This window comes from Nitrospirota bacterium (assembly GCA_016207885.1).
Taxonomy (GTDB): Bacteria; Nitrospirota; Thermodesulfovibrionia; order UBA6902; family UBA6902; genus JACQZG01.
The window spans coordinates 1-57671 of sequence record JACQZE010000010.1; the positions used below are offsets into that span (position 1 = coordinate 1).

General features: G+C 45.0%; 61 protein-coding genes and 3 tRNA genes (1 of these 64 running past the window's edge). 37 read left to right on the plus strand and 27 right to left on the minus strand.

What is annotated here, in order from left to right; translation table 11 throughout:
• The 4 genes from HY807_07035 to HY807_07050 all read left to right on the plus strand — a co-directional run.
• Positions 1 to 104: IS3 family transposase (locus tag HY807_07035; GenBank protein ID MBI4826162.1), on the plus strand; the 104-nt coding region annotated here is incomplete at its 5' end.
• A gap of 847 nt (positions 105 to 951) precedes the next feature.
• Positions 952 to 1335: a hypothetical protein gene (locus HY807_07040; protein ID MBI4826163.1), complete on the plus strand. Its 384-nt coding sequence runs from the start codon at positions 952 to 954 to the stop codon at positions 1333 to 1335.
• Between the two features lie 32 nt (positions 1336 to 1367).
• A complete protein-coding gene (locus tag HY807_07045) occupies positions 1368 to 1769 on the plus strand; it encodes an endonuclease domain-containing protein (GenBank protein ID MBI4826164.1) in 402 nt (133 codons plus the stop codon).
• A gap of 16 nt (positions 1770 to 1785) precedes the next feature.
• Positions 1786 to 2232 carry a tyrosine-type recombinase/integrase gene (locus HY807_07050; protein MBI4826165.1) on the plus strand — a complete coding sequence of 149 codons (447 nt, stop codon included), beginning with the start codon at positions 1786 to 1788 and terminating at the stop codon, positions 2230 to 2232.
• A 29-nt stretch (positions 2233 to 2261) separates the two neighbouring features.
• Here the strand turns inward: HY807_07050 and HY807_07055 are convergent, their stop codons facing one another.
• The 20 genes from HY807_07055 to HY807_07150 all read right to left on the minus strand — a co-directional run bounded on the left by HY807_07055 (position 2262) and on the right by HY807_07150 (position 23947).
• Complete coding sequence (locus tag HY807_07055) at positions 2262 to 3242, minus strand: acetyl-CoA carboxylase carboxyltransferase subunit alpha (GenBank protein ID MBI4826166.1); 981 nt, start codon at positions 3240 to 3242, stop codon at positions 2262 to 2264.
• An 18-nt stretch (positions 3243 to 3260) separates the two neighbouring features.
• Complete coding sequence (locus HY807_07060) at positions 3261 to 6788, minus strand: DNA polymerase III subunit alpha (protein ID MBI4826167.1); 3528 nt, start codon at positions 6786 to 6788, stop codon at positions 3261 to 3263.
• Positions 6789 to 6893: 105 nt separating this feature from the next.
• Complete coding sequence (trpD, locus tag HY807_07065; GenBank protein ID MBI4826168.1) at positions 6894 to 7904, minus strand: anthranilate phosphoribosyltransferase; 1011 nt, start codon at positions 7902 to 7904, stop codon at positions 6894 to 6896.
• A 93-nt stretch (positions 7905 to 7997) separates the two neighbouring features.
• Positions 7998 to 8957: a diguanylate cyclase gene (locus tag HY807_07070; GenBank protein MBI4826169.1), complete on the minus strand. Its 960-nt coding sequence runs from the start codon at positions 8955 to 8957 to the stop codon at positions 7998 to 8000.
• A gap of 16 nt (positions 8958 to 8973) precedes the next feature.
• Positions 8974 to 12540 (minus strand): response regulator, encoded by a 3567-nt coding sequence (locus HY807_07075; GenBank protein MBI4826170.1) that lies wholly within the window; start codon positions 12538 to 12540, stop codon positions 8974 to 8976.
• 2 nt (positions 12541 to 12542) lie between these two features.
• Entirely contained in the window at positions 12543 to 13424 is an 882-nt protein-coding gene (locus HY807_07080; GenBank protein ID MBI4826171.1) for a hypothetical protein, read from the minus strand.
• A 131-nt stretch (positions 13425 to 13555) separates the two neighbouring features.
• On the minus strand, positions 13556 to 14131 hold the full coding sequence (locus HY807_07085) for a flavodoxin family protein (GenBank protein MBI4826172.1): 576 nt from the start codon (positions 14129 to 14131) through the stop codon (positions 13556 to 13558).
• Positions 14131 to 14838 carry a lipid-binding SYLF domain-containing protein gene (locus tag HY807_07090; protein MBI4826173.1) on the minus strand — a complete coding sequence of 236 codons (708 nt, stop codon included), beginning with the start codon at positions 14836 to 14838 and terminating at the stop codon, positions 14131 to 14133. Before HY807_07090 ends, HY807_07085 begins: the two co-directional genes overlap by 1 nt.
• Before the next feature lie 24 nt (positions 14839 to 14862).
• Positions 14863 to 16077: a U32 family peptidase gene (locus HY807_07095; protein ID MBI4826174.1), complete on the minus strand. Its 1215-nt coding sequence runs from the start codon at positions 16075 to 16077 to the stop codon at positions 14863 to 14865.
• Positions 16078 to 16101: 24 nt separating this feature from the next.
• Positions 16102 to 16389 (minus strand): hypothetical protein, encoded by a 288-nt coding sequence (locus HY807_07100; protein MBI4826175.1) that lies wholly within the window; start codon positions 16387 to 16389, stop codon positions 16102 to 16104.
• Between the two features lie 139 nt (positions 16390 to 16528).
• Complete coding sequence (locus HY807_07105) at positions 16529 to 16741, minus strand: YgiT-type zinc finger protein (protein ID MBI4826176.1); 213 nt, start codon at positions 16739 to 16741, stop codon at positions 16529 to 16531.
• Positions 16738 to 17067, minus strand: a complete 330-nt coding sequence (locus HY807_07110) for a DUF4258 domain-containing protein (GenBank protein ID MBI4826177.1) — start codon at positions 17065 to 17067, stop codon at positions 16738 to 16740. Before HY807_07110 ends, HY807_07105 begins: the two co-directional genes overlap by 4 nt.
• Positions 17068 to 17176: 109 nt before the next feature.
• The gene (locus tag HY807_07115; protein MBI4826178.1) at positions 17177 to 17458 is read right to left on the minus strand and encodes a type II toxin-antitoxin system RelE/ParE family toxin; all 282 of its coding nucleotides are present in this window, start codon (positions 17456 to 17458) and stop codon (positions 17177 to 17179) included.
• Positions 17455 to 17682: an addiction module protein gene (locus tag HY807_07120; protein ID MBI4826179.1), complete on the minus strand. Its 228-nt coding sequence runs from the start codon at positions 17680 to 17682 to the stop codon at positions 17455 to 17457. Before HY807_07120 ends, HY807_07115 begins: the two co-directional genes overlap by 4 nt.
• Positions 17683 to 17786: 104 nt before the next feature.
• A complete protein-coding gene (locus HY807_07125) occupies positions 17787 to 18188 on the minus strand; it encodes a hypothetical protein (protein ID MBI4826180.1) in 402 nt (133 codons plus the stop codon).
• A gap of 177 nt (positions 18189 to 18365) precedes the next feature.
• On the minus strand, positions 18366 to 19076 hold the full coding sequence (locus HY807_07130) for an N-formylglutamate amidohydrolase (GenBank protein ID MBI4826181.1): 711 nt from the start codon (positions 19074 to 19076) through the stop codon (positions 18366 to 18368).
• Entirely contained in the window at positions 19069 to 20307 is a 1239-nt protein-coding gene (locus HY807_07135) for a glutamate--cysteine ligase (protein MBI4826182.1), read from the minus strand. The genes HY807_07130 and HY807_07135 overlap by 8 nt, the downstream gene beginning before the upstream one ends.
• 3 nt (positions 20308 to 20310) lie before the next feature.
• On the minus strand, positions 20311 to 21786 hold the full coding sequence (locus HY807_07140; GenBank protein ID MBI4826183.1) for a RimK family protein: 1476 nt from the start codon (positions 21784 to 21786) through the stop codon (positions 20311 to 20313).
• A gap of 9 nt (positions 21787 to 21795) precedes the next feature.
• Positions 21796 to 22506 carry a C39 family peptidase gene (locus HY807_07145; GenBank protein MBI4826184.1) on the minus strand — a complete coding sequence of 237 codons (711 nt, stop codon included), beginning with the start codon at positions 22504 to 22506 and terminating at the stop codon, positions 21796 to 21798.
• Between the two features lie 103 nt (positions 22507 to 22609).
• Complete coding sequence (locus tag HY807_07150; protein MBI4826185.1) at positions 22610 to 23947, minus strand: MFS transporter; 1338 nt, start codon at positions 23945 to 23947, stop codon at positions 22610 to 22612.
• Between the two features lie 140 nt (positions 23948 to 24087).
• On the opposite strand from HY807_07150, the gene HY807_07155 reads away from it, so the two are divergent.
• The 5 genes from HY807_07155 to HY807_07175 are packed head-to-tail and all read left to right on the plus strand — an operon-like array spanning position 24088 to position 30112.
• Complete coding sequence (locus HY807_07155; protein MBI4826186.1) at positions 24088 to 25194, plus strand: acetate/propionate family kinase; 1107 nt, start codon at positions 24088 to 24090, stop codon at positions 25192 to 25194.
• A gap of 1 nt (position 25195) precedes the next feature.
• The gene (locus HY807_07160; protein ID MBI4826187.1) at positions 25196 to 27568 is read left to right on the plus strand and encodes a phosphoketolase family protein; all 2373 of its coding nucleotides are present in this window, start codon (positions 25196 to 25198) and stop codon (positions 27566 to 27568) included.
• A gap of 19 nt (positions 27569 to 27587) precedes the next feature.
• The gene (locus HY807_07165; protein MBI4826188.1) at positions 27588 to 28034 is read left to right on the plus strand and encodes an EF-hand domain-containing protein; all 447 of its coding nucleotides are present in this window, start codon (positions 27588 to 27590) and stop codon (positions 28032 to 28034) included.
• Positions 28035 to 28054: 20 nt separating this feature from the next.
• Positions 28055 to 28687 (plus strand): MarC family protein, encoded by a 633-nt coding sequence (locus HY807_07170; GenBank protein MBI4826189.1) that lies wholly within the window; start codon positions 28055 to 28057, stop codon positions 28685 to 28687.
• A 30-nt stretch (positions 28688 to 28717) separates the two neighbouring features.
• On the plus strand, positions 28718 to 30112 hold the full coding sequence (locus HY807_07175) for an MBL fold metallo-hydrolase (protein MBI4826190.1): 1395 nt from the start codon (positions 28718 to 28720) through the stop codon (positions 30110 to 30112).
• Between the two features lie 22 nt (positions 30113 to 30134).
• On the opposite strand, the gene HY807_07180 is transcribed toward HY807_07175, so the two are convergent.
• Both HY807_07180 and HY807_07185 read right to left on the minus strand, forming a co-directional pair.
• Positions 30135 to 30386, minus strand: coding sequence for a hypothetical protein (locus tag HY807_07180; protein MBI4826191.1), 252 nt, complete (start codon positions 30384 to 30386; stop codon positions 30135 to 30137).
• Entirely contained in the window at positions 30383 to 30646 is a 264-nt protein-coding gene (locus tag HY807_07185) for a toxin (GenBank protein MBI4826192.1), read from the minus strand. Before HY807_07185 ends, HY807_07180 begins: the two co-directional genes overlap by 4 nt.
• Before the next feature lie 238 nt (positions 30647 to 30884).
• On the opposite strand from HY807_07185, the gene HY807_07190 reads away from it, so the two are divergent.
• Positions 30885 to 31169: a hypothetical protein gene (locus HY807_07190; GenBank protein MBI4826193.1), complete on the plus strand. Its 285-nt coding sequence runs from the start codon at positions 30885 to 30887 to the stop codon at positions 31167 to 31169.
• Positions 31166 to 31543 carry a MarR family transcriptional regulator gene (locus HY807_07195; protein MBI4826194.1) on the plus strand — a complete coding sequence of 126 codons (378 nt, stop codon included), beginning with the start codon at positions 31166 to 31168 and terminating at the stop codon, positions 31541 to 31543. Before HY807_07190 ends, HY807_07195 begins: the two co-directional genes overlap by 4 nt.
• A 6-nt stretch (positions 31544 to 31549) precedes the next feature.
• On the opposite strand, the gene corA is transcribed toward HY807_07195, so the two are convergent.
• Genes corA through trpE form a run of 3 tightly spaced genes read right to left on the minus strand, consistent with a single transcriptional unit; the run spans position 31550 to position 34715 of the window.
• Complete coding sequence (gene corA, locus HY807_07200) at positions 31550 to 32659, minus strand: magnesium/cobalt transporter CorA (GenBank protein ID MBI4826195.1); 1110 nt, start codon at positions 32657 to 32659, stop codon at positions 31550 to 31552.
• A gap of 8 nt (positions 32660 to 32667) precedes the next feature.
• Positions 32668 to 33231, minus strand: a complete 564-nt coding sequence (gene pabA, locus HY807_07205) for an aminodeoxychorismate/anthranilate synthase component II (protein ID MBI4826196.1) — start codon at positions 33229 to 33231, stop codon at positions 32668 to 32670.
• Positions 33232 to 33233: 2 nt separating this feature from the next.
• Positions 33234 to 34715 (minus strand): anthranilate synthase component I, encoded by a 1482-nt coding sequence (trpE, locus tag HY807_07210; GenBank protein MBI4826197.1) that lies wholly within the window; start codon positions 34713 to 34715, stop codon positions 33234 to 33236.
• Positions 34716 to 34791: 76 nt separating this feature from the next.
• On the opposite strand from trpE, the gene HY807_07215 reads away from it, so the two are divergent.
• Positions 34792 to 34866 (plus strand) — tRNA-Gly (locus tag HY807_07215).
• Positions 34867 to 34977: 111 nt separating this feature from the next.
• On the opposite strand, the gene HY807_07220 is transcribed toward HY807_07215, so the two are convergent.
• Positions 34978 to 35541, minus strand: coding sequence for a hypothetical protein (locus tag HY807_07220; GenBank protein MBI4826198.1), 564 nt, complete (start codon positions 35539 to 35541; stop codon positions 34978 to 34980).
• 234 nt (positions 35542 to 35775) lie between these two features.
• Between HY807_07220 and HY807_07225 the strand changes: the two genes are divergently transcribed.
• The 23 genes from HY807_07225 to HY807_07335 all read left to right on the plus strand — a co-directional run bounded on the left by HY807_07225 (position 35776) and on the right by HY807_07335 (position 54917).
• A tRNA-Cys gene (locus tag HY807_07225) sits at positions 35776 to 35851 on the plus strand.
• Between the two features lie 82 nt (positions 35852 to 35933).
• Positions 35934 to 37976, plus strand: a complete 2043-nt coding sequence (locus HY807_07230; GenBank protein ID MBI4826199.1) for a tetratricopeptide repeat protein — start codon at positions 35934 to 35936, stop codon at positions 37974 to 37976.
• Positions 37977 to 38090: 114 nt separating this feature from the next.
• Positions 38091 to 38360: a hypothetical protein gene (locus tag HY807_07235; GenBank protein MBI4826200.1), complete on the plus strand. Its 270-nt coding sequence runs from the start codon at positions 38091 to 38093 to the stop codon at positions 38358 to 38360.
• Between the two features lie 11 nt (positions 38361 to 38371).
• Positions 38372 to 38641 (plus strand): cell division protein ZapA, encoded by a 270-nt coding sequence (locus HY807_07240; GenBank protein MBI4826201.1) that lies wholly within the window; start codon positions 38372 to 38374, stop codon positions 38639 to 38641.
• Between the two features lie 50 nt (positions 38642 to 38691).
• Complete coding sequence (lysS, locus tag HY807_07245; GenBank protein MBI4826202.1) at positions 38692 to 40191, plus strand: lysine--tRNA ligase; 1500 nt, start codon at positions 38692 to 38694, stop codon at positions 40189 to 40191.
• Between the two features lie 25 nt (positions 40192 to 40216).
• Complete coding sequence (locus HY807_07250) at positions 40217 to 41485, plus strand: lipoprotein-releasing ABC transporter permease subunit (GenBank protein MBI4826203.1); 1269 nt, start codon at positions 40217 to 40219, stop codon at positions 41483 to 41485.
• 20 nt (positions 41486 to 41505) lie between these two features.
• On the plus strand, positions 41506 to 41682 hold the full coding sequence (locus HY807_07255) for a hypothetical protein (GenBank protein ID MBI4826204.1): 177 nt from the start codon (positions 41506 to 41508) through the stop codon (positions 41680 to 41682).
• A 24-nt stretch (positions 41683 to 41706) separates the two neighbouring features.
• A complete protein-coding gene (locus HY807_07260; protein MBI4826205.1) occupies positions 41707 to 42381 on the plus strand; it encodes an ABC transporter ATP-binding protein in 675 nt (224 codons plus the stop codon).
• Between the two features lie 150 nt (positions 42382 to 42531).
• Positions 42532 to 42996 carry a phosphohistidine phosphatase SixA gene (gene sixA / locus HY807_07265; protein MBI4826206.1) on the plus strand — a complete coding sequence of 155 codons (465 nt, stop codon included), beginning with the start codon at positions 42532 to 42534 and terminating at the stop codon, positions 42994 to 42996.
• A complete protein-coding gene (gene rmuC / locus HY807_07270) occupies positions 42996 to 44297 on the plus strand; it encodes a DNA recombination protein RmuC (GenBank protein ID MBI4826207.1) in 1302 nt (433 codons plus the stop codon). The genes sixA and rmuC overlap by 1 nt, the downstream gene beginning before the upstream one ends.
• Before the next feature lie 33 nt (positions 44298 to 44330).
• The gene (locus tag HY807_07275; protein MBI4826208.1) at positions 44331 to 44609 is read left to right on the plus strand and encodes a hypothetical protein; all 279 of its coding nucleotides are present in this window, start codon (positions 44331 to 44333) and stop codon (positions 44607 to 44609) included.
• Between the two features lie 6 nt (positions 44610 to 44615).
• The gene (locus HY807_07280; GenBank protein ID MBI4826209.1) at positions 44616 to 45641 is read left to right on the plus strand and encodes a deoxyguanosinetriphosphate triphosphohydrolase; all 1026 of its coding nucleotides are present in this window, start codon (positions 44616 to 44618) and stop codon (positions 45639 to 45641) included.
• An 80-nt stretch (positions 45642 to 45721) separates the two neighbouring features.
• Positions 45722 to 46000, plus strand: coding sequence for an integration host factor subunit alpha (locus tag HY807_07285; GenBank protein MBI4826210.1), 279 nt, complete (start codon positions 45722 to 45724; stop codon positions 45998 to 46000).
• A gap of 29 nt (positions 46001 to 46029) precedes the next feature.
• The gene (locus HY807_07290; protein ID MBI4826211.1) at positions 46030 to 46347 is read left to right on the plus strand and encodes a MerR family transcriptional regulator; all 318 of its coding nucleotides are present in this window, start codon (positions 46030 to 46032) and stop codon (positions 46345 to 46347) included.
• Between the two features lie 94 nt (positions 46348 to 46441).
• Positions 46442 to 46518 (plus strand) — tRNA-Pro (locus HY807_07295).
• A gap of 240 nt (positions 46519 to 46758) precedes the next feature.
• Complete coding sequence (locus HY807_07300; GenBank protein MBI4826212.1) at positions 46759 to 47223, plus strand: ribosome maturation factor RimP; 465 nt, start codon at positions 46759 to 46761, stop codon at positions 47221 to 47223.
• Between the two features lie 2 nt (positions 47224 to 47225).
• Positions 47226 to 48356 carry a transcription termination/antitermination protein NusA gene (gene nusA, locus HY807_07305; protein MBI4826213.1) on the plus strand — a complete coding sequence of 377 codons (1131 nt, stop codon included), beginning with the start codon at positions 47226 to 47228 and terminating at the stop codon, positions 48354 to 48356.
• On the plus strand, positions 48343 to 50469 hold the full coding sequence (recG, locus tag HY807_07310) for an ATP-dependent DNA helicase RecG (GenBank protein ID MBI4826214.1): 2127 nt from the start codon (positions 48343 to 48345) through the stop codon (positions 50467 to 50469). The genes nusA and recG overlap by 14 nt, the downstream gene beginning before the upstream one ends.
• 76 nt (positions 50470 to 50545) lie before the next feature.
• Positions 50546 to 50860 (plus strand): hypothetical protein, encoded by a 315-nt coding sequence (locus tag HY807_07315; GenBank protein ID MBI4826215.1) that lies wholly within the window; start codon positions 50546 to 50548, stop codon positions 50858 to 50860.
• The gene (locus HY807_07320) at positions 50860 to 51648 is read left to right on the plus strand and encodes a prepilin peptidase (GenBank protein MBI4826216.1); all 789 of its coding nucleotides are present in this window, start codon (positions 50860 to 50862) and stop codon (positions 51646 to 51648) included. The genes HY807_07315 and HY807_07320 overlap by 1 nt, the downstream gene beginning before the upstream one ends.
• A gap of 233 nt (positions 51649 to 51881) precedes the next feature.
• Positions 51882 to 52340, plus strand: a complete 459-nt coding sequence (locus tag HY807_07325; GenBank protein ID MBI4826217.1) for a CBS domain-containing protein — start codon at positions 51882 to 51884, stop codon at positions 52338 to 52340.
• 80 nt (positions 52341 to 52420) lie between these two features.
• Complete coding sequence (locus HY807_07330; GenBank protein MBI4826218.1) at positions 52421 to 53287, plus strand: RluA family pseudouridine synthase; 867 nt, start codon at positions 52421 to 52423, stop codon at positions 53285 to 53287.
• A 34-nt stretch (positions 53288 to 53321) separates the two neighbouring features.
• Positions 53322 to 54917, plus strand: a complete 1596-nt coding sequence (locus HY807_07335) for an AAA family ATPase (GenBank protein MBI4826219.1) — start codon at positions 53322 to 53324, stop codon at positions 54915 to 54917.
• A gap of 32 nt (positions 54918 to 54949) precedes the next feature.
• Here the strand turns inward: HY807_07335 and HY807_07340 are convergent, their stop codons facing one another.
• On the minus strand, positions 54950 to 55939 hold the full coding sequence (locus HY807_07340; GenBank protein MBI4826220.1) for a D-alanyl-D-alanine carboxypeptidase: 990 nt from the start codon (positions 55937 to 55939) through the stop codon (positions 54950 to 54952).
• 543 nt (positions 55940 to 56482) lie between these two features.
• Between HY807_07340 and HY807_07345 the strand changes: the two genes are divergently transcribed.
• Positions 56483 to 57079: a hypothetical protein gene (locus HY807_07345; GenBank protein MBI4826221.1), complete on the plus strand. Its 597-nt coding sequence runs from the start codon at positions 56483 to 56485 to the stop codon at positions 57077 to 57079.
• Positions 57080 to 57127: 48 nt separating this feature from the next.
• On the plus strand, positions 57128 to 57671 hold the start of the coding sequence (locus HY807_07350) for a L,D-transpeptidase (GenBank protein ID MBI4826222.1). The gene runs 554 nt beyond the window's last position; the window shows 544 of its 1098 coding nt (coding positions 1-544); it begins with the start codon at positions 57128 to 57130; its stop codon lies beyond the right edge, outside the window.

Sequence of the window (57671 nt, forward strand, 5' to 3'; positions counted from 1 at the left end):
GTATATTCGAATATATTGAAATGTTCTATAATCGAATTAGAAGGCATTCAGCTCTGGGATATAAATCTCCGGTATCATTTGAACTGGAGGATATAGCAGCCTAACTAAACTTTGTGTCCGTTGAAGCAGGGGAACTTCATAATGCTGTCTTCTTCTATTGCAATCATGGAGGCATGTTTCATTTGCGAGTAACTCAACTTTTATATTATATTTGGAAGCAAAATCAACTAATCGTTCAATTTCTTTCATTTTTCTATTTAATTGATGCGAAATCACAACTTTTCTGATAGGCAGATGCAAGTATTCTCTTAATTGTTCAGGAGTATTAACGGCTGCAATTGTGGATATGTTTATAGGGATAGAAGGATATTTTGCATGAAAATATTCCATCAAACTTCTTTCTGAGATAGTAATGCTGTCAGGATTTAATGAGGCAATCAATTCCAATTGTTTATCAAGTCCTAAAACTATCAGATTTTGTATCGTTTCTGTTGTTGGGGCATTTAGTAAATAATTAAAATCAACTTTATTCTTTTTGCATAATTCTATATATTTTATTGCTTGCTCTATTGTTACATCTGGAAGATAAGCATTGCTTCTTCCGCTTCCAAAAGGTCCAATGATTTTTAGAGAATCATATACGGCAAACTGACCTTCGATAAGTTCCAACTGCTTTTTCAAAAGCTCATTGTCCCATCTCGAAGGTATTGATAGTTTCATTTTCACATAGCCTCACTTTGGGGAATATAACAATTAGTAGACTGCCAGCCGTATTTGCTGGAATATGAATATCATAGTTGTATGGGTAAGAAAAGGCAAGCACAAAATATAGTAGTGTGGTTAATAACTTAGCTTGAAGAATGGCTGTACTTGCTCCATAATAGCAGCAAATACAGCCGTCTGGATAACATGGATATTAAATATCCACGATATACGGCATTAAGATTAATCATGAAAGATCAGATACTACCGGATTTTCAGACGTTCCTGCTCTCGCGCAAGCTTGTCCCTGAAAAGCATGTGTCATATTATGCGTTCTGGGTCAGTAAGTTCCTGGCTTTTTCAAATACAAATAATAATCTTACTGATGAATTGAAGATTGAGGCGTTCAGGAATGACCTGATGAAGCAGGAAAAAATTCATGACTGGCAGGTGAGGCAGGCATATGATGCCATAAGGCTGTACACTGGTCATTTCCTGAATGCTGGTAAAGAATTGCCCGATGGAAGAAAGCATCCTGAGATTTCACAAATAATAAAAGAGATGCATAATGTGATTCGTATCAGGCATTATTCATATAAGACAGAACGAACCTATTGTATTCCTCTCCATTGAGGGGAGAGGGTAGGGTGAGGGTGATTAAATCAATGACAAAAGGGTTAACGCACCTTGCAAAAGACCTCAGGAAAAGATCAACTGATGTCGAGCAGTTATTATGGAGCCGTTTACGTGCAAGCCGATTTGAAGGTATGAAGTTTAGACGTCAGCACCCTATTGGGCAATATATCGCCGACTTTGTTTGCCTTGAAAGAAAGCTAATCATCGAATTAGATGGCGGCCAGCATGCTTTGCCGGAGGAAATCCTGAAAGACAGACAAAGAGATGCCTGGCTTGAAAAAGAGGGCTATACTGTTGTGCGTTTTTGGGATAATGAGGTTTTGAGTAATACAAGCGGAGTTCTTGAAGTAATAAGGAGGAGGCTTCATAGTACACCCTCCCCTCAATCCCCTCCCCTCAAGGGAGGGGAAGTAGCTGCCCACTCAAAATAAGAAAAGAATCAAACATTTGAAAGATGTAGGAGAGATTCATAATAAGGATATTCAGAAAGGATATGGTGAAGTTAATATGCCGGATGCCCTTGCCCGTAAATATCCGAATGCCGCAAAGGAATGGGCATGGCAGTATATATTCCCTGCGTCGCAACTCACAGTTGACCCTGAAGATGGAGTGGTAAGACGTTATCATATTCATGAAACTGTTATGCAAAAGAGTGTGAGGGAAGCGATGAAAAAAGCAGGGATTGTGAAACATGCTTCTGTTCATACATTAAGGCATAGCTTTGCAACGCATCTCTTAATGAGCGGTGTAAATATTCGGGAGATACAGACTCTCATGGGACACAAGCATGTGGAGACAACCATGATTTACACACATGTCCTGAGAGACGTATCAAAAGTGCCTGCAAGTCCGCTTGATGTGCTGTATAACAAGACTGAATTGCATCAGAAGTAGCACAAAAAATAAAACCTTCGGAACTGGATCTAAATACTATCTCCATTAACCGCGCCGATCTTTCTGAACTTGTCGTATCTCTCTTTGATGCGCATCTCAGGGGTTTTGTTTGAGAGTTCCTCGATATGGAGCAGTAACGCTCTTTTCATGTTCTCTGCGATCTCTTTGTGGTCTTTGTGCGCGCCTCCTGCGGGTTCGGGTATTATATCGTCGCAGACCCCGAATTTCTTGAGGTCTTCAGCAGTGATCTTAAGCGCTGCGGATGCTCTCTCAAAATCCTTCGGCCCTGTCTCGTTAGGGGCTTTCTTCCATAAGATAGCGGCGCATCCTTCAGGGGATATGACAGAGTAGATCGAATGTTCAAGCATAAGTATCCTGTCTGCGACTGAAAGGGCAAGCGCTCCGCCGCTTCCGCCTTCTCCGATCACGACAGAGATGATAGGGTTCTTCAATTTGAACATCATGTAAAGGTTCTTGGCGATAGCTTCAGCCTGGCCTCTTTCTTCAGCGCCGAGACCGGGATAGGCTCCGGGTGTATCAATGAAGGTGATGAGCGGCTTATTGAAACGGTCAGCGAGCCTCATTATCCTCAGCGCCTTTCTGTATCCTTCAGGGTGGGGTTGGCCGAAGTTCCTCTCGATCCTCTCCCTTGTGGTCTTGCCCTTCTGGTGGCCGATGACTACAACAGGGAATCCTTCAAACCTTGCGATGCCTGCTACTATTGCCGGGTCGTCAGAGAAGTTCCTGTCGCCGTGAAGCTCGACAAAGTCTTCCATCAGGAGCTTTATATAGTCAAGGGTATGGGGCCTGTCGGCATGCCGGGCTATCTGGGTCTTCTGCCACGGCGTAAGCTTTGAAAAGATATTGATCCTCAGGTCAGATGCCTTTTTCTCAAGCTTGCGTATCTCAGAGGTTATATTGACGTCCTTGCCGTCAGCGATGCGCCTCAGCTCTTCGATCTTGTTCTCAAGATCTACTACAGGTTTTTCAAATTCAAGGTAATTATGCATGGGTATAATTATATAATATTAATTAAGAATTGCGGAGCTTTCTCCAAGGATATTTTTTACTTCAACAAGCAGCTCGTTGGAAGGCATAATCTTGAAATCAGTTGAGAGCGTTGTCTCCCATTTCTCTGGAGATATGATCTTAAGGTATACATTGCAGTAGCCTGAATGTTTTGTGAATATATCCTGGAGCTTCCTGAGCCTCAGCGGTTCGGTATCGTTATTCATTACAAGGACAAGTGACCTGAATTTTTGTTCTGCCTGTTTTTCACGGCCGTTCCCCCTCGAAGCCCTTCCTGATGTTGAGACCGCCTTCAATGCCCCTGTGGTATCATTTATGGAGACGACCTCTTTGGCAATTACCTTCACGCCTTTGTCAGACTTGTCGATATGTCCTGCTATGACTATCGGCTCCTCCTGTGATAAAAGCTCGCTGCACTTTGTGTATGTGTCCGGGAAGACGACCGCCTCAACAGTGCCGTACATATCTTCGATAGTGAGGGCTGCCATCATATCTCCCTTCTTTGTAGTTATCTTCTTGATGCTTTGTACTATGCCGCAGATATTGACATCTTCCTTGTCATTGCATTCTCTTATTGATGTTGTGGATTTGACTGAAAGTTTGGCAAGCTGTTCCTTAAACTTGTTAAGCGGATGCCCTGATATATAAAAACCAAGCGCTTCTTTTTCCATGGTCAGGCGCTTTGACTCGATCCACTCCTCGACTTCAGGCAGGTCTTCAGCCGCAGGTGTATGCATGTCGAACATGCTCCCCTGCCCTGAGTGCAGCTCTTTCTGTGCCTTCATTGCGGAATCCATTATAGAAGCCAATGCTTCCATGAGCTGCGCCCTTCTGCCGAATGAATCCATGGCTCCTGCTTTTATCAGGCCTTCGATCACCTTCTTGTTCACCTTTCTTGAATCAGCCCTTAAGCAGAAATCAAAGTATGAAACGAAACGGCCGCTCTCTCTTGTCGAGATGATAGCCTCGATAGCCGAGCCGCCAACACCTTTGACAGCTTCAAGGCCGAAACGTATAGCCCTTCCCATGACGGTGAATTCCCTCTTGCTTTCATTCAGGTCAGGCGGAAGTATCTCTATATCCATATCCCTGCACTCGATAATATATGCAACGACCTTTTCAGTATTATCCATATCCGAACTCAGGGATGCTGCCATGAACTCAACAGGGTAGTGGGCCTTCAGATATGCGGTTTGGTATGCTATAAGCGCATATGCCGCGGAATGTGACTTATTGAAACCGTACTCGGCAAACTGAAGTATCAGCCCGTATAGTTTTTCTGCCTTCTTCTCGGATATCTTGTTCTTCTTCGCGCCTTCAATGAAGGTGTTCTTAAGCTTCTCCATCTCCTCAGGGTTCTTTCCGCCCATAGCCTTTCTCAGGATATCAGCCTGAGCAAGCGTGAAGTTTGCGATCTTGTGCGCGACCTTCATAACCTGCTCCTGATAGAGGATAATGCCGTGTGTCTCTTTAAGTATCTTGTCCAGCTCAGGCAATGAGAGCTTTGACAGAGAACCTGAAGTTATTGTCTCATTAGAAGATTCCTGGTCTTTCTTGCCCTTTATGAACTCATCCACCATTCCGCTTCCAAGAGGCCCCGGCCTGTAAAGCGCTACAAGCGCTATAAGGTCTTCAAAGACCGAAGGCCTTATCCTTACAAGAAGGTCTCTCATGCCGGAACTTTCAAGCTGAAATATTCCGGTGGTCTTTGCAGAGCTCAGGAGGTCAAATGTCTCTTTGTCATCAAGGGGGATATTCTTTATAGAAAAATGTCCAGCTCGCAACTTGTCTTCAGGCAGAAGATTGCTGTTGATTATCTTCTCAGCCTTGTCAATTACAGTAAGCGTCTTGAGGCCGAGGAAGTCGAACTTGAGCAGTCCCATATCTTTTATCGCGTCCATATCATACTGCGTGACTACGGCATCTTCGTTAGAAGCTTTGTAAAGCGGAAGGTAATCGGTCAGAGGTTCCGGTGATATAACAATTCCTGCGGCATGCGTTGAGGCATGCCTTGAGAGTCCCTCAAGCCTCTTGGCAATATCGATCAGTTTCTTTATGTCGTCATTTGTTTCGTAAAGTTCTTTCAGTTGAGGCTCTGCATTAAGCGCTTTGTCAATGGTCATCTTCAGGTCAGACGGGATAAGTTTGGCGACCCTGTCCACTTCAGCATAAGGCATGTTCATCACCCTGCCGACATCTCTTATTGCGCCGCGCGCCTTCATAGTCCCGAACGTTATTATCTGGGCGACATGATCTTTGCCGTACTTATTGGTCACGTAATCAATTACCTCTGACCTTCTGTCCATGCAGAAATCTATATCTATATCAGGCATGCTCACCCTGTCAGGATTCAGGAACCTCTCAAACAGAAGGTCGTATTTCATTGGGTCGATACCGGTTATGTCAAGGCTGTAAGCCACAAGGCTTCCTGCCGCAGAACCTCTTCCCGGGCCTACAGGTATGTCTTTGCTCTTTGCATATTTGATAAAGTCCCAGACTATCAGGAAGTAGGAGGAAAAGCCCATCGCATTTATCGTCTTCAGCTCTGTGACAAGCCTTGATGCGTATTCTTCCGGTATATCGCCGCCGAGCTTTTCCTTGAGTCCTGACTCGACAAGGCTCTTTAAATATGCGTCAAGGTCATCAGTATTGTCTGTGTTATACCTGGGCAGATGGAACTTCCCGAACTTAAGGTCAAGGTTACATCTTTCAGCAACCTTCTTTGTGTTTTCAATTACTTCAGGGTTATCTTTGAAATAAGCTTTTATCTCGTCAGGACTCTTGAAATAGAAGGAATTCCTGGAGAACCTCATCCTCTCCTTGTCGTCAAGGGTCTTGCCGGTCTGTATGCATAAGAGAGCGTCATGCGCGCTTGAGTCTTCTTTATTCAGGTAGTGGCAGTCATTGGTTGCGACAACCCCTATGTGGAGGTCTTTGCCGAGCTCTATCAATTGGCTGTTGATAATATCCTGTTCAGGAAGCTCGTTTGCCTGTACTTCAAGATAGAAGTTATCTGCTCCGAGGATGTGCATATAACTTAGCGCCGCTTCTCTTGCCTTGTCGATCATACCCTTATGAAGAAAGAATGATACCTCACCTTTAAGGCAGGCTGACAGGCCGATAAGCCCACCGCTGTACTGAGACAGCATGTCCTTGTCTATTCTCGGCTTGTAATAGAATCCATCGAGATACGCCTTGCTCACCAGCCGGGTAAGGTTTTGATAACCGTGTATATCTTTGCAAAGGAGTATAAGGTGAAACGATGTCTCTGCTTTTCCGCCGGCTGAATCCTTTTTCAGGTGGCTTTCAGGCGCGACATATACCTCACAGCCTATTATCGGCTTCAGTCCGGCCTTTGAGACCTTTTTATAAAACTCTATCGCCCCGAACATGTTCCCGTGGTCGGTAATAGAGATAGCAGCGAGCTTATACTCGAGGGCCTTCTCGATCATGTCATCAATTCTAATTGCCCCATCAAGCAAGCTGTAATGGGTATGGAGGTGAAGCGGAACGTAGCCGGAATGCATGATAGATTTTAGAATATCAGGGGTCTTTAGTCAAACAACGAAAAAGTTAAAATTTGAGAGTGAAAAGGCATATAATTTTAAAGGGAAAATCCACAACGTCCAACTTTAAATCTTATTTGTGATCGCTATTATTTCTTCAAGTTTTCTTTGCGCTGCTCCTGAGTCAATCGTCTCTTCAGCCTGTCTGACAGCTTCAAAAAAACCATCAGCATGGCCGCCTGCTATCAGGGCTGCGGCAGAGTTCATTATGGTAATGTCTCTCTTGGCGCCGGGTGAGCCTTTAAGTATATCAATAGTTATCTTTGCATTATCCTGAGCTGTTCCTCCGGCAAGCTCGGCCTTGCCTGCTTTCTTAAATCCTATATCCGAAGGAGACAAATAATAGGTGTTAACATCTCCGTTTTTCAGTTCGGATATTTTTGTGGCATCCGTATTTGTGATCTCATCCAGCCCGTCTTTGCCGTGAACGATAAAAGCATGCTCAATGCCGAGGTTTTGGAGTACATGCGCCATTGTCTCCGTAAGCGTGTCGCTGAATACTCCGAGCACCTGTCTCTTTGCGCCGGCAGGGTTAGTAAGCGGCCCGAGTATATTGAAGACGGTCCTTATGCCCATCTCTTTTCGCGGGCCGATTGCGTACTTCATGGCAGGATGAAAGAGCGGGGCGAACATGAAGCCGAACCCGGTCTCCTGAAGACAGCGCTCTACTTTTTCCGGAGCAAGGTCTATCTTTACTCCAAGCGACTCAAGAACATCAGCGCTTCCCGACCTGCTTGAGACAGAGCGGTTGCCGTGCTTTGCTACAGGCACGCCGCATGCCGATACGACAATGGCAGATGTTGTGGATATATTGAATGTATGAGCCATATCGCCGCCTGTCCCGCATGTGTCAACGGTATTGGCAGGTGCCTTTATGGCGGTCACCTTTTCCCTCATTATCATTGCGGCGCCTGTTATCTCCTCAATCGTTTCTCCCTTTAATCTCAGGGCGGTCAGAAAAGAGGCGGTCTGGGCGTCTGTCGCCTTGCCCTCCATGATATCCCTCATGGAATCAGCCATCTGGATTTTTGAAAGGTCTTTGCCCTCTATTAATAAACTGATTGCTTCTTTTATCATTGTGTCCTCCGGTCAAAGTATCACTTTTGGGATATGCTGATTTTATCACAAAAGAAGCGGCAAGGGCGATTATGGAAGTCCGACTTCCATAATTTATGAAGAGGGCGCTGTTTCCACTTTATCGGTTGGTACGCAGACACGGTTTCTGCCGGACTGTTTTGCGATGTAGAGGGCCTTGTCGGCGCGGTCAAGGATCTCCTTCCACTCGTTGTGCTTGTCATTTTCGTTAAATGCCGCAACACCGCAGCTTATGGTGAGGTAGCCTCTTTCGCAGCCTTTATGCTCAATCTTCAAAGACTCTATCGCCTGTCTGAGTTTTTCAGCTACAACTATTGTCTGAGACTTCTCCTGCTCATGCACTATTACGACTATCTCTTCACCGCCCCATCTGAATATGTCGTCAGACAGCCTTATGACTTCTTTCAATGTGTCAGCAACTTTCTTAAGGAGAATATCGCCTTCCATATGGCCGTATGTATCGTTATAGTTTTTAAAGTAATCGATATCGCACATTATCAGGCCGTAATTCTGAAGGTATCTGCACGCGCGGTGATGGGACTTCTTTATCGATTCATAAAAGGCATGGCGGTTCCCGATCTCCATGAGGGCGTCTGTCCTGGCTATTTCCTCCAGCCTTTTATTTAAATTGCCCAGTTCGTTATTCTTCTGTGTAAGTTCCTTTTCAAGGTTCAGAATTCTCTCTCCCGCCCTGACTCTGACCTTAAGCTCTGCAACATCAAAAGGTTTTGCAACGTAATCATCAGCGCCTGCCTCAAGCCCTTCAACTATGTCCTCTTTTTTGTCCTTGCCGGTAAGCAGTATGAAATAAATATATCCTGTTTTATTCAGGGCGCGTATGTTTTTGCACAATGTGACGCCATCCATTTCCGGCATCATCCAGTCCGCGATTATGAACTTGATCTCCTCTTTCAGGAATATTTCCCAGGCTATCATTCCGTTTTCAGCGGCTATTACTTCGTGACCCCAGCTCTTGACGGTCTTCTCCAGGAGTTTTCTTGATATGGGGTCATCTTCAACAACAAGTATCTTCATATTCGCCTTTTGTTATTTACATGCTCTCTGCAAATTTATTCAACGCGGATATTTCAGACCTGAGATTTTCAATAAGCTGCGTGAGTCCGGAGGAGATATCATTATCCCTGCCCTTGTGCTCTATTGCCAAAGCAAGGGACTGCACCTTTGTGGCGCTCAGGTTTCCTGCCGCGCCCTTTATGCTGTGCGCGTTCTTCTGCACGGCGTCCGCATCTCCCGATGCCGCGCCGTCTTCGATCGCCTTGATCTGGCCCGGCACATAAGAAAGAAACTCATTCACCATCTCTTTGTAAAAGTCTTTGTCATCGCCAAACCTGGCCATCGCGCTCTTCATGTCTACAGGTTGATCTGATCCAGGTTCAATACCGGCCTCTGAAGAGGCCTTTTCTCCGGCTTCGGGTTTAGTCATTTCACCGGCCATTTTTGTTATTATCGGTTTCGGGCTGATTATTTTGGATTTTACCCACTTGGAGATCTTGTCCAGCATCTCCTGTGGTTCAATAGGTTTTGATAAATAGTCGTCCATTCCGGCTTCGATGCAGCGTTCAAAGTCGCCTTTCAACGCATGTGCTGTCATGGCTATTATTGTTGTATGCATTCCATGTTTTTCTCTTAAGCGGATCTCGTTTGTGGCTTTGATGCCGTCCATCTCAGGCATCTGTATATCCATTAAAACAATATCGTACTTTTTCTTGTCCAGAGCCTCAAGCGCCAGCCTGCCGTTATCCACAATATCAACCTGATACCCTGCTTTTGTCAGTATTTTCTGCGCCACTTTCTGGTTGACCGGGTTATCTTCAGCAAGCAGTATATTTACGCTCTGGTACTTTGTGTCTCTCAATGTATGGCTGGTCACGATCTTATGCCTATGGGCCGATTTATCCCGTTCTTTTCCGCTGAGCACAGCTATAATTGTTTCCAAAAGCAGAGATTCCTTGACAGGCTTGATAAGGTAGCCTGAACAACCTATATTCCGTATATCTGCGACATCTCCCCTCGACCCCAGCGATGTCAGAATTATTATCTCTGTATCCCTGATCTCAGGAGTGTTCTTGACGATGACGGTGGTGTGCTCACCGTCCATTCCCGGCATCTGCATGTCAAGCAGCATGACCTTGAAAGGGTCTTTAGCTATAGCAGCTTTTTTGAGTTCCCTGATCGCCGCAACTCCGCTGTCGACCGATACGGATCTGCAGCCGTAGTTCTGCAGGGTCTTTTCGAGTATCAGCCTGTTGGTCTTGTTATCGTCTGTTATAAGCACCTTCATTCCCTTAAGTTCCGGAGCTGTCTCATCAATTGGCATGGGCTGGATATCTTTCTGTTTCTTGAGGGGAAGACTGAACCAGAACCTGCTTCCTTTGCCCGGAGTTGTATCAACGCCTATCTCTCCGTTCATGAGTTCAACCAGTTTCTTTGATATGGAGAGCCCCAGCCCGGTACCGCCGTAGATGCGCGTTGTGGAGCCGTCTGCCTGTGAAAACTCATCAAAGATCATATCCAGCTTGTCTTCAGGCAGCCCTATTCCGGTATCTGAAACAGAGAAGAGAATATTCTCTACATCATCGTTCTCTTCGAGAAGTTCCGCCCTTATGACCACTTCTCCTTTTTGAGTGAACTTGATGGCGTTATTGCCCAGGTTCAGCAGGATCTGGCGTATCCTCGCAGGGTCGCCTGTCAGCAGTGAATCCACTTCATGATGGACCATGCAGGCGAGTTCGAGATTCTTTTCAGATGCCTGGAAGGCGAGGGTTTCGGCAACACCTTCAACAGTAAGCCTCAGGTTGAACTCTATATTCTCTATCGGCATCTTCCCTGACTCGATCTTTGAGAAGTCGAGGATGTCATTGATTATGTTCAGAAGGGAATAAGCGCTCTTTTTGACTATTGAAAGAAAATCATACTGTTCATCCGTGAGCTCGGTATCCAGCGCCAGAGAGGTCATGCCGACGATAGCGTTCATGGGCGTGCGTATCTCATGGCTCATGTTTGCAAGGAATTCCGATTTTATCTTGTTTGCTTCTTCAGCCTTGATGCGCTCTGATACAAGATCCTTGTGCGTGCCCTCAAGGATGAACATCATATTATTGAAGGTCTCGGTTGTTTCATAAAGCGCGTCTGCCGTGGACATCTTGTAAACATCACACTGCTCGCATCTGCCGTACTTCTGCGCGAACTGTCCCTGTACCTCGCCGCCGCAGTGTGTGCCTGCCAGCTGCCAGCATCTCACATGCTCTTTTCCGTAAGCAGGGCAGTCTTCTTTCCCGCACTTTTTATATTCCCAGCAGGTGGGGATATAGGGATTATGGACAGGTTTGTATTCATGAGTTGTAAAACCTTTTTTTAGCTCAACCTCGTTAATGATCTGAGAGAAGGTGTCAAGCGCGTGGTGAAGGTTTCCTCTGTCAGCCTCAAGCTTCTCGCGTGTATCCATAAGCACCGCTTCCACTGATTTGCGGTCGGTGATATCCTTGGCTATTATTATTATGTCTGTGATATCGCCTTTGTCATCTTTCAGAACAGAGCCTGAAAGGATGGATGGTATTGAGTTATGGCTCTTTGTCTCGCAGGATGTCTCATATCCCCTGACAATGCCTGTATCAAGGAGCATGCCGAAGAAATCAGCCTGCCTTTCCTCTTTCCCTGACTTGCCGCACAGCATGCCGAATTCATTGCCTATCAATTCGTCCTTGCTGTAGCCGAGGAGGTTGAGCGCCGCATTGTTAACTTTTTTGATCCTGCCTTTGGAATCGAGTATGACCATGATGTCGGCGATAGACTCAAGAATATCGTCGAGATGGCTTTTTGAGACCACGACTTCGGAAAGCCTCTGGGTCATCTTATTAAATGCGCTGCCGAGTTGTCCGATCTCATCATTTGAGGCCACATCAACCTTTTGGCTGAGGTCTCCGTCAGCAACAGATTGAAAAATATTCACAAGGGTTTTTACCGGCCTGGAGAGCGCATTTTGCAGCAGGAAAGCAAGCAGAATGCCGGATAATATTCCAATTGAAGCGAAAACCAAACTGAGGGTTTGTGACCGCTTGCCTTTAGAGATGATCTCTTCCATGTGCCTGGTGATCTCCACGCGCACATTGTTTTTAAGTGTCAGTACATTTTCATGTGCTGAATGTTCTGTTTCAAGAAGTACCTTTTCCCATGAGCGCACGCCTTCTCCGGTCCTTCTCATGGCAAGTTCCTGAGAATACGCAACCATTGCGGTTCTGTATTTCCTTAATTTTTCAATAAAGGAGTTGAGCATCACCCTGTCCTCTTCATCGACAAGAGTGGAAGCGATGGCTTCGGAGTCATTAGTCAGCTCTTTGATATTCTTCAGCAGCGGCTTAATGTCGGTATGGCCTTCAATTACATATACGGTGAGCTGTCCCCTTATATCAACAAACCTTGTTAAAAGTCCATCTACATCTCTGAGATTTTTTCTGTGCCCTTCTTCCAGGGAATTCAGTTCCCGGTTCATGTACGAAGTGTGGTAGATGTCGAGCAGGCTGATAACTGCGATGATGAGTACGAGTATTCCAAGGCCGATATAGCGGAGGGCGCGATTTGATATATGTAATTTATTCATATTTATTTAAATATCAGGAAAAGCGGTTCGGATATTCTGCCCTGTCCGTACCAGTGAGCTGCTTTCTTGTCAATAGGCTCTCCGTAGAGGCCCGGGATCGATATTCCAAAGAGATATTTCTTCCCGGATCTGGGATTGAGCAGGATGTCATCGCTGTGGCCTGTATCAAGTTTGCGCCCAAACTCGACAGTCCATACACCCTCTTTCCAGGTTCCTTTGGCAAGTATATCTGCCATACTTCCTGAGGGCTTCAGATGCAAGAACTGGTCTATCATATCACTCTTGTAACCGGTGAGTATTATGTTCTGGTAGCTGGGGTTGCCTTCATCAGACATTCGCAGGAGATAACGTTTTTTTCCTGTCCTACTCACAACCTCCTGTGATTTGTTCTGAGGGACTGCTGAGATAATGTCATACTTGTCATCAGCATACCCGCTCGGGTCGGTGCGGTTTGCCTTCCAGTACCATATGTCGGCAGTATAGTCATCATCCGAAAAGCTGGAGAGGTCGACTTTATGGTCCATCATATTCCATTTGATGGTAAAGGTATCTTCTCTCTGCGGGCCGAGTATGTATGACTCCATCTCCTTGTCCCAGACCCATGGTTTATGGAGCCTGTCTTCTGTGGCATCAGGATAACTGAGCAGAAAGTAGATCATATCATCAGTGTAAACGCTTTTGATCGTTACATCTGCTTCTGTCCGGACATCTTTTACCTTATAACTTTTTATCCCTTCCCAAACCTTGTCATTGAAAACTCCGTCAATGGCAGGGGACTCCTTGACTTTGGTAGAGATGATGTCTTGTGAGGCAAGGGCGGTTCCGAAGGAAAGGATTAGTGCTGAGGTGATCAATAAAGATGAAATAATACCTTTCGTTTTCATGCTCTCCTCCATTGGATCAAATGATAAGCTTCATCCATATATATGTGTAATTATATTCTTTCTACATATGATTAAGCTACTCCGGCAGTTTGTTGAATATCGGGAGAGATATGCAAGCAGAAGGTAGAAGGTCAGGCATTGAGCTTTTTTAAAAGCCATGCCATGTTCTCGCCCAGTTTCTTCATGGTTTCAATCCCTTCGCTGTCATCTTTGGCCTCCCCGGGGTTTCTTCCGATGCCGATGTTCCAGTATTTTGAGCCCGGGATCACCATCTCTCCGATAAGGAAGAAGTAGTTTAAAGAGCTGAAGACATGGGAAGCGCCGGCGCGCCGAACAGCGACAACAGCGGCTCCTGCCTTGCGCTTTAACATATTATCATTGGCGCGCGCTACCATGCCTGCTCTTTCTATCAGCGCTTTCATATCCGCGGAGACATCGGCAAAATAGGTGGGTGAGCCGAGTATGATGCCGTCAGCCTCAAGCATCTTTTCGATGCATTCATTTGCTATGTCATTATCAATGCTGCATCTCTTGTCTTTTTTATCGAAGCACTTAAAGCATCCAATGCATCCGTGGAGCGGCTTTCCTGCCATCTGGTAGAGTTCGGTCTCGATGCCTTCTCTGCTTATCTCATCAAGGACAGAATTTAACAGTATCGCAGTATTCCCGTCTTTGCGCGCGCTCCCGTTAAAGCCGATGACCTTCATCACTTGGCCTCAGGTTTTTCTTCAGCATATTTTTTCAATAGCTGCCTGAATTTATTTGCGGCGTCAGGGGCCTTTATGCTTTTGCCGTTCAGGATATCTCTGGCAGATACAGATTCATTATTGTAGAAGTACCTGTTTGAATCTTCGTCGATGCTGAGAGCAGAGCCTTCAAGCGCAAGGCCTGCGAAAAGTCCCCGGCTTCTTGAGTATGAGAATATCTCAGCCTTCAGGTATAGATCGGTGCTCATCTCAGCCTGCCGTCCTACAGGGCCTGCTGCGACAGCCGCGTCCGCGCCGAGGGTGAACTTGCCGTTTATTATCCCTTCAATGCTCTTTTCGCTCTTGAATATCAGGATGACATCGCTTGACTGCGCGCCTATCTGGAAACCAAAGCTGCCGCCGGTGAGTGTTATGAACGAGGGGTTACTCCACTGCCCGTTATCGCCTTTTGTCACAAGGATTCCGTGCCCGAGCCTTCCGCCCAATACGAAACCGACCTTTATGACACCGGGGATAACTGCCACGCCGTAGGCGTTATTAAGAAGCGCGACGGGAAGGCCTTCCTCAGGTATCTTCATGATCTCTGTCAGGACAGTTATCGCATCCTCAACCTTCTTCTCTTCTCTTGTCTCGGCCTGGGCCGGAATGATGCCGGAAAGCAGAAACAGGGCGCACATTACTGAAAGGACAACTCTCATTCTTTTCATTTGTCATCTCCTTTCTTTAATAGATTACAAAGCTGGTTTAACACGCCTGACAATATCATTCTCTCTCACTCCGTCAACTGAGGGGATCGACACGATCTCTTCGTTCCTGCCCACATCCACAGGCCTTCCTCTGTCATTACATATATCATCCACCAAAAATGATCTCTCTTCAAGCCCTGTTGAGAGGAATTCAACACTGTCTCCTGTGCTGAGATTGTTTCTCAGCAGGATATCGGTCCTGCCGTTATGAACAGATTTTACAATGCCGACAAGGTCATGGCTCATTCTGTAGACATTCTCTTCATCATGGTTGTAATCTTCATCAGGCTGCTTGCCGAGGAACATGCCTGTTGTATAACCCCTGCTTGAGATCATTGAAAGTTCCCTGAGCCATCTCTCCTGCACATTGTAGGGACGATCCTTCAGGCTGTCAACCGCTTCCCTGTAGGTCTTGATCACTCCGGCAACATAATTAATGCCCTTCATGCGCCCCTCTATCTTAAAGCTGTCGATCCCTGCGTCGGCAAGCTTATCAAGGTGCTCTATCATGCAGAGGTCTTTTGAACTCATCATGTATGTGCCTCTCTTGTCCTCATAAACTGGATGAAATTCATCAGGGCGTTTCTCCTCCATCAGCGCATAATTCCACCTGCAGGAGTTTGTGCATTCTCCATGATTAGCGGGCCTGTTCGCGAGAAAGCTGCTGATGTAGCACCTCCCTGAGTAAGAGATGCATATGGCGCCGTGGACAAAGCATTCAAGCTCGATTGATACGCTGTTGCGTATCTCTTTTATCTCATCTATCGCAAGCTCTCTTGAAAGGACGAGCCTCTTTGCCCCGGCCTTTTCCCAGAACAGGGCGGTTTTCGGGTTTGTGATATTTGCCTGCGTGCTTATATGGATCGGGATCCCAGGCGCGGTCTCTTTTGCCATCTCAAAGATGCCGAGGTCAGAGATGATTATCCCGTCCGGTTTGGCCCTTTTCAGGAAGATTAAATGATCTCTTATCGGGGATATATCTCTGCTGTGAGGGATGATGTTCGCAGTGATATATATTCTTTTGCCTTTTTGATGAACCAGCTCAACGGCCTTTATCAGTCCATCTTCATCAAAGTTGCCGGCCTTTGCCCTGAGGCTAAACTCTGAAAGCCCAAGGTATACCGCGTCGGCGCCGTAGTGAAGCGCGGTTATCAGTTTTTCAAAGTTGCCGGCAGGAGCCAGGAGTTCGGGTGTATTCATGGAAGCTCATATCTTGTGAACTGCCTACTCTTTGGTCCATTCCTGCAGAGTCTCTATTATCTTCTTCGCCTGCTCTTTGCTGGAGATATTGAACTTTGACCTCTGGCTATACACCCCGTTGGTCTTCTGGTAACGGCGGATACTGTATTTCTCTTCTCCGAACGCCTCGTTCTTCTTGTCCCACTGCTGGTATCTGAACATCAAGGTCGCCCACGCGCCTTTTGAAAGTATTACCTTGTCGAGTTCCTTGACGAGCTGGACGTTGTCCTCTTCATAGTTCATTGTTAAGTCATTTACATCTTCAGCACCCATGGCATTCTCCTTTTTTGTTTTATAGAATTATATGCTAAAAGCGGGGTTAATTCCAAGTTGTAGGCGGATACAAATAAATACGGCACGAATGTGGGACGCATGATCCACTCGTTCACATTCATCTGGTTGAAAAATCTTATCAGCTTGCGATAGCTAACTTCTCAGTCTCTTGATCAATCTTGCGCAAAACCGCTTGAATAGCATCAACTTCTGTTTCTTCAAAATACGCTTCGCCGCACTGATTGCATACCCATGCAGGAATGGCATCAAACAGCAAGTGATAACCTTTTCTGTCAATATGAAAAGGCGCTGCCTTTCTTACCATTGCTCCTTGACAATAAATGCATTTCATTTGTTTTTCCTCTCTCTTAAATTATCTTCCCACTGTTCACGGTCAGGAAGATATGCTGTTATTATTGCAAGATAATCTTCTCTTGGAGAACAAACAACATGTATTGCCCGTTCTCCGTCTCCATAACCAAAAATCAAACAACTATGCCCTCTGGCGTCTTCCGGATAATCCTCAATAAGTTCACCGTTATTGATTACTCGATGAACTTCTGATGTACTGATCATTCTGTCTGGTCGTGACATCTGCTGAATTGCATGTGGTAAAAATAATAACTTCTTCCCAGCAGATCCACGAACAAGTTGAATCAAATCTTTCTGTGCACTCACATATAAACTATACTCTTAAAGCAATGGTTTCTTCAATATTTATTTCTAAATCTTCAATCTGCAATTAGAGAGAATATCGCCGTAACGCTCTGCCTTTAACGTGTATTTGTTATGGGTGTTTTTCAGGGTCTTGTCTGTTATCAAAAATAGAATGAATTACTATTTCATTACCTTCTATGGAATAAAATATTGAAAAAGGAAATCTTCTAATGACACAGCCTCTTAAACAGGCATATAATGTTTTGTACATCTCTGGAAAAGCGAGGATGTTATTTAGCGATACCTCAATACAGTCGAGAAATTCAAAACCAAGTCCTCTTCTCTGTTTTTCGTACCATTCAAACGCTAATTCAAGGTCGTCTTTAGCCCTGTCTGTATAGCGCAGGATCATTTATATTTATCACGCAGCTCTTCATGAACAGTTTTACAATCATGAAGTTCCAGTTTTCCATTTTTATAATCATTGTATCTTTTGTCTAATTCGATTTTTTGCCATTCCGGCATTGGCAGCACTTCATTGTTTTGAGCAATAGCATCCCAAATATCCTCAACTAATATTAGTTTTTCTGACAAGTCCAATTTATCTATTTCTTTTACGATTTCATTTGGTCTCATTATGAACACCTCCTATGTAAAATTATACAGTATTAATGTCCCTCCATAACGCAATAAATCAGCAGTGAACGTTCCTCTGGAGCGAGCGGTTAGCCATTAAGCAGTTATTTGCATGAGCCCGTAACAATTCCAGCGCCACCCATAGACGATGAGACAAAAGGCTTCAAAGCACCGTCACGAAACTCTTGGACTTCCAGAAGTTGATACTGCTCTCCGAAATCTGCCGTGGCCTTGAAGGAATTTTCTTTTGACCCTTTGTTTACGACGCGTGTGGACTTTGCCATTAAGGTTGGGATGACCTCGCCGATAATTTCTCCAGTTGATCGGGACACAGAGAACGAACTGCCCTTCATGTCTTTTTCCCACGCCGAGATTTCCAGCGCCCCCTTAGTTGATAGGGAATACACATGGACGACTTCGCAGGTGTAGGCGAGGGCGCCTGCCATAGCATTATTGCCCAAAGACAGAAACAGTACGGCGACTACGACTTGTACGAAGCGGATCATCGGTTCCTCCTTTAATGGTTAACAATTATACCCAGCCGTATTTGCTGGAATAAGACATTGTAGTCGGTGTGAAATGAAAAACACAAGCACAAAATATAGTGGAATGACGGAAAAGTAAAAGCATGATTATAAAATCCCATCTTTTGCTAAAGTTGGGGAAAAAATGGAAACAAAATTCTATTTACAGAGCAGGGCATCGTTAACCGCTTTAATGATATTTTCCTGAATCTCATTCCATTGTTTATTATTACCCAGTGAATATTTCTGATTGACCTCAAGCTCGATTCCAAGATAATGTTTCTGCGGAAAGTTTTTTCTGAAATAGGTCACAAGCCCGTCTGTCTTGCCGAGGTAGGGATAATTGCGGCGGACGACGAGGCCGGGGTTTGAGACGCTGAGTGCTTTCTGCAAGCGGATACAGAACTCTTTTTCTTTTGTTCGTAAAGGGTCATAAAGTAGTCCGATGTCAGCATTACGCTTTACACCATTTAGCACAGGCGTGAAGGTATGAACCGCTATATGCAAAACATTTTTGCCCGAATGAATTTTGTCTGCAATAACTGATTCGATTACATTACGGTAAGAATGGTAGTATTTTTTAAGGATATCGGCTCTTACATTGCTGCCGGACTTTCTGCTTATATCAGAAAAGAGGTTCGGATGCTTCAATGACCGGTTCAGGTCAACAAGCAGGCGTGTTATTTCAGAGTAATAACAGCGCACACCGAGATATTCTGCAATCGCTCCTGCGAGTTCATATGAGCCGATATCAAAACCTTTATGGCTATTCAGCAGCTTTTCTTTGCCCTTAAAGAGATGCACGTATTCCTGAGGCACAAGATTGCCGCCGTGTTCGCACGAGATGATTATCTCAAATTGTTTATTCATTGAACACCCTGTTTTCAGCGAGGCATTCGCAAAGTTTTTCATATACTGTTTTCAGCCGTTTATGTGAAGGTTTTTTGCCAAGCGACTTGAGTATTCTCTGTGATAGAGTTCCTTCTTCTGTAATGATTTTCAGGATATTTTGAGATTCGACAGAAATTGGGTATTTCTTGCCGGCTTCCATTATAAGATGCTTCCACAATTCATTTGCAGTAGCTTTTGACTCAGGGAATCTGAACATCTTTAGATAACGCGTATTCTGAATTACCGCGTTTCCGCTATCGCGTATGGTGCTTTTAAAGACCGGAAGCAATGCATTCACTCCCCATACTTTCTGTTCTTCATAGCTTGCCAACTTCTCAGCCACAAGAAGTTTTAAGGCCGATATGACTATCTCAGCTATGGCGATATCAGCTCGCGGGCACTCCTGCGTATCCGCAATTCGTATCTCCATCGCGTTTCGCTCGTAACGGGGTATTGCTCCCCTTGAATTGAGCCATTCATTATTTAGGATATTCTCATCATCATATTTAGCTATATCCTTGTACATTTTCCCCAGTATCTTCTCTCTGTATTCAGCCTTTGTGAAGACAGGTTCAGGGATTATCTTTCCCATGATTGACGGAACCTTCCTTTGGTTCCGTGCATAATGCAAAAGGCGTGTATCCTGCAAGCCGGTGATCTTTCCTTCAACAACCGGCGAGCTGGCAGCAAGCGCAGGGATCATCGGAAGGAGAAGACGGACTGCTGCATGAAGCCTGCCTAATTCATCATCGCCTTTGAAAGAGAGATTTATGTGCATGCTCTGGACATTTGCCCAGCCGTGCCTCTTGCAGTTGAATATCCTGTCATAGGTTTCGTACACACTATGGTAACGGCGCGCCCAGAGCTTTGTCTCTTTCCGTGGATTCATCCAGGGATGCATGGCAGAGGGCATGAGCATTCCGCCCATCGGTCTGAGAATATTATTGATGTCTGTTATCTGTTTATGAAATGATTTTGAAAGCCCTTTGAGAGAGGGTACGGGTTCATTGTTCTTGATCTCCATGACATGAGAGACAAGCTCGTTCGACCATGCCATGCTGCCGTTGTAATGATCGGTTGTGTAACGTCCGGCAGCAGCGCGCAGCACTGCGTCAGATATCGGCATGACATCAAGCGTTTCACAGTCTGCGATAATATATTCCAGTTCAATGCCGAAGCCTTCAAAGAGTTTCAGTCTATTCGCAGCCACAGGTTAATACCACGTCTCCTTGCGCTGTTCTATCCTGCGCAATATGACGCGCATGATCCTCAGGTAAAGTTCTTCCTTGAGTATCGCGTCCTCAACACCATAGTCGATATTGGGATTGTCATTGACTTCGATAATGTAATACTTATCGCCATCCTGTTTTATATCAACACCGTATAATCCGTCTCCAATCAGGTTTGCGGCACGGAGCGCGGCACGGATGAGTCCTGTAGGCGCGTGCTCCACAGGGATCGTTTCAGCCCTGCCGTCTTCTGTCTTTAAACCGTTCGGGTCGCGTTTAATTATCTGCCAGTGTTTTTTAGCCATGTAATATTTGCATACGAAAAGAGGCTGACGGTCGAAGACGCCGACACGCCAGTCAAAAGGCGTTGAGAGAAATTCCTGGGCGATGATAAGCTCTGAACGGTCGAGCATCTTCCCTACATTCAGCCTCAGGTCTTCCTCGGTCTCCACCTTTATCACACCCTGCGAGAATGAACTGTCCGGCTTTTTCAGTATGCAGGGCAGGCCGAGCATGCTTGTTACATGTTTTGCATTTTCACGGTGAACTATGACCGTCTTTGGCGTAAGCATTCTGTTGCGCTCAAGCAGCTCCGCGAGAAAGACCTTGTTTGTGCATTTAAGTATGGACTCAGGATCGTCAACAACAACCAGCCCTTCTGCCGCAGCCTTGCTGGCAAAGCGGTATGTATGATGCAGCACGCTTGTGGTCTCGCGGATAAAGAGCGCGTCAAACTCGCTGAGCCTGCCGAAATCTTCCCTGTCGATAAGTTCAGCCTCCATGCCGAGCGACTCGGAAGACCTTATGAAACGTTCGATAGCCTTCGGGTTTGAAGGCTGTTCTTCTTCGTCTTTATCAAAGAGTATCGCGAGATCGAATCTCGGCGCCTTCTTTCTGGCGGTGAACTTTCGCCTCTTCTGGAAATACTCACCTGCGGCTTCAACCACAAAAGCGCGATGCTCTTCAGGTATGTCGTTCACTGCGATCGGATTGATATTCTGTATCTGCCATTTCTGCTCTTTGTCATTAAAGACAAAGATAGCCCGCAGGAAAGGTGACTCAAAAAGCTTAAAGAGATGAGTGCAGAGCGGGTCATGCCTCTTTGCCATATTCCGGCCGAAGTAGATGCTGAGCACAAATTCGGTTGACTGTATGGGCGCAAGGCTCTTCTGGATAAGCTCTTCCAGTTCATCTGAAGCAACGCGTATGATGGTCTGGGATTTCAGGTCCTGTATCGTGCTGATGCTCGGTATGGGCTTGTGCCCTCTTGCGGCCGCAAGCAGCGAGACATAGTAGCCTGTGCTCTGATAACGGTAGGACCGGCAGAGATTGAAGACCTTCACGTCGCGCATCGCGGCATAGCCGGGATCAGTAAGATAGGTCTTTGCAGCGACAAGTTCACTTCCTTCAAAATGAATGGGAAGATCATGTGGGTCATTGACTACAATCAGTATTGCCAATCTTCTTCCTTACTTTGCCTTTTTCGGTTCGATGATGAGCAGGTTCGCGTCATAGGTTAGAACCCCGAGAAGGACTGAACATAAAACCCTGTCTATCGAGATCATATAATGGTGGCTTTCAGAATACGGATTCGCGAGAAAAGGGTCAGCCACCATGACGGTGCGCTCCTCTCTGTTATATCCGTTCAACACGACAAAATGCCCTGCCGGCTCTCCCTTGACATCATCCCAGTCGTTCAACTCTCCTAACTCTCTTGGGCTCTGATAAAGATAGGTTGAACTGAGGCCGGTCAAGATCGGGGCAGCCCGGTTAAGGTATTTTCTGATAAGCGCCTTGGTCAGGTCTTTTAATCTGAGCTTGCCGCCAAGCTGTAGAAATTCAAGGAAGCCCTCTGTCGCCACATGAAGTTTGGGAACATTCTTTGCCGACATCTGCGCTTTCAGACGTTCCTGTATATCCGGCCCGTCTTCCGTAAACCATGTCGGGTCAAAGATGTTGAGGTTGTATGTGTAGATCGTTGCGGTATATCCGCGGTTCAAGGCGTGGCATGCAAGAAATACGGCAAGTGTGCCGCCTTCTTCAAGATATCTGACCTCTTTGACAACCTGATCCAGCGAAATATCGTCTCCGAAATAATTATATACCGCGTGCAGGCATGCAGGGCCGCATGTTGTTTCGGTGGGCTGGGCTAAGATATTGAAATCAAGGCTTTGTTTCACTTGCTGAAATAGGTCATATCATCACCTTATTTTCGGGTCGATCACACTGTTATTATATAACTTAAACTTGGCCAAAAATCAATTTAACTTTTTTCTAACTGTCTCAGTCAGATCTCTTTTTGAAAGGTATCAGGTCATACACAAGCCCTATTGTAGGCGTTGTGCTTATGACCTTTAAAAAGAGCTTGGAATATGGGATATGCTCAACCTCCCTGACCTCTCGCAGCTTCGGAATGAAGATGAACGAGGCTATGTACCTGATCAAGCAGCTCACAACGAATACCAGAAGGTACTGCGACTGGAACAATTGATTGTAGCGGACTATCAGGCTGCCTGTCATAGAGCCGGCAAATATGGCGATGCCGTTAATAACATTGTAATATGCGATGCCGGTCGCCCTTTTTTGAGGCGTTGTCGTGTCAAAGATGAAATTAAATGATGCTATCTCAAAACCTGCCCAGACAAAACCCGCGTAAAACTGGACTCCTATGAGATACCAGACTTCACCGGAAAAGACCCAGAGAAATGGCGCCAGAGGCATTAAAAAACCTGTCAGGCTCAGGACCTTTCTTGTTCCGAACCGGTCGGACGCCTTGCCCCAGACCGGCATGAAGATCAGTTTCGAAATGATGGCTGCCGCAATGATGATGGTATATGTCGAGTAGCTGAATTTCAGGTCGTTCAGCATATAGGGGGTAAAGAACGGCGCTGACATATAGACACATGCATTCATTAAACTAAGGTAGAGCACAAATGTGCCGTAGTTTCTGAACCGCGCCTGCCTGATGAACTCGATAAAACTGAATTCTGCTGATTCAGGCACTTCATACAGCGGCTCGTACTTTTTTCGCAGAAAGAAAAATGAGGCTATCCTGGAACAAAGAGCAAGTGAGAAGATCGTGATAAAGCCGATATACTGCATTTCAGGCGTGCTTGAGAAATTCTGAAGGATGCATCCTCCTGCCATGTAAGCTGAGAATGTTGCGAATCCGGTTATCTTGTTCCTCTTGCCGAAGTAAGCGCCCCGTTCATTTTCATTCACAAGGTCTCCCATCCAGCTGTTCCATGCGGGGCTCAGGATCATGCCGAACAGCCAGTAGAGGCATGCAAAGAATATCAGATGCGCGATACGGAATGTTCCGAAGAAGAATACGAGGGATATCGGAATGTACATTAAGCCTTGCAGCAGGGCCGCTGCTGAGACGAGATTTTTCCGCGACCTGAAGAGCCTGATAAGACTGTTGGAGTAGAGCTGTGAAAGTGAACCTATCAGCAGAGGCATGGAGCTTAACAGGCCGAGGCTTATATTGGTTGCTTTGAGAAAGACCGCAAAAGGGGCTAAAAAAGATTCACCGAAACCTATCATCGACGCGGCAAAGGTCCCGTCAATGATAGAGTAATGAAGGCTCCTCTTTATCCTGTCACTGCCGTTAGTCTTCATATCCTGCTTTCCATAAGCGAAGCAATGCGGGGAATAAATTCAGCTGTTAAATTTATTGCAGTGCTGATAAATATAATATTTGTTATTGCTTCCGGTCAAATTTCATATATAATTCATTCTATCAGGGAAGGATGGAACATTTGAAGATATTAACCGTAAATACAGGAAGTTCCTCTGTCCGCCTTGCCGCATTTATAAATACCGGCAGTGTAACAAAGAAGCTGGCTGACAAACATTTAAAGCTTGATGATAGAGCGCCAGAGACTTTACTGCGCTCTTTTCTTGAAGACTGCGGCAGTCAGAATATTCAATGCGTTGCCCACCGTGTTGTGCATGGGGGCACAAAACTTATTCAGCCATGTGTGATAAATTCTGAAATTGAGGATGAGATCGGCCGTCTTTCAGTTATGGCGCCGCTGCACAATCCCGTTGCGCTGAAATGGATCCGCATATGCCGCGAATTATTCGGGCAGAACATTCCGCAGGTTGCGGTCTTTGATACCGCTTTCTATTCTCAGATGCCTGAAGTTGCAAAGACGTATGCCTTGCCGCGTGATATCTGCAGAGAGCATGGGATAAGGCGTTACGGTTTTCACGGCCTTGCTCACAGCGCCATGCTGCAAAGATGGCAGGAGATTCGGCCTGATCTGAAAGAAAGCGGCAGGGTTATTTCGCTTCAGCTTGGCGCAGGCTGTTCTATAACGGCGGTAAGAGACTGCAAGGCGGTGGATACTTCCATGGGATTCTCACCGCTTGAGGGGCTGGTCATGGCAACACGTTCAGGAGATATTGACCCTGAGATAGTAATATTTCTTCAAAAGTCCGGAAGTCTCACATCTGATGAGATACATAAGGTGCTGAGCGAGTCCTCAGGTTTATTGGGTTTATCAGGCATCAGCGCTGATATGCGAGTGCTGCTTGAAAGCGACAAGCCTGAAGCGCGCCTTGCAATTGATCTTTACTGCTACCGCGCAAGAAAATATACAGGCTCATACCTTTCGGTTCTCAATGGGGTGGATGTCATACTCTTCGGCGGCGGGGTAGGGGAAAATGCTCCGTTGATAAGAGAGCGCATTCTCCATGATATGAAATGGTGCGGCATAGAGCTTGACCGCCGCATTAACAATGATACAATTGCTATAGAAGGGCGCATCACTTCATCCTCAAGCAAAATTGAAGCGTGGGTGATTCCCGTAGACGAAGCCGCAGTCCTTGCAAAAGAGGCGTTTACAATTATAGGAGGCTAATATGAGTAACGTTTTATCCGCAGAGAAATTAAAGTTAATGAACGCTTACTGGCGCGCGGCAAATTATCTTGCCGTGGGGCAGATATATCTTTATGACAATCCGCTTCTGAAGGAGCCTTTGAAGATAGAACACATAAAGCCGAGGCTTCTCGGCCACTGGGGCACGACCCCGGGACTCAACTTTATTTATGTTCATCTAAACAGGATCATTAAAGAGCATGATCTGAATATAATCTATATTGCCGGTCCCGGGCACGGCGGCCCTGCGATAGTTGCCAACACTTATCTTGAAGGCACATACAGCGAGGTCTATCCGCATATCTCACAGGATGCCGACGGAATGAAGAAGCTCTTTAAGCAGTTCTCATTTCCCGGCGGTATTCCCAGCCATGTTGCCCCTGAGACGCCGGGTTCGATCCATGAGGGAGGCGAGCTCGGATATGCGGTCTCTCACGCCTACGGCGCGGTATTTGACAACCCCGGACTTATCGCTGCCTGTGTTGTCGGAGACGGCGAGGCAGAGACAGGCCCGCTTGCAGCTGCATGGCATTCAAACAAGTTTCTAAATCCTGCCCGCGATGGAGCGGTACTGCCGATACTTCATCTGAACGGATACAAGATAGCCAATCCTACATTACTTGCAAGGATCAGCCATGAGGAGCTTGAAGACCTTTTTGTTGGATATGGCTATAAACCATATTTTGTTGAAGGGTCAGAGCCTGAGGCCATGCACCAATTGATGGCTTCCACAATGGATAAGGTTTTTGCAGAGATAAGATCCATTCAGAACGATGCCCGTTTAAACGGGGTGACAAAACGGCCTCAGTGGCCGATGATAGTAATGCGTACGCCTAAAGGCTGGACAGGCCCGAAGGAAGTTGACGGCAAGAAGACCGAGGGTTTCTGGAGGTCGCATCAGGTTCCTTTTTCAGAGATGACCGGCAATTCCGGCCACATCAAACTTCTTGAAGACTGGATGAAGAGTTACAGGGCTGAAGAGCTCTTTGATGAGAAAGGCATGCTTAAACCTGAGCTGTCTGAACTCGCTCCAAAAGGCGAGCGGCGCATGGGCGCGAATCCTCATGCCAACGGCGGCGCTCTGCTCAAAGCTTTGAAGATGCCTGACTTCCGCGATTATGCGTTAAAGGTAGATGCACCTGGGCAGGTTGAGGGAGAGGCCACTCGCGTTATGGGGTTCTTTATGCGGGATATAATGAAGCTCAATATGAAGAGCAGCAACTTCCGCGTCTTCGGCCCGGATGAGACAGCATCAAACCGGCTCGGCGCGCTCTTTGAAGTAACAGACCGTGTGTGGATGTCAGACACGATACCCGAAGACGACCATCTCTCTCCTGACGGAAGGGTGATGGAGATTTTGAGCGAGCATACATGCCAGGGCTGGCTTGAAGGTTATCTGCTCACAGGACGCCACGGGCTCTTCTCGTGCTACGAGGCCTTTATCCATATCATTGACTCGATGTTCAACCAGCACGCCAAGTGGCTGAAGGTCACGTCAAAAGAGATACCCTGGCGCCGTCCTATCGCATCTCTTAACTATCTGCTGACATCGCATGTTTGGAGGCAGGATCATAACGGCTTCAGCCATCAGGACCCCGGCTTTATCGATCATGTCGTGAACAAGAAGGCGGACATCATCCGTGTTTATCTTCCGCCTGACGCGAACACACTTCTCTTTGTGACAGACAAATGCCTGCGAAGCCGTGACTTCATAAATGTCATAGTCGCGGGCAAACAGCCTGCTCCGCAGTGGCTTGATATGGATGCCGCCATAAAGCACTGCACATACGGGATAGGCATATGGGAATGGGCAAGCAATGACAGGGGTTCGGAGCCTGATGTTGTCATGGCATGCGCAGGTGATGTCCCCACACTTGAAACGCTTGCAGCGGTTGACATTCTCCGTCAGCAGATGCCCGGCCTGAAGATACGGGTCATCAATGTTGTTGACCTTATGACACTCCAGCCGAAAGAGGAGCATCCGCACGGGCTCTCGGACAAAGATTTTGACACGCTATTCACAAAGGATAAGCCGATAATATTCGCGTATCACGGTTATCCATGGCTTATTCACCGTCTCACATACCGCAGGACAAATCACAAGAACCTTCATGTCAGGGGATACAAAGAAGAAGGCACCACCTCAACTCCCTTTGATATGGTCGTCTGCAACGACCTCGACCGTTTTCATCTTGTTGCAGATGTGATAGACCGCGTGCCGGATCTCGGTTCAGTCGCAGCTTACACCAAACAGTTTGTTCGTGATAAACTTATTGAGCATAAGCAGTACATCAAGAAGTACGGGCAGGATATGCCTGAGATCCGTGAGTGGACATGGAAACAAAATAATAGCTGAAAAATATTAAGGAGGGTTAATGATGAGATCAATAACAAAATCCGTATTGGGGATACTGCTGACAGCGTTTCTTTGCCTTGGTGCTTCAGCAGGCTGGGCGCTGCACGACTATTTCAAGAGCCTTGATACCAACAATGACGGCAAAGTAGACCTTCAGGAGTTCTCAGGCGAGATGAAGAAGTATATCTTTGATGAGCTTGATGCTGACAAGAACAATGAAGTGACTGAAAGCGAATGGGGCAGCGTTCCCGATATAACTGAAGAGAAAGAGCATGAGAGTGTTTTTAAGAAGATGGACAGGAATACGGACAGCAGGATCACCTTTTTTGAATTCTCAGATTACGCTGAGAGCAACTCAAACATACAAAAGGCATTTATGGGGCTTGATATGGACAAGAACAATCTCCTCTCTCCTGACGAGGTCTCATCCCGCCCGACGTTCAGGATGATAACGGTGCATTTTTAAGAGGCGATATATCTGACCAAATGGAATATTTGACCTTTTTCATCTTCGCGTTTACGTCAATCTTTGTCATCGTCAACCCGGTGAGCGGTATCCTTACATTCATTTCACTGACAGAGGGGATGAGCCCTGATGAAAGGAACGGCGTTGCGCTGCGTTCCGTGACCGTTGCCTGTATTATGGCGATAGTTTTTGCGGTTGCGGGCGAGGGCATCATGAGGTTTTTCAGCATCACGGTAGACAGCCTGCGCGTGGCAGGCGGCGTCCTTCTATTTCTCATAGCGATTGACATGCTTCATGGCAGGGTATCCAGAGAGAGCGTGACTCCTGAAGAGGTGAGGGATGCGTCAAACAGGGATTATGTGGCGGTATTTCCTATGGCGATCCCGCTGCTCACCGGCCCCGGCGCAATAACCACTGTCATCATATTGATAAGGACCGGCAGGACGCTGGAGATGAAGCTGATCACGCTTCTTGCCATTGTTCTCACATTCTTCCTCTCTTATCTTTTCTTCAGGTTTGCCAACACTATAAACAGAATAATAGGCGTCACTGTATCTCTCGTCATAACGCGCATAATGGGACTTCTTCTCGGAGCGATAGCAGTAAACTTTGTCACTGAAGGGTTGTGGAATATATATAAGTCGTTTAATTGATTTTAACTCTCGAAGGATAGGAGATAACCAATGTCTATTAATATCTCTTTCCATGGCGGTGTCGACACTGTGACCGGCTCGTGCCATCTGCTTCAGGCAGGAGGTTTGAATATCCTTGTTGACTGCGGGCTCTTCCAGGGCGGGACTGATATCGATGAAAAGAACTATGACGATTTCGGATTTGATCCTTCCTCTATAGATTATCTACTTGTCACGCACGGCCATCTTGACCATTGCGGACGGATACCGATCCTTGTCAAAAAAGGCTTCAAGGGGAAGATCATTACTACCGCGGCAACCGGCGAGATCGCAAAGGTAATCCTGCTTGACTCCGCAAAGATACAGGAAGAGGATTTTGAGAGATGGAAGAGGATAAAGAGGCGCAGGGGACAGATACAGCGGGAGCCTCTATATACAACACTCGATGCTGTTGACGCACTTGTGCATTTTGATCCAAGCGCGCGATATGAGACCCCGATCAAATTAAACGGAAGCGTAACAGCAACCTTCATGGACGCGGGGCATATCTTCGGGTCTGCATTCATAGAGATCAAGGTCAAGGGTTTTGGAACGCTAATATTTTCCGGCGATCTCGGCAACAGGGGCAAGCCGATCCTTAATGACCCTTCATTTCCTGAGAAAGCTGATGTGGTCATAATTGAAAGCACGTATTCAAACAGGAACCATAAAAATATTGATGACTCAGTGGCTGAATTCCGTCAGGCTATAATCGATACATTCAAAAGAGGCGGAAATGTCCTCATACCTTCATTTGCATTGGAAAGGGCGCAGGACCTGCTTTATTATCTGAGGGAATTTCGTCAGAACGCGGAGATACCTGCATGCAGTGTATATCTTGATTCTCCGATGGCGATCAATGTCGCCGACATCATGCACAGGCATCCGGGACTTTTTGATAAGGAAGCAGCCGGGCTGTTACAGCGAGGAATAGACCCTTTCATGTTCCAGGGTTTAAAGCTTACAAGGTTTCCTGAAGAATCAAGAAAGATCAATTTCATCAAGAGCAACGCCATTATCATTGCGGGTTCAGGCATGTGCAACGGCGGAAGGATAAGCCATCATCTTAAGCATAATATATGGAGAAAAGAATCTTCAGTGGTATTCGCGGGCTATCAGGCTGCTGGCACACTTGGCCGAAAGATAGTTGACGGCAACAGGAGGGTGAAGATCTTTGATGAGCCTTTCAAGGTAAACGCAAAGATATATACGATAGGCGGTTTTTCAGCGCACGCTGACAAGGATATCCTTTTGGACTGGCTGCGGCACTGCAAAGGTCTTGATAAACTCTTCCTCGTGCACGGCGAGCGTGACATTATTGAGGGATTTAGAAAAGATTTAGTGAAGAAGAAAATAGCCGCGAAGGTTAATGTCCCGCACCTGCACCAGTCGTTTGTGATTGGGTGAGCCGTTATAAAATCCTCTTGTTTTATACCTCAGCAACCTGATGGATAACTTCTGAGATATAACTTTGATATTTTACGCCGACCTTTTTTGCTTTAATTTTTATTTTTTCAATATCTTCGCTATTAACTCTTATGGTCATCGTTATATTTTTTTTCCTTGCCTTAAGAACCTTTTCTATTTTTTCCAGCTCTTTCCCATTTATTGGAGTATATGCTCCACGAATTAAGGCGTTTTCGATCTCTTTTTCTTCTTTGGATAATTTAATTCTATTCATTTTTTCACCTCATTTTTATTGTGTTTTATAGTGTAGCTGCGGCTTGGGAACAATGTTTTCAGGAATATATATTCCTCCTCAACAACACAGGGTATGATCCAAATGTATTTTTTGTATTCAAACTTTAAAACCATTTGATTTTTTCTGGTTGGGTGTTTTTCTGCTCCGATAAATTTTGAATCTAATATTTCTTCAAATGATGCGCCTCTTTCTTTTTTAAGTAGTTTATTCTTGTTTTCATTCCACCTGAATTCCTTCACGATTTAAGATTAACACAAGTAAAATGTATTTACAATTATAATTACATTAAAATAGAGTGAGTGACGAGTGCCGCTGTATCGTAAACATAACAGTGAAGATGGCAGATGGGGTTGTTCAAATGCCAATAGGTAACTTCCTATTACGTAGACATTTCTAAAATAGAGTTTCCGGTATGTTGCTTTATAACTGGTGGTACACTTTTGCATGTATGGCATATTAGTACCATGATGAGGTAAAATGAAAGCAGAACTTGTTTATCATGAGAAGAGATATTTTGAGGACAGTACATTTCAGGAGATAAAGATATGGAGTGTGCCTAAAAGTAAAGACAAGCCTCATGGCATCAAATACTCTTTTACCTATATTGCTGATAACAAAAGGGTGCTGGGATATGACAATGCAGAATATAAAGGAGACCACAGGCATTACAAAGGCAGAGAGTATCCTTATATATTTCACAGCCTGGATAAATTATGGCAGGACTTTAACAGGGACATAGAAGACTTCAGGAGGAAGAGATGAGGGTAAGAGATATAAAGATATCCATAAAAACGCGGGATGAATTGTTTGATGAGGTAAAAGGTGTCTGGGGAAAGCTGGAAAAAGGGAAGAAGGTTTCAAGGCACGAGGGAATATCTTTTGAAAGCCTTGATGCCATGAGAAAGGTTCTGACAGAGAAGAGGCTGAAGATACTGAAGACGATCAAGAAAGAGCACCCGCAATCAATTTATCAACTTGCCAGCCTGCTCCACAGGGATATTAAGAATACATTCAATGATGTCCGGCTTCTGGAAGAGATGGGGCTTATAGACCTGAAGAAGACCAAAGACGGCAGAGAGAAGTGTACTCCTGAAGTGTCATATGACAGGATTGTGCTTGAGATTCCGGTAGGGTAGGAGCCGCTAAAACCACTTCTTCCTCTTAAAGAAGAACAACATCGTAATCGCCACAGCAGCCATCAGGCCCAATGCAAAGGGATAACCGTAATACCAGTTGAGTTCAGGCATGTTGAGAGGGCTGTTTTCGGTCTTGAAGTTCATGCCGTAAAGCCCGGCGATGAATGTCAGCGGTATGAATATCGCAGCGAAGATGGTGAGGACCTTCATTACTTCATTCATCCTGTTGCTTATGCTTGAGAGGTATACATCAAGCATGCCTGAGATCATGTCCCGATAAGTCTCCACTGAATCTATGACCTGTATCGTATGGTCGTAAAGGTCGCGCAGGTATATGCTGGTGGATTCTTTTATAAGAGTTGTCTCATCCCGCTCCAGGGTGCCTATTATCTCGCGCAGAGGCCATACCGATCTCCGCAGGAATATCATCTCTCTTTTTAAAGAATGTATCTTCTGTAATGTTTCAGGCTTCGGATTAATAACGAGCTCGTCCTCTATGATCTCTATCTCTTCTCCGATATTTTCAATTACCTTGAAATAATTATCCACCACTGCGTCTATGAGTGAATACGCAAGGTAATCAGCGCCTGCCTTTCTCGTGCGTCCCTTATTGAGTTTGATTCTGTCTCTTATAGGGTCAAAGATGTCCCCGATATTTTCCTGGAATGTTATGACGTAATTACTGCCGATGATAATGCTTGCCTGCTCAACATCCACAAACTTTGTTTCTTGATTGTAAGTGAGCATTTTGAGGACGATGAATATGTAGTCGTCAAATATATCCATCTTGGGGCGCTGCTCTGTATTAAGGAGGTCTTCGATGACCAGCGAATGGATATTGTAATGTTCGCCCAACTTTTCTGCTATGGGAACATCATGAAGCCCGTCAACATTGATCCATGTGACCGTCGGCCTTTCTCTGAAAGGAAAGCACTCTTCAACGTTGTGAACTTCTCTTATCTCAACATTGATCTCGTCGTAATCAATTACAGTTATCTTAACTTGCTCAGCTTTTTGTTCACCGACAAAGACCGGAGCTCCGGGAGGAAGCCCTGATTTAGTAGATCTCTTTGACCTCTTGTATCTTCTTACTCTGTGTTTGACAGGCTTGGCCATTGGTCTGTTTATAACTTTAAGAAATTTCTCAGAAGGTCCATCCCTGCCTTTGTCAGTATCGATTCAGGATGAAACTGCACTCCTTCTATGAGAAGCTCTTTATGCCGCACTCCCATGATCTCATCCATGTCAGTCCATGCTGTTATCTCAAAGCAGGCAGGAAGTGTCTCTCGCTTAATGAGGAGGGAATGGTATCTTGTCGCCTCGAAAGGATTTGGCAGGCCTTTAAATATAGTCTTGCCGTCATGATGTATCATGGACGTCTTGCCGTGCATAAGCCGCGGCGCATTTATTATGTCTCCGCCGAATGCCGCGCCTATTGACTGGTGGCCGAGGCATACGCCAAGGATCGGGAGCTTTCCTGCGAAATGTTTAATGACATCAATTGATATGCCCGCCTCTTTTGGCGTACACGGGCCCGGTGAGATGACTATCCTTTCAGGGCTCAGCATCTCTATCTCAGGGATAGTTATCCTGTCATTCCTGAAGACCTTCACATCTTCACCCAGTTCTCCAAAGTACTGGACCAGGTTGTAGGTAAAGGAATCATAGTTGTCGATCATTAATAACATAGTTAAAGCTTCTCCGCCATCTCTATCGCCTTGAACATCCCTTTTGCCTTGTTCACCGTCTCCTGATATTCCAGTTCAGGGTCAGAGTCTGCCACAATGCCTGCTCCTGCCTGGACGCAGGCTTTATCATCCTTGAATATGATAGTCCTTATTGTGATGCACATATCCATATTACCTGAAAAATCAAAGTAACCCACGCATCCGGCGTACGGCCCGCGCCTTGCGGGTTCAAGCTCCTCTATTATCTCCATAGCCCTTATCTTCGGCGCTCCTGATACTGTGCCGGCAGGGAATGATGCCCTGAGCACGTCAAATGAGTCAAGCCCTTTTTTGAGCTTGCCCACAACATTTGATACTATGTGCATCACATGGGAGTATCTCTCTATCGTCATCAGTTCGGTCACTTTTACCGAACCGGTGACCGCAACCCTTCCGACATCGTTTCTGCCGAGGTCAACGAGCATTATATGTTCGGCAAGTTCCTTCGGGTCTGCGATGAGTTCTTTCTCCAATTCAAGATCTTCTTCCTTGGTCTTGCCCCTTCTTCTTGTTCCGGCGATCGGCCTCAGTTCGATAGTTTCGCCTTCAACCCTTACGAGTATCTCAGGCGATGAGCCGACAAGAGTGCTTCTGCCGGTATTCAGATAGAACATGTAGGGCGATGGGTTAATGACCCTCAGCGCCCTGTAGGCGTTCATGGGGTTGATGTCCGTCTCTCTTTCAAAGTTCTGCGATAATACGACCTGGATTATATCACCGGAGTTGATGTAATCTTTTGCCTTCTCAACAGCATCTTTAAATCCTTCTTTTCCGAATGAACTTTTTATCTCTGCCTTCTGTTCTTTCCCGGCATCATTACCTTTTCTGTTCTTTGGCGGGACAGCCTTTGCCATCAGTTTTTTTACTATGGCATTTATCTTTTCTTCAGCCTCTCTGTATGCCTCTTCAGGCTCTTTCCCTTCTGTGTATGCGTTGGATATGACCTTTATCGTCTGGCTGAGGTTGTCAAAGACAAGAAGCGTGTCAGTGAACATCAGAAAGATATCAGGGTGGTCAATGCCTTTATGGCGCATGTCAGGCAGCTTTTCAAAATGGCGCACCGTGTCATATCCGATGTAACCGACAAATCCTCCGAAGAACCTCGGAAGCCCTTCAGTCTTTACAGGCCTGTACTTTTTCAGCTCGGAAGAGATCACCTCAAGCGGGTCATGCTTAAACCTAACCTTCTCTTTTTCTGCGCCGCGTTTGATAGTTATGTTTCTGCCCTTTCCCTCGATTATCATTGATGGCGCGCTTCCGAGAAAGGAGTATCTCGCCCATTTCTCGCCGCCCTCTATGCTCTCAAGCAGAAAACCGGCTTTGGCCTTAAGCTTCAGGAACGCGGAAAGCGGGGTCTCAAGATCGGCAAGGATCTCCCTGTAGACAGGTATAAGATTGCCTTCTTTTGTTTTCTTTTTAAATTCCTCTATGTCAGGGTGCAGCATTTGACAAACTCACTCAATATTCATTATGATTTTAACTGTCTATTATAGAATAAAAAGAGTTAAAAATTGTTTTATTGCGGGTGTAGCTCAGTGGTAGAGCACAACCTTGCCAAGGTTGGGGTCGAGAGTTCGAGCCTCTTCACCCGCTCCATTAAAGATCAAAAGGAGTTAATACCGGCAAATCGGGATTAACTCCTTTTTTGTTTGATAGAGGATAGTTGAGAAAATGTTGTAACTTGCATCAGAAGATTGCATGTTGTTTTCAGCGGCTGACTTCACCAATATAATCCTCCCCCTCAGGCCGTGCGACTGCGGCAAGCTTACCATTAACGAAAACCTGTATGAATGGTGTTGCTGTGTTAATGCCGGCTGTTAAGTTTCTTATGTCACGGCCTATATTTGCAGCTATTGCCACTGCTTCGAGGTCAGTCAGGCCGGGTGATAGTTTGACACGGCAGGTTTTGGTGTTGATCAGTATGATAGAAAGTATCTTGCCTTGATATTTAGATGTTAAGCTGTTTGCAATCGTTTTCCAGTCATGTTCAGTAGTGTTTTGTGTTGTTTGTTCAGTCCGTTTCTCCGCTATTTTTTCCTGCCGCATTATTGATAACTTGGTCACTAACCACATCGCGCCTAACGATAACAGCCCCATTATTATTATGAAGACTATCAAACATCGCCCTGCTCTTTTTTTAAGGAATATGTTTGCCAAGGTCATCATCCTCTTGTTTCGGGACAGGTCTTCTGTCATTTTTGAGTCTTCTGATATGGTATCTTCGCTGATGTCCTGTATATCCAGGATGTTTCGTGTGCCTTCGCCTGTCAACTAAAGTCCGCCTGACAAATTTGCGTTCAGCGTCATCGTCTTCTTCATTTTGACGGCCGAACTCATTATCGTTTTTATCGTTATTAACCATATGAAAATCTCTGAATAAATTCTATCACAACTTATTCAGTTATAACAGCGGTAGTCGGCCATTTTGCCGGCAACAAAAGTTTTAAAATTTATGAATTGGCAATGAAAAGGTGAAATCTGGTAAAATTCTACTCGCACTTAAAAGGCGACGTACCCAAGTGGCTAAGGGGGAGGTCTGCAAAACCTTTATTCAGCGGTTCGAATCCGCTCGTCGCCTCCAATACTTTTATTGTTTGTCTGAGCCTTTTAAACTAATATATCTAATGCTATTTCCATCGGTTCGAAAGATTCCTTATCTTGTTTTGTTTCTACTTTCTTTTTTGTTCTTTGCACGGATCTCTCATGCTTCATACTTTCAGCCTGATGAGGCTGAGACTCAGATAAAAGAGGCTGCCGAATTCATAAGTTCAGGCAAATATGAAGATGCAGAAACATCGCTTCTAAAGCTGATAGAAAGATATTCTTCAGATGGCAGGGCCTTGTTTTTGCTTGGGAGGCTTTACCTGATAAAAGGGGAGGCTGTTAAGGCGGAGCAATATCTGAAGAAGGCAGAAGAGGCATACCCGCTTCTTAAAGATTATGCATTAAAACTTCTTGCCGATAATTATGTCAAGAGCAGGGAATATGAAAAGGCGCTTGATGCGGCAGCTCTGATAAAGAGCAGCATTCTCAAAAAAGAAGTGATGCTTCTCAGGATAAAATCCCTGCTTGCACTAAAAAGGGATGATGATGCGAGGAGAGAACTGCATGAATTTGTCCGTTTATATCCTCAGGAGTGGAATTACAAATGGATGCTTGCATCACTGCTTAGGGAAAGAGGCGAAACAGAAGCAGCTGTAAAGATCTATAAAGACATATATATAAGCGCATCCCCGCTCTCTACTGATGCGAGCAGAGAACTGAAACCTTTAAAGGCTGATATATTTACCAAGAGAGAGATATTAAAAAGGGCTGACAACTTTTTTAAAAATGGCGACTACAGGCTGGCAGAGCTTAATTACAATCGTGCGCTGAAAGGTTTTATAGATCCCATCAGGAAGAGAATAAAATATCAGATCGCTATGTGCCGTTTCAGGCTTAAGGATTATGACAGGTCAGCCGCCCTATTTGGCACAGTAGGATCTGCAAGGGCAAAATACTGGCAGGCAAGGTCTCTTTACAGGGCTGACAGGTTCGGAGAGTTTGTGCAGGCAGTAAATGAACTCCGGAAGAAGTACCCTCATGACAAACACTATGCAATGGCTCTCTTTGTTTACGCCGACGATTTCAGGAGAAAGGGTGATGTGAATGCGGCTACAGAGATTTATAATAGAATAACAGAGAACTCACCGTCAGATGCAGAGGAGGCGTTGTGGGGGATAGCGTGGATGAACTACTCTGCCGGCAATTATGAAACTGCGCTCGCAAGTTTTATCAGGCTCTCTGAATATAAGAAGAGCAAAGATTACAATAAGTACATCTACTGGAAGGCAAGGAGCATTGATAAGCTGTCTGAGAAGTGCCTTAATGATAAATCCGAAGGTGTGAATTGTCCGGCGCCGGGCAAGTATCTCATTAAAGATTTTGCTCCTGATAACAGCTATTACGGTTTGCTGATAAGGTTGAATTACGGTGTTGGAGAGATGCCTGAGAGGGCTGATCTTTACACGCCTGAAAGGCCGGAGGGCGAGAGCTTTGAGAGGATAGAGGCGCTTGCTCTTCTTGGAATGAGGTATGAGGCGGTGAATGAGATTGGTGCGGTTTTATCAAAATCTCTGGCCAACAGGGAGCTGTTATATCTCGGGTATCTGGCGAAGGGCATTGATGAATATAAAAGCATAATCAGATTTGCCGAGGGAGCGGATGGGAAGGATTTTCTCCCTCTGTCATACCCGCGGGCTTACTGGGACATAATAAGCCGTGTATCTGAATCAAAAGGCATAGACCCGTATCTTGTTGAGGCTCTTATCAGGGAAGAGAGCAGATTTGATCCTGCTGCGCTCTCATGGGCAGGGGCGCACGGACTTATGCAGCTTATGCCTGCCACAGCCGCCAGGATGAAGGCGGACGCAGGAGTTGTTCTGAATGACGAGTCAGACCTGCATGATGCCGAGAAGAATATTCTCATTGGGACGCAGTACCTGTCTTTTCTCTTAAAGGAATTCAGCGTATTGCCTTTTTCTATAGCATCCTATAACGCCGGCGAGAACGCGGTAAGAGGATGGATGAAGAGGTATCAAGGAAGGGCCTCTGATGAGATCATAGAGGAGATCCCTTATGATGAGACAAGGAATTATGTAAAAAAGGTCTTGAGGAGTTACTGGCGGTACAGGTTATTATACGGGCTGGATATTGAGGGATATTGATTTTTGAGTATAATTAAGCAGATAGATTAAAGGGCTTTACTTTTAGGTTTAACTTTGATAACTTACAAACTGACAAAACAGGAAGTCTTTAATTTCTTAAGGGAGGATGATGTCTTGGATAAGATAAAGTTGCTTGAGGAGAAGATAACGCAGGTGATCATAAAGCTGAAATCTCTTTCAGATGAGAATAGTTTGCTGAATTCCAGGGTGCAGGAACTCAAGGAAGAACTGGCGAAGAAGGATGAGCAGCTTATATCAGCTAAGAAAGAATTAGAGGGCGCCAATAAACTGAAAGAAAATATTGAAAAGCTCAACAGCGAGCGTGACGCCGTTAAATCCCAGATCGAGGGTTTGATAGGCGAGCTTGAATCCATAGAGCTTTAGGGGATTATTCTATGCGATCAATAGAGGTGCAGATCCTTGGCCAGAACTACTCAATAAAAACAGATGAGGATGAGGCTTATATAAAAAAACTCGCCCACTATGTTGACAGTAAATTAAAAGAGGTCTATAGCGCCGCCCCTAACTCCAATCATGTAAAGGTGGCGATCATGGCTGCCTTGGGCATAGCTGATGAACTCTTCAAAACCAGAGATGATCTGGAATCCTTTGACAAAATAGTTGAGGAGAAGACAAGGGTCTTGTCGAGCCTGCTTGAAGAGTAGTCCTGAACTATTCGGCTGCTTTGGATATTACCCCTTTTTTAGAGTGAATAATGGAAGAACATAACGTATTGATACAGGAGAGGCTCAGGAAGCTTCAGAAGCTTAAGGATTCAGGGATAGATCCTTACGGAGGCCCTTTTGCCGTAAAGGACAAGGCTGCGGATATCCATTCAGCCTATGCGGGTAAAAGCAAGGATGAACTGCTGCAGGAGGAGACCAATTGCACTATAGCTGGCCGCATCGTGGCGTTCAGGGGGTTCGGCAAGGCTGCCTTTGCCCACATACAGGATACGACAGGAAGGATACAGGTCTATTTTAAGAAGGAGGTTCTGGGTGAAAGTTATGACCTGCTGAAGAATATGGACATTGGCGATATAGCAGGTTTAAGCGGAACCCTCTTTAAAACGAAGACCGATGAACTTACTATAGAGGTGAAGAGCTTTTCCCTGCTCTGCAAATCACTGCGCCCCTTGCCTGAGAAATGGCACGGGCTTAAAGATATCGAGATAAGGTACAGGCAGCGGTATGTCGACCTTATCGTTAACCCTGCTGTGAAGGATGTCTTTATAAAGCGCAGCATGCTGATAAAGGCGCTCAGGGACTTTTTTGATTCCAGGGATTTCATAGAGGTTGAGACTCCGATGATGCATCAGATCCCCGGAGGGGCTGCTGCAAATCCGTTCATCACGCATCATAAAGCTTTAGGCATAGATCTTTATCTGAGGATCGCTCCGGAGCTTTATCTCAAGCGGCTCCTTGTCGGCGGGTATGACAGGGTATATGAGATAAATAAGAACTTCAGGAATGAGGGCATTTCAAAAAAACACAACCCTGAATTTACAATGCTTGAGTTTTATATATCTTATGCTGATTACAGATATCTTATGGACTTTACCGAAGAGCTGATCACTCTTCTCTGTAAAAAGGTCAATGGGGCTTTAAAGGTGCCGCATGGGGATGACGGCAGTGAGACGATAGACTTTACGCCTCCGTGGCCGAGGATGACTATTATGGAGGCGATGGAGAAGGAAGGCGTTGCTCCGGCAGTATTCAGCAGCATTGAGAAAGCCAGAGCTTTTGCATCTGCCAATAATATCGGTTTCGACAAGAATGCCTCGCATGGGAAGATATTAGATGAGATATTCAAAGAGAAGGTTGAGTGGAAGCTCATTCAGCCGACCTTTATAACAGACTATCCTGTTGAGCTCTCTCCGCTTGCAAAGAGAAAGAAAGAGAACCCTGACCTGGTGGAGAGGTTCGAGCTCTTTGTTGCAGGAAGGGAGATCGCAAATGCCTTTTCAGAACTCAATGACCCGGCCGACCAGAAGCAGAGGTTCCTTGAGCAGGTCGAGGCAAGAGAGAAGGGCGATGATGAGGCAAACCATATGGATGAGGATTATGTCCGGGCGCTTGAATACGGGATGCCGCCTGCCGCAGGAGAGGGGATCGGGATCGACAGGCTTCTCATGGTGCTGACAAACTCCCAGTCGATACGGGACGTGATACTATTCCCTCAGATGAAACCGGAACAGCAGCAAGGCCAGGAATAAAAAATAAGATTTCAATCTATATTTTATGAACCTTCCTTATCAGTTCTTCATAGCGATCCGCTACTTCAGAAGCAAGAAAAAGAGCCGGGGGATATCGTTAAACACTTTAATATCCATCGGAGGAGTTGCGTTAGGCGTAATGGCGCTGATAATCGTCCTTTCCGTCATGGAGGGATTTCAGAAGGATCTTCAGGAAAAGATACTCGGCGTCAATGCGCATATAGTTGTGCAGAGTTATGACGGCAGGATATCTGATCATGATTCCATGATGAAGACCATAAGGTCTGATGCTGATGTCGTGTCATCTTCCCCGTATATCTACGGCCAGGTCATGCTAAGGTCAGGCGACAGAGTGAACGGTGTTATCTTAAAGGGCATTGATCCGGCGCTTGAGGCGAAGACAACGGATGTGCTGAACAGCCTTAAAGAAGGGAGTTTGGCAGGCCTTAAGGAAGGCAGGGATGTTCCAGAGATAATAATAGGCATGGAGCTTCTCAGGACGCTTGGAGCATTTGTGGGCGATGAGATAGAGATGATATCGCCTGTAAGCGAGGTCGGGCCGCTCGGCATGATCCCCAGGATGAAGAAGTTCCGCATCGGCGGAGCCTTCAGGGTCGGGATGTTCGAGTATGATTCAGGACTTGCTTTTATCAATATCAAAGATGCGCAGAAGTTCCTCAGCTATGGAAGTTCGGTCACGGGAATAGAGGTGCGAGTCAATGATATTTATAAAGCTGAAGGGATAGCGGAAAGGATCGGCGATTCTCTCAACAGGCCGGGGACAGGGAATGCGGATGAAAGGATCCCTTCAATAAAGTATTATGCATGGGATTGGATACGTATGAACAGGAACCTTTTTTCAGCACTGAAGCTTGAGAAGATAGTGATGTTCATAATACTCACACTTGTGATACTCGTCGCATCGTTTAATATAGTCAGCAATCTGATAATGATCGTCATTGAAAAGTCGAGAGAGATAGCTATCCTGAAGGCTGTTGGCGCTACGTCCGCGGGTATCATGTTCATCTTCATGATCCACGGCCTGATCATCGGTCTTCTTGGCACTGCCTTTGGTGTTGCCGGAGGTTATATCGTATGCCAGATGCTTAAGACCTATAAGTTCATCAGCCTGCCTGCTGATGTCTACTATCTCAGCTATCTTCCTGTGAGGATGGAACTGTTTGATTTTCTTATCGTGCCTGCGGCAGCGATACTGATAAGTTTTCTTGCGACTATCTATCCTTCCTGGCAGGCTGCAAAGCTTCACCCTGTAGAACCGCTCAGGTATGAATAAAGATTTAAAGGAGGCAGCAATTGAGAATATTGATCAATGTCGGCCTGTTTATTTTTTTTCTGCTTGCAGTATGCGCAGTTCTCGCTTTTTGGAAGGGCGGGGATCCTTTCAGATGGCTGGGAGATAATATTGTAGTTTTAGGCAAGGCTGTCATCAGCATCGGAGACAGTGTTGATGAGTTTCTGCATAGAAGATAATTGATCCTGGATAGAGAGATGAAAATGGCTGTTGAACCACTGATAAAGATAAAAAATATATCTAAAACTTTTTCCGCGCCCGGCGGAGACCTGACTGTTTTAAAGGATGTCAGTTTTGAAGTGAAACGCGGCGAGATGGCCGCTATCATGGGCCCTTCAGGCGCAGGAAAGAGCACACTTCTTCATATACTCGGCGCGTTGGACAGGCCTACTTCAGGGAGCCTGCATTTCGAAGGGACTGACATGCTCTCACTTTCAAATGATGCATTAGCCGGATTCAGGAATAAAACCGTTGGTTTTGTATTTCAGTTTCACCATCTCCTGCCTGAGTTCAATACTATTGAAAATGTAATAATGCCTGCGCTCATCGCAGGGCTTAATCGTGAAGCAGCAAGGGGGAAAGCAGAAGAAGTTTTAAAATCCCTGGGCCTCTCCAAAAGGCTGCTACATAAGCCTGGAGAGCTTTCTGGTGGAGAGCAGCAGAGAGTTGCCGTTGCAAGAGCGCTCATGCTCGACCCGAAGGTTGTGCTTGCCGATGAGCCGACAGGCAATCTTGACACCCAGACCGGTGAGGAGTTATTCAATCTCTTAATTGAACTTAACAAAAAAGGCATCACATTCATTATCGTCACTCATAATGAGATCCTCGCTTCAAGATGCGGAAGGATTATTAATATGAGGGACGGTATTGTTGTTTGATCGTTATTCCTGAGTACCCCCTGCCCCGATATTTCCATCTGTGTTTATCTGTAATTAAAATAAAGCTTGACAAAAAAGATTATTTATAATTCAATGTTTAGTATATATCCATATATATAAGCCATATATCTATAATAACTGGTATTAATTATGATCCTTTATCTTGTGCGCCATGGAGATGCAAAAAGCAAAAATGAAGATCCCTCAAGGGGCCTTTCTGATAACGGGATTGTGGATGTTAAGAGGGTTGCAGGGCATCTTGCCGGGTTAAATGTGAGGGTGGAGAGGATATTTCACAGCGGTAAATTAAGGGCTATGCAGACTGCGCAGATAATGTCCGATGCTGTCGGGATTGATCATCCCATCACTGAAACAGACGGGCTTGCCCCTATGGATGACCCCGGGATATGGTATGAACGCATATGCGAGATGAAGTACGACGCTATGCTTGTAGGCCATCTGCCCTATTTGGGTATCCTTTCCGCATTGCTGCTTTCCGGGTCTCAGGATAACGGATTTGTGGAATTTGAGACGGGCGGGGTTGCCTGTTTTGAAAGGGCGGAGGATTGCAGATGGGAGCTGAAGTGGAAGACAGGGCCGGAGGAAATTAAATGATGACGATGCTAATAATATTAACAGCTTTGATTGCGGTTGTAATTATTTTATTGATTATTTTAATTACACGTAATCCTAATAAAAAAATGATGCAGATAGAAACTCAGTTATCATCTTTTGAGAAGAGCCAGGAGAGAACGGAGAGGGCATTAAGGGATGAGATAGCAAAGAACAGGGAAGAGACCACCAGCAATTCGAAACAATTGCGGGAAGAAATAGTGAATAGTATGACTAATATTGCAAACTTACAAAAAGACCAACTTGATATATTCTCAAAACAGCTTACTGCTTTGACGTCTTCTAACGAAGATAAGCTTTCTAAAATGAGAGAAACTATTGAAGCAAAACTGAAACTCATACAGGATGATAACACGAAGAAACTGGATCAAATGAGAGAGACTGTTGATGAAAAACTCCATGCCACACTTGAGAAGCGTTTAGGAGAATCTTTTAAGCAGGTTAGTGAAAGATTGGAACAGGTTCACAAAGGATTAGGGGAAATGCAGACACTTGCTGTTGGAGTCGGTGATTTGAAGAAGGTTTTATCGAATGTAAAAACCAGAGGCATATTGGGCGAAATTCAGCTTGGCAATATTTTGGAGCAGATACTTACGCCGGAGCAATATTCAAAAAATGTAGCCACCAAAAAAGGAAGCAGGGAAAATGTAGAGTTTGCGATTAAGCTTCCGGGGAAAGACGATTCAGGGGAAGTCGTTTATTTGCCTTTGGATTCAAAGTTCCCTCTTGAGAATTATCATGCATTAATTAATGCATATGAACATGGAGAGATTGCTGTAATTGACAGGTTTGTAAAGCTTCTTGAAGATGACATTAAAAAATGCGCCAAAGACATCCGTGATAAATATATTAATCCTCCCCAAACAACCGATTTCGGGATTTTATTTCTTCCGATTGAGGGACTTTACTCCGAGGTTGTCAGAAGACCTACGTTACTTGAAATCTTGCAAAGAGACTTTAAAATAATGATTGCGGGACCAACAACCTTATCCGCATTTTTAAATAGCCTACAAATGGGATTCAGAACATTGGTTATTGAGAAACGTTCAAGCGAAGTATGGAAGATTTTGGGAGCGGTTAAGGCAGAGTTTGGCAAGTTTGGTGCTATTCTTGAGAAGACACATAAACAGTTAAAAACAGCGAGCGATACAATAGAAGATGCAGCAAGAAAATCTCGCACTATTGAGACAAAATTAAGGAAAGTGCAGGAACTTCCTTCACAGGAGGCAGTTGAATTGATAGGTGACGTTGATGAAACTGAAAAAGATGGTGTAATTACATAAATCGCAAACCTTAATTAAACAAAGGAGGGCATCATGTCGGAGAAACTGAGTCATGAAGAGTTTATCAGAAAGGCTATTGTAAGTTTAAGGAAGGAGGGCTACAAGGGCATACACACTGTGTACTCAGGTTTCAACAACGCTTTCAAGAAGTATTTTGAGGGGGCCAATCCTGTTGATGAGACCAATAAGCTTGCAAAGGAAGGGAAGCTCGTCATCAGGCCTGTTAAGGGCGGGGTAATGCTCTATCTGCCTGAGGATGTCACACCTCAAAAGGACATTGGTGATGAGGCGCTCAAGAAGATGGGGCTTTAATTTAATATGTCTATCCGCCAGCAGACAGAAGATATAGAGAAACAGATTCTCCATCCAAAGGCCATGCTGAGTTCAAAGAGCAGGGGGAGGAAGAAGAAAGAGAGAGAAGGCGAGATCAGGACATGCTTTCAGAGGGACAGGGACAGGATCATTCACTCCAAGTCTTTTAGGAGGCTGAAGCACAAGACGCAGGTCTTTCTGGCTCCGAGAGGCGATCACTACAGGACGCGCCTTACCCACACACTCGAAGTTTCCCAGATAGCCCGGACAATTGCCAGAGCTCTCAGGCTCAATGAAGACCTGACCGAAGCTATCGCGCTTGGGCACGATCTCGGGCATACTCCTTTCGGGCATGCTGGAGAGGATGTATTGCGTGATATATATCCGGGTGGGTTCAAGCATTACAAACAGAGCCTCAGGGTTGTTGATGTCCTTGAACGCAACGGGCAGGGACTTAACCTCACTTATGAAGTCAGGGACGGCATAGTTAAGCACTCAAAGGGCAAGGGTGATATATTCTCACCCGGCAGTAAGAGCACGCTTGAAGGCCAGATAGTCAGGGTGTCGGATATAATCGCATATGTTAACCATGACCTTGATGATGCTGTGAGAGCCGGTGTCCTGAAACGTTCCAGCATTCCTTCAGGTTTTCTTAAGATAGGCGACACGCAGGCTAAAAGGATCAATACCATGGTGAAGGATCTGATATACTCATCGCTTGATTCAGATCTTGAATTTATCCAGATGAGCCCGGGCATTAACGATATCACTTATGCTCTAAGAGATTTTCTGTATGAAAATGTTTATGAAGGCGAGATAGCAAAAAAGGAGTTTAAAAAGGCACGAAAGATACTGCTTGACCTTTACGAATATTACATGGAGCATACAGAAGAGGTTTTTAATGAATATCCAAAAGATATAACCAGAAATAAAAAGAGAATGGTTTGTGATTTTATTGCCGGTATGACTGACAGGTTTGCCCTTATGATGTATGAGAAGCACTTTATGCCGCAGCCGTGGATGGTCTTTTGATATCACGGTTTCTTAAACCCGATTGTCTTGACAATGTCTGTATGTCCCCTTATAATTAAGAAAAAGTCTGGAGGATCAATATGACAAAAGCTGATTTAGCCGATAAAATATATGAAACAGTAGGCCTTTCCAAAAAAGAAGCTGCAGGTATTGTGGAACTTCTTTTTGATAACATGAAAAATATCCTTTCCGAAGGTGAGTCAATAAAGATAACCGGTTTTGGAACATTTCTTGTCAGAAAGAAAAGCGCCCGCAGAGGCAGAAACCCGAAGACCGGGGAAGAGATACAGATTGAACAGAGAAGAGTTGTAACTTTTAAGCCCAGCCTTCAGTTTAAATCCCTTGTTGAAAAGGTATAGATCTTATGGCGCCTTCAGTCCAGGGAGGGATGATTCCGGACAAGCTCTTCTATAAGATCGGCGAGGTGAGCAGCATCGCTGATATCGAGTCTTATGTATTGAGGTACTGGGAATCCGAGTTCCCTTTTCTCAATCCCAGGAAGAATAAGGCCGGCCAAAGAGTATATACCAGGAAAGATCTTGAAACGGTGCTCAAGATAAAGAACCTTTTATATAAAGAAAAATATACAATAGCCGGAGTAAAAAATAAGTTTGCCAAGCAGTCGGATGTGAAAAGTTCTGTATCGTTAGATACAATTCAGAGCGTTAAGAAGAAGCTTAAAGATATCCTTAAGACTCTAAAGTAAGACCTGGAAGTTTCTGTAGCACTATACCAGGCTGCAGTGCAGTAACGGTTATCAGACCCCATGTGTATGGGGTGACAGGAGTTCAGTTTTTTATCGGGGCGTGGCGCAGTCTGGTAGCGTACTAGTCTGGGGGACTAGGGGTCGGAGGTTCAAATCCTCTCGCCCCGACCATTAAACAGTAACATTGTTTATTATTAAATTTATTTTAATATCAAGCGGTTAGATGGCTTTTCTTTGTTTAATTATTTAAACCTTGGGTGGGCCATCCCCCCCTTTTTATTTCATGAGTAAAATGTTATAGTATTTACGTTACACCCCCATTAGAAAGAAGAGTTTTTTAGCGGGGATACTTCATGCCTCATTATTTTATAGAGTGGGTTCTCCCACTCTTTTGTTTTTTTGGAATATGAAATGGATATAAAGGAACTGGAAGATAAAGTGAAAAATATGATTGAGCCTGTTATTGACTCAATCGGGATTGAACTTGACCGTCTTTCGATCAGGAAGATGCATGGCAGCTACCTGATGAGGGTATTTATTGATAAGGACAATGGCATTACTATTGACGATTGTGAGAATGTCAGCCGGGAGGTGGAGGCGATTCTTGATGTGGAGGATCCGATTCCGGGCTCGTATGTCCTTGAGGTCTCTTCACCCGGGCTTGACAGGCCTTTAAAAGGAGCAAAAGACATTAGAAAACATATAGGCAAGACTGCAAGGGTTGTGATAAACAACCCTATAGATAAGCAGACTTTTTTTGTCGGGAAGATTGTACAGTGTGATGATATTGGGGTGGTATTGCTTTTGCCCAAGGATAAGGAAATAAAGATACCTTTTGAGAATATCTCGAAGGCAAGACTTGAAGTGGAGGTCTAATAATGAATCGTGAATTAATTCAGATAATCGAGCATATGAGCAAGGAGAGGGGGATTCCCAAAGAATCTATCATACTGACTCTCGAATCAGCTATCTTGTCTGCAGTAAGAAAGAAGATAGGATTGAAGCCTGAAATAGATATTAAGATAAATACAGAAAAGGGCGGAATTTCTATTAATGCGAAAAAGAAGGTAGTTAAAAAGGTTCTGTCGCCTGATGAGGAGATTTCTCTTAAGGATGCCAAAAAGATAGATCCTTCCAAAGAGATCGATGACGAGGTTGATACCCCTATATCTTTTGATAATTTTGATTTCGGAAGGATAGCGGCCCAGACAGCAAAACAGGTCCTGTTTCAGAGGGTGAAAGAGGCTGAGAAAGAGGCTATATTTGAGGAGTTCAAGAGCAAGGCCGGGCAGATCATCAGCGGTGTAGTTATACGCAGAGAAAAGGGTAACTATTATGTGACTCTTGGAAGAGCGGAAGCGACTCTTCCTCAAAAGTCAACATTGCCTTCAGAGACGCTCAAGAGGGGAGAAACTATTCGCGCCTATATAGAGGAAGTGAAAATTGTTAACAAGGCCCCGCTGATACTTCTTTCCAGGACACATCCGAGATTTGTTGCTGAACTCTTCAAGATGGAGATACCGGAGATTTACGACGGCCTTGTTGAGATAAGGGATATCGTGCGTGAGGCCGGAGACAGGACAAAACTGACTGTCATCTCGAAAAACTCCATGATAGACCCTGTCGGCGCCTGCGTAGGCATGAAAGGCACAAGGGTGCAGTCAATCGTCAGGGAGCTGAAGGGGGAGAGGATCGATATTATCCCCTGGACCGATGACCCTCGCACGCTGATACCCAAAGCGCTCAGCCCGGCTCATGTGGAAAGTATCGGCCTTGATGAAGAAGGTAAATCCGCCATGGTCGTTGTCAACGATCAGCAGCTGTCTATAGCTATAGGGAAAAAAGGACAGAACGTCAGGCTGGCATCTCAGCTGACCGGTTGGGAGATCGAGATAATCGGCGAGTCGGAATATAACAAGATGAGGTCGGGAAACACTGAATCTGAAGAACCCCGGAAGAATGAAGGAGAGTTCCAGGAGGAGCCAGCCTCTGAGGATGAAGAAAGCTAAGGGTTCAGGCGAGGCAAGCGATTCCGTATCTTTCCCGAAAATAACAAAAGATACCTCTGTCCAGTACCTTAAGGGCGTCGGCCCTGCACGTGCCAGGCTTTTTGAAAGGCTTCATCTGAAAACCATTGAAGATCTTTTGTTTCACTTCCCAAGACGGTATGAAGACAGAAGGAACCTCAGTAAAATATCTGGCCTCAAATACGGGAGCCATGAGACAACCGTAGGCCAAATAGTATCTGCAGGGATCGTCACAACCCGCAATAGAAGGATGAAGATATTTGAGGCCGCCCTCAGGGATGATTCCGGTATTCTTATCTGTAAATGGTTTAACCAGCCGTATCTCAAACAGTACCTGAAAGAAGGGTATGAGATTGTTGTCAGCGGCGTTGTAAAGGGCGGCAATAATGCGGCTACAGCCCTGATGGAGAATCCTGATTTTGAGCTGATCGGGAAAGAAGATAAATTCATTCATACCTCCAGGATAGTGCCTTTTCATAACGCCACAGAAGGACTTAAACCAAAACAGCTTCGAATCTTGATCTTTCATACTATCGAGCAACATCTTGATATAGTGCAGGATTATCTTCCCACTGATATTCTGGAACGGAACGGATTAAAGCCCCTCCCCTGGAGCATTAAAGAGGCGCACTTTCCTGAAGAGATATCTGATATAAGTGAGTTAAACAGGGGTATGAGCCCTGCGCACAGGCGGCTTATCTTTGATGAATTTTTTCTGCTCGAACTCGGCCTTGCCCTTAACAAGAAAAAGATGACGATAGAGAAGGGCATAAGTTTTAAAGGCAGGAGTGATCTCGTCACTCGTTTTATAAATGGGCTTTCATTTAAGCTTACCGGCGCTCAGAAGAGAGTGATAGAGCAGGTAAGTTTTGATATGGAGAAGGATGTTCCAATGAACCGTCTTCTTCATGGTGATGTGGGCTGCGGAAAGACTGTTGTTGCTCTTGTTGCCATGCTTATCGCGGTTGACAACGGTTATCAGGCATGCCTGATGTCGCCGACCGAGCTTCTTGCAGAACAGCATTACATAAACATTAAAAAGATGGCAGAGGGGCTTGGCCTGAATATCGCGCTTCTGACATCAAGCAGCAAAGGCGGGCCTTGTGAGGATATCTCAAGCGGGGCTGCACAGGTAGTGATCGGAACTCATTCACTTATTCAGGAAGCTGTGGAGTTCAAGGCGCTTGGCCTTGCCGTTATAGATGAACAGCACAGGTTCGGTGTTGTTCAGAGGGCGGATTTGAGGCGTAAAGGGAATAACCCTGATATACTCATCATGACCGCAACCCCGATACCCAGAACACTTGCATTGACGCTTTACGGTGACCTTGATATCTCTATAATTGATGAACTTCCTTCAGGCAGAAAGCCAATTATGACAAAGATATTGTTCCCTTCCCAGAGAGATGATGTTTACTCCCGTATTGAGACAGAGATATCAAAGGGCAGGCAGGCATATATAGTTTATCCTTTGATCGAGGGATCTGAGAAGTCAGACCTCAAATCAGCCATAGATGGCGCAGAGGCGCTCAAAAAGAAATTTCCTGATAAAAGGATAGGCCTTGTTCATGGCAAGATTGACCGCAATGAGAGAGAGTCTGTAATGGAGAGCTTCAAATCCGGAGAGATAGACATACTTGTTTCAACCACTGTTATTGAAGTAGGTATAGATGTGCCGAATGCCTCCCTCATGCTTATCGTCCATGCGGAAAGGTTCGGGCTTGCGCAATTGCATCAACTAAGGGGAAGGATCGGCAGGGGTGGCTATGAGTCATACTGCCTGCTGCTGGCTTACCCTCCATGCAGTGATGATGCAAAGAGACGCCTTAAGGTGATGGAGGCAACCGGTGACGGCTTCAGGATAGCTGAGGAGGACCTTGCAATAAGAGGCCCTGGAGAATTTTTCGGCACAAAGCAGTCGGGCATCCCGGAATTGCAGATTGCTGATATAATAAGGGACATTGGAATTCTCGAGATAGCGCGGAGAGAGGCGTTTGATCTTGCAGATGCCGACCCCGGGCTGAACCTGCACCCTTTACTTAAGGAAACTTTGGACAAGAGATGGGCGGGAAGATTAGAACTGGTTAAAAGCTGAAGGTGAAAAGTTTATAATTGCTGGTTCGTTAAATCTTCACTTCTGACTCTTGACATTCAACTCTTTTGGAGGATATATGATGATAGAAAAGATAAGAAAGAGTTTTAATGACGGAGTAGCGAATCTCAGGTGGCTGGCTAATTTCCTTGCAGAGCGTACAAGAGCTGAAACATCCATATTTAAACTGCGCTATGAAAGCAGCAAACTTGAGAACAGGATTGATGAACTTTACAGAGATGTCGGCAAGAGGGTGCTGGAGATCAAGGAGAAGGAGGAAAAGGATGTTTTTAAGGATTTCATTATCCTCCAGACGATTGATGAGATAAAGGCGCTGAGGAAAGAGATCGATGATTACAGCGGGAAGGAAGAGGAGTTTAAAAAGATCACATAATGATAATGTATATTATTTTTTTCATATACGGCCTCCTGGTAGGTTCTTTTCTTAATGTTTGTATCTACCGCATTCCTATGGGGTTATCTATAGTAAGGCCTGGCTCACTCTGTCCTTCATGCGGCAATCCTGTGAAGTTCTATGACAATATCCCTGTTTTAGGTTATATATTCCTCGGCGGGAAATGCAGGGCGTGTAAGGCAGGCATTTCTTCAAGGTATCCGCTTGTTGAGTTTCTCAATGCTGTGTTATACATTATTCTTGTAAGCAGATTCGGAACCGGTTCAGTTCCGGCGCTGATAGTTTATTGCGCCCTTCTTTCAGCTCTTGTTGTTATTACATTCATTGATATTGACTACCAGATCATCCCGGATGTGATAAGCCTTTCAGGTATTCCTCTCGGGCTTCTTTTCGGGGCGACCTTGCTTCCGGACCCTTTTTTAAGAACAGAACTTTTGGGGTTTAAAACTTCTTTCATCGGATTTCTTGCAGGCGGGGCCGGATTCTATATGATAGCCGTTTTAGGAAAGCTTGCATTCAGAAAGGATGCGATGGGCGGCGGAGATATAAAGCTTATGGGCATGATAGGAGGTTTCCTCGGGTGGAAGGGGGTGATCCTTACTACTTTTTTAGGGAGCCTCTTCGGCGCAGTTATAGGGATAGCCCTGATCGTATGGAAAGGCAGGGAGTGGGGAGCGCAGATACCGTTTGGCCCATACCTCGCGCTCGGAGCTGTTGCCAGCCTCTTCTGGGGGCAGGAGATATTGGCCTGGTACGGAGTTTTTTAGTAGGCTATATTTCCCGCTTTCCTGCAATAGAAATGTCCGGTTCTTGCCATTTTAACCCTTCAAAGCCCGTATCCTTGTCAGATCTATTTAAAATCCTAATGATCTCATAGGATAAACGCATTATTGGTTTTGAATATGTATAATAAAAAAATAATTATCCTTACTTATCTAAGCATTCACCCCACAGATCTTTGTTGTGGCTGAGAAAGTAATAATATGGAGTGAAAAACGCTATGTTAACTATCAAAGATGTATTGCAGTCAAAAAGTTCAGCTATCTGGTCAGTCTGTCCTGACGATTCCGCTTATAAGACAATGGAACTAATGGCGGAGAAAAATATAGGGGTATTGGTAGTCATTGATGGAGATAATGTTGTCGGTATAGTCTCTGAGAGAGATTTGGCCAGAAAAATAATCTTAAAAGAGCTGTCTTCCAAAAAAGTTTCTGTCAAAAAAATAATGACAAAGGACATATACTGCATCACTCCTGATAAGTCTGTTGAAGAGTGTATGGGTGTCATGACAACCGCTCATATCCGCCATATGCCCGTCTTTGAAAATAAGAGGCTGATAGGTGTCATAACCTTCGGCGATATTGCCAACGCGCTGCTTGTTGAACAGGAGATAAAGATACAGGATCTGGAGAGCTACTTCTCTTGCTGCGATTCCGTATCATTCGATCATGATGTTTGATCTGCATTACGGTTGCGTTGCAGTCAGGCAATTCAACTAACTCTCAGGTTTTTCCTCTCTGCTGTTATACTATCTGTCTTATGGCTGATTATAAAGTTAAAACAAAGAGCAGTCTGGTTGATTTTCTGGCTGATGCCGGATTCACGAGAACCAAGGTGAAGCAGCTGCTTAAACACAGGGCCATTGAAGTGAATGGAAAGGCGGCCAAGGTGCTCAGCCGTCTTTTGCTTGAGGGAGATACAGTTTCGATAAGTAAAGAGAGAAAAGAAAAGAAAGAGATAAAAATGGTTCCTCCAATGGGTATCAAGGTCATTTATGAGGACGATGATCTCATAGTCATAGAAAAGCCCGCCGGCCTGCTGACAATAGCCTCTGAGGCAGAAAAGATTAAGACTGCGTATTATCAGCTGAACGAATTCTTTAAGATGAGGGCTCCGGGAACAAATGAAAGGTTATTTATTGTTCACCGTCTGGACCGGGATACATCAGGCCTTATCGTCTTTGCAAAGAATGAGAAGACCAAAAGGATACTCCAGGGGAACTGGGATCAGGTTGATAAACGGTATTACGCTATAGTTGAAGGCAAGCCCGTGAAAGAAGAGTCTGAGATCAGAAGCAGGCTGAGCGAGACCAAATCGCTTAAGGTATATAGTACCCGGCATTCGGATGATGGAAAACTTGCTATAACAAAGTACCGGGTACTAAAGAAAGGATCCGAGTATTCTCTTCTTGAAATACTGCTTGAAACAGGACGTAAGAACCAGATACGCGTTCATCTTTCTGATATCGGCCATCCTGTGGCCGGCGATAAAAAATACGGGGCAAAGACAAATCCTTTCAGCCGTCTCGGGCTGCATGCCTGCCTCCTTTCATTTAAACACCCGGCTACCGGGATCCTATTACGTTTTGAGAGTAAACTTCCGGCTGTGTTCGGTAAGTTCAACTGAAAATCATATCAGGTATGAGGCCTGCCCCCGCCAAATGACAACAAAGCAAAACATTGAACTTAATGGCCAGTTCCTTCATGCCCTCCGTATCATTGAAGATTCTGACATGAATGTCTTTATCACAGGAAGGGCGGGCACGGGCAAGTCTACCTTGCTTCAGTATTTCAGGGAATCCACGAAAAAGAATATCGCAGTACTTGCGCCGACCGGCGTTGCGGCAGTAAACGTCAAGGGGCAGACGATCCATTCATTCTTCAATTTCAGGATAGATGTTACCCCTGACACGGCCGGCAGGATAAAGCCGAGGGATAAAGAGATATACAAGAAGCTGGATGTTATTGTTATTGATGAAATATCAATGGTGAGGGCTGACCTGCTGGACTGTGTTGATATATTCCTTAGAAAACACGGCAGGAAAAAGTCACTTCCGTTCGGCGGGATACAGATGATATTTATCGGGGACCTTTATCAGCTGCCGCCTGTTGTGACGTCAAGAGAAAGGGCTCTTTTTACGGATTACTACAAGAGCCCTTATTTCTTCAGCGCCAGGGTCTTTGATGATGACCTTTTCTCAAAGATGTCTGCTAAGAGTGCGCCTTTTGAAATGAACTTCATTGAGCTTGAAAAGGTCTACCGCCAGAAAGATCAGAAGTTTCTGGATATCCTCAACAGTATCAGAAATGATACTGTCACTGATGATGATATTGCAGAAATAAACAAGAGATATGATCCTGGTTTTGCCGAACCTCCCGGTGATTTTTATATTTACCTCACAACGACAAATGCCCTTGCGGAAAAGATCAACATGATCAAGCTTGCGGCATTGAAAGGCAAAGAACTTAATTATAAGGGCATTGTAAACGGGGATTTTGAAGGCAGAACCCTTCCCACAGCCTTGGATCTTACGATTAAAGAAGGTTCACAGGTAATGCTCCTCAACAATGACTCACTCGGCCGCTGGATAAACGGAAGTATCGGCAGGATAGTACAGGTTGAGGAAGTCGGGGATGCTGCTGATGTCATGTGGGTGGAACTCTCTGACGGCGAGGTTGTGGATGTTACACCCTACAAATGGGAGATGTACGAATTCTCATATGATAAAAAGACCTCCAGGATATTGTCTGAGAACATCGGTTCCTTTACTCAATATCCTCTCAGGCTCGCATGGGCGGTGACCATCCACAAATGTCAGGGCATGACTTTTGATAAAGTGATAATAGACGTCGGAAGCGGCACATTTTCTCACGGACAGCTTTATGTCGCATTGAGCCGGTGCACTACATTTAACGGGCTTGTACTGAAAAGATTAATCAATAAAAAAAATATCCTGCTCGACAGAAGGATCGTGGATTTTGTTACACGGTATCAGTATAAAGAGGCAGAAAAGCATCTCTCGATCGAAGAGAGGTTTGCCATCATTGAGAATGCGATACTGTGGAAGAAAAAACTTGAGATAATATACCTGAAGACAAAAGATGAAAAATCAAAGAGAACTATCATCCCTGTATATGCCGGAGAGATGGAATATAAAGGCAGGAAATTTCCCGGCCTTAAGGCATTCTGCACCATTGCAAAGGGGGAGCGGGTATTTCACATGGAAAGGATACTTGATATGGAGATGGTTGACTGATATACAGAATTGCAACTGATTTAGTGCCGGGCTTATTCTATTATAGATGCTGTAATTTCCTGCGTATCAGAGGCAGAAGACGGCAGGCCTGCTGTTAACTCCATAAAGCTTTTTGAGAGGATCTTCCTTGCGCTCGCATCACGCACATTTCTGTCAGCAGATCCAAAAATTACCGCAATGACCCGTTCCCCATTTTTAGATACTGTTGCAGCAATGGAGAATCCGGCAGCCCTGAAGTATCCTGTTTTGAAGCCGTCACAGCCCTCAAAACTTCCGACAAGATGATTGTGGTTTCGCATAACAAGCGGTTTTGGACTGTCTGTGCGGAAAAGGCGCTCTTTTGTTGAAGTATATCTCAAGGCTTCCGGATGGTTAAGCAGTTCCAGGCATAACTTTGTTATATCCCGCGGGGTAGAAACATCCGGCTTGCCTTTGTCAGGAGGGAGGCCGTTCACAGTGGTAAAGGTGGTATCGGTCATGCCGAGTTCCTGCGCCCGCTTGTTCATGATAGCGATAAATTTGTCCTTGTTCCCTGTGTAATGAAGCGCAAGCGCAAGCGCCGCATCATTTGCTGACGGAATCATGAGGGCATAGATCAGGTCGTCCACAGTATGCACTTCGCGTTCTTTCAAATATACCTGTGATCCTCCGACCTTTGCTACTTCTGCTGATATAGTGACTTTGTCCTGAAGAGTTATATGTTTTGCTTCTATAGCCTCTAAAATAACAAGAAGGTTCATCATCTTGACCATACTCGCAGGGTAGCCCTTAACATCCGGATTGTCCTCAAAAAGCACTTTGCTTGTAGCGGCATCAATTGCGATAGCGCCTAAATATGGATTTTTTGATATTTTTTGTAAACCAGACTTGAGTGCTTTTGTTTTGGCTTTCCTGGTCGTCTGTTTTTTCTTGATGGTTGTGGTATTTTTCTTGGCGGCGTATGTTGAAGGTATCGGTATTGTGCATAGAAACGCAACAATAAGAAATGCAGAGATAAATAATAATAATGAATGTTTTTTCATAGGCATTGTCTTTAACTTTTATTATTATATGAATTATGGAGTAATTAGACAAGATTTTTTTTAACATGAATAATATTTTCACCACCCAAGCATCAATGTGATTTGCAGAAGGCCCATGTCGGTTAATAAAAAAATAATCTTTAACCAGCGCTCCGCAATAGAAAATATATCAAAGTTAATAAAAACAGATCAGGCAAAATCAATGAGGAATTCATCAGGTTTTCATATGCCTTTTTTTCTGTAATAAATCCTCAAATAGGGAATGCTCTCCATATGGTTTCAGATCTGCTTGAGTTAACCCATTGATTTTTATAATTCTTTAATATGGCATAAATTTTGCTTTACAGTGGTAAACTGTAAAATTAGATATGATTGTCAAATTAAATAAGGGGAGGTGAGAATGAGCAAGTAAAACAAGGTGGAACTGTAGTAAAATTAGAAGTAAGCAGTTAATCTGATAAAGATTATGTTGTTAAGCTTTTGAAAGAATTCAGGCAGCACAAAAAAATCAAACTAACGTATTTTAAAAAGGGGAAAAGAAAAATGTATAAGAAGATGATGAAGCAGATTGTCATGGTTTTAATAGTAGCAATGGTATTTGTCGGATGTGCCAAGAAGCCGGAAATGGAGCTCAACAGCGCTCAGGCTGCATTGACCGCTGCAATGGAAGAGGGAGCCAACAAGTACGCTAAAGACGAAGCAAAGGGCCTTAATGATGAGCTTCAGGCTGCATTAGATGAGATGAAGGTACAGGAAGGCAAGATATTCAAGAATTATGACAAGACAAAAGAGATGCTTGCTAAAGTAAATGGCGGTGCAGAAGCACTTAAGGCAAAGATCCCCGGCCTCAAACAGCAGGCTAAAGATGCTGCACAGGCTGCCGCAGATGGCGCAAAGGCATCTATTGAAGAGGCAAAGGCTCTGTTAGCAAAGGCACCAAGAGGCAAGGGTTCAATGGCAGATATCGAAATGATGAAGGCTGATGTAACCGGGCTTGAGGCTTCTCTTGCTGAAGTTCAGACATTGATCGATACAGAAGAATACTTCGTTGCAGCAGATAAAGCCAATGTTATCAAGACCAGCGCAGCAGGCGTTATTGACGCGGTTAATCAGGCACTTGCGAAAAAAGGAAAAAAGTAGAAAGTAAGAAGTAGAATATAGAATCATGATTAATGGAGAGTTCTGGTTTTGAATAGGTTTTTGATAAGAAGTTTATTGATTTTCTTATCGTTAATTAGTCTCTCAGGCTGTAAAGATGCACCAGTTCTTCCAGAGGTTACCAGGGCCAAGGCTCAGGAACATACCCTCTGGAAGGCTGGTGCAGAATTATATGCGCCTGAGGATTACAGGAGCTATATTTCAGCTCTGAAAAACGGCAGGGAACTTCTTGTAACTGAAAATTCGAAGTTTGCATTATTCCGGGATTATGAATCCGTACAGGAAAAATTCCGGAATATTATTTTAACCGGCGAAAAGGTGCAGCAAAAGATACAGGAAGAAAAAGACAAGATATCAAAAGTTGTAACGGATAAGACTGCATTTCTGAATGACAGGATAAGAACCATGAGAAGGCTGTCCTCATTTATTAATGAGGGGCGTATTTCATGTAAATCTCTGACAACAGCTGAAGTTCTGCTGAGCGAATCACGATTGATGGCCAAGAAGGGAGATTTATTTGCTGCGGAAGACAAGCTTGAAGAAGTTTCCAAGTTTACGGAGTTGGCATTAAAAG

Excerpts from the sequence above, each read along its gene's own strand:
- HY807_07040 (MBI4826163.1), top strand. The coding sequence starts at position 952 with ATGAAAGATCAGATACTACCGGATTTTCAGACGTTCCTGCTCTCGCGC.
- HY807_07045 (MBI4826164.1), top strand. The coding sequence starts at position 1,368 with ATGACAAAAGGGTTAACGCACCTTGCAAAAGACCTCAGGAAAAGATCA.
- HY807_07055 (MBI4826166.1), bottom strand. The coding sequence starts at position 3,242 with ATGCATAATTACCTTGAATTTGAAAAACCTGTAGTAGATCTTGAGAAC.
- HY807_07060 (MBI4826167.1), bottom strand. The coding sequence starts at position 6,788 with ATGCATTCCGGCTACGTTCCGCTTCACCTCCATACCCATTACAGCTTG.
- trpD (MBI4826168.1), bottom strand. The coding sequence starts at position 7,904 with ATGATAAAAGAAGCAATCAGTTTATTAATAGAGGGCAAAGACCTTTCA.
- HY807_07070 (MBI4826169.1), bottom strand. The coding sequence starts at position 8,957 with ATGAAGATACTTGTTGTTGAAGATGACCCCATATCAAGAAAACTCCTG.
- HY807_07075 (MBI4826170.1), bottom strand. The coding sequence starts at position 12,540 with ATGAATAAATTACATATATCAAATCGCGCCCTCCGCTATATCGGCCTT.
- HY807_07080 (MBI4826171.1), bottom strand. The coding sequence starts at position 13,424 with ATGAAAACGAAAGGTATTATTTCATCTTTATTGATCACCTCAGCACTA.
- HY807_07085 (MBI4826172.1), bottom strand. The coding sequence starts at position 14,131 with ATGAAGGTCATCGGCTTTAACGGGAGCGCGCGCAAAGACGGGAATACT.
- HY807_07090 (MBI4826173.1), bottom strand. The coding sequence starts at position 14,838 with ATGAAAAGAATGAGAGTTGTCCTTTCAGTAATGTGCGCCCTGTTTCTG.
- HY807_07095 (MBI4826174.1), bottom strand. The coding sequence starts at position 16,077 with ATGAATACACCCGAACTCCTGGCTCCTGCCGGCAACTTTGAAAAACTG.
- HY807_07100 (MBI4826175.1), bottom strand. The coding sequence starts at position 16,389 with ATGGGTGCTGAAGATGTAAATGACTTAACAATGAACTATGAAGAGGAC.
- HY807_07105 (MBI4826176.1), bottom strand. The coding sequence starts at position 16,741 with ATGAAATGCATTTATTGTCAAGGAGCAATGGTAAGAAAGGCAGCGCCT.
- HY807_07115 (MBI4826178.1), bottom strand. The coding sequence starts at position 17,458 with ATGATCCTGCGCTATACAGACAGGGCTAAAGACGACCTTGAATTAGCG.
- HY807_07120 (MBI4826179.1), bottom strand. The coding sequence starts at position 17,682 with ATGAGACCAAATGAAATCGTAAAAGAAATAGATAAATTGGACTTGTCA.
- HY807_07125 (MBI4826180.1), bottom strand. The coding sequence starts at position 18,188 with ATGATCCGCTTCGTACAAGTCGTAGTCGCCGTACTGTTTCTGTCTTTG.
- HY807_07130 (MBI4826181.1), bottom strand. The coding sequence starts at position 19,076 with ATGAATAAACAATTTGAGATAATCATCTCGTGCGAACACGGCGGCAAT.
- HY807_07150 (MBI4826185.1), bottom strand. The coding sequence starts at position 23,947 with ATGAAGACTAACGGCAGTGACAGGATAAAGAGGAGCCTTCATTACTCT.
- HY807_07160 (MBI4826187.1), top strand. The coding sequence starts at position 25,196 with ATGAGTAACGTTTTATCCGCAGAGAAATTAAAGTTAATGAACGCTTAC.
- HY807_07165 (MBI4826188.1), top strand. The coding sequence starts at position 27,588 with ATGATGAGATCAATAACAAAATCCGTATTGGGGATACTGCTGACAGCG.
- HY807_07170 (MBI4826189.1), top strand. The coding sequence starts at position 28,055 with ATGGAATATTTGACCTTTTTCATCTTCGCGTTTACGTCAATCTTTGTC.
- HY807_07175 (MBI4826190.1), top strand. The coding sequence starts at position 28,718 with ATGTCTATTAATATCTCTTTCCATGGCGGTGTCGACACTGTGACCGGC.
- HY807_07180 (MBI4826191.1), bottom strand. The coding sequence starts at position 30,386 with ATGAATAGAATTAAATTATCCAAAGAAGAAAAAGAGATCGAAAACGCC.
- HY807_07190 (MBI4826193.1), top strand. The coding sequence starts at position 30,885 with ATGAAAGCAGAACTTGTTTATCATGAGAAGAGATATTTTGAGGACAGT.
- HY807_07195 (MBI4826194.1), top strand. The coding sequence starts at position 31,166 with ATGAGGGTAAGAGATATAAAGATATCCATAAAAACGCGGGATGAATTG.
- corA (MBI4826195.1), bottom strand. The coding sequence starts at position 32,659 with ATGGCCAAGCCTGTCAAACACAGAGTAAGAAGATACAAGAGGTCAAAG.
- pabA (MBI4826196.1), bottom strand. The coding sequence starts at position 33,231 with ATGTTATTAATGATCGACAACTATGATTCCTTTACCTACAACCTGGTC.
- trpE (MBI4826197.1), bottom strand. The coding sequence starts at position 34,715 with ATGCTGCACCCTGACATAGAGGAATTTAAAAAGAAAACAAAAGAAGGC.
- HY807_07240 (MBI4826201.1), top strand. The coding sequence starts at position 38,372 with ATGCGATCAATAGAGGTGCAGATCCTTGGCCAGAACTACTCAATAAAA.
- lysS (MBI4826202.1), top strand. The coding sequence starts at position 38,692 with ATGGAAGAACATAACGTATTGATACAGGAGAGGCTCAGGAAGCTTCAG.
- HY807_07250 (MBI4826203.1), top strand. The coding sequence starts at position 40,217 with ATGAACCTTCCTTATCAGTTCTTCATAGCGATCCGCTACTTCAGAAGC.
- HY807_07260 (MBI4826205.1), top strand. The coding sequence starts at position 41,707 with ATGGCTGTTGAACCACTGATAAAGATAAAAAATATATCTAAAACTTTT.
- sixA (MBI4826206.1), top strand. The coding sequence starts at position 42,532 with ATGATCCTTTATCTTGTGCGCCATGGAGATGCAAAAAGCAAAAATGAA.
- rmuC (MBI4826207.1), top strand. The coding sequence starts at position 42,996 with ATGACGATGCTAATAATATTAACAGCTTTGATTGCGGTTGTAATTATT.
- HY807_07275 (MBI4826208.1), top strand. The coding sequence starts at position 44,331 with ATGTCGGAGAAACTGAGTCATGAAGAGTTTATCAGAAAGGCTATTGTA.
- HY807_07280 (MBI4826209.1), top strand. The coding sequence starts at position 44,616 with ATGTCTATCCGCCAGCAGACAGAAGATATAGAGAAACAGATTCTCCAT.
- HY807_07285 (MBI4826210.1), top strand. The coding sequence starts at position 45,722 with ATGACAAAAGCTGATTTAGCCGATAAAATATATGAAACAGTAGGCCTT.
- HY807_07290 (MBI4826211.1), top strand. The coding sequence starts at position 46,030 with ATGATTCCGGACAAGCTCTTCTATAAGATCGGCGAGGTGAGCAGCATC.
- HY807_07300 (MBI4826212.1), top strand. The coding sequence starts at position 46,759 with ATGGATATAAAGGAACTGGAAGATAAAGTGAAAAATATGATTGAGCCT.
- nusA (MBI4826213.1), top strand. The coding sequence starts at position 47,226 with ATGAATCGTGAATTAATTCAGATAATCGAGCATATGAGCAAGGAGAGG.
- recG (MBI4826214.1), top strand. The coding sequence starts at position 48,343 with ATGAAGAAAGCTAAGGGTTCAGGCGAGGCAAGCGATTCCGTATCTTTC.
- HY807_07315 (MBI4826215.1), top strand. The coding sequence starts at position 50,546 with ATGATGATAGAAAAGATAAGAAAGAGTTTTAATGACGGAGTAGCGAAT.
- HY807_07320 (MBI4826216.1), top strand. The coding sequence starts at position 50,860 with ATGATAATGTATATTATTTTTTTCATATACGGCCTCCTGGTAGGTTCT.
- HY807_07325 (MBI4826217.1), top strand. The coding sequence starts at position 51,882 with ATGTTAACTATCAAAGATGTATTGCAGTCAAAAAGTTCAGCTATCTGG.
- HY807_07330 (MBI4826218.1), top strand. The coding sequence starts at position 52,421 with ATGGCTGATTATAAAGTTAAAACAAAGAGCAGTCTGGTTGATTTTCTG.
- HY807_07335 (MBI4826219.1), top strand. The coding sequence starts at position 53,322 with ATGACAACAAAGCAAAACATTGAACTTAATGGCCAGTTCCTTCATGCC.
- HY807_07340 (MBI4826220.1), bottom strand. The coding sequence starts at position 55,939 with ATGAAAAAACATTCATTATTATTATTTATCTCTGCATTTCTTATTGTT.
- HY807_07345 (MBI4826221.1), top strand. The coding sequence starts at position 56,483 with ATGTATAAGAAGATGATGAAGCAGATTGTCATGGTTTTAATAGTAGCA.